The organism is Mycolicibacterium phocaicum (assembly GCF_010731115.1).
Classification (GTDB): Bacteria; Actinomycetota; Actinomycetes; order Mycobacteriales; family Mycobacteriaceae; genus Mycobacterium; species Mycobacterium phocaicum.
Genome location: NZ_AP022616.1, coordinates 856676 through 914346 on the forward strand (window position 1 = coordinate 856676; position 57671 = coordinate 914346).

48 protein-coding genes and 1 pseudogene (2 of these 49 running past the window's edge) are annotated in these 57671 nt (G+C 66.1%); 25 read left to right on the plus strand and 24 right to left on the minus strand.

The genetic code is table 11. From position 1 onward, the window contains the following. The 6 genes from G6N46_RS04180 to G6N46_RS04205 all read left to right on the plus strand — a co-directional run. Positions 1 to 501 carry the 3' portion of a (Fe-S)-binding protein gene (locus G6N46_RS04180; RefSeq protein ID WP_064858138.1) on the plus strand. The gene continues 228 nt to the left of window position 1, outside the view, so only the last 501 of its 729 coding nucleotides appear in the window; its start codon lies beyond the left edge, outside the window; its stop codon occupies positions 499 to 501. Then, the gene (locus G6N46_RS04185) at positions 498 to 1964 is read left to right on the plus strand and encodes a lactate utilization protein B (protein ID WP_138249258.1); all 1467 of its coding nucleotides are present in this window, start codon (positions 498 to 500) and stop codon (positions 1962 to 1964) included. The genes G6N46_RS04180 and G6N46_RS04185 overlap by 4 nt, the downstream gene beginning before the upstream one ends. Next, a complete protein-coding gene (locus G6N46_RS04190; protein ID WP_138249257.1) occupies positions 1961 to 2575 on the plus strand; it encodes a LutC/YkgG family protein in 615 nt (204 codons plus the stop codon). Before G6N46_RS04185 ends, G6N46_RS04190 begins: the two co-directional genes overlap by 4 nt. Next, positions 2572 to 4065 (plus strand): adenylate/guanylate cyclase domain-containing protein, encoded by a 1494-nt coding sequence (locus G6N46_RS04195; RefSeq protein ID WP_234880651.1) that lies wholly within the window; start codon positions 2572 to 2574, stop codon positions 4063 to 4065. Before G6N46_RS04190 ends, G6N46_RS04195 begins: the two co-directional genes overlap by 4 nt. A gap of 21 nt (positions 4066 to 4086) precedes the next feature. Then, complete coding sequence (locus tag G6N46_RS04200; RefSeq protein ID WP_138249304.1) at positions 4087 to 5211, plus strand: epoxide hydrolase family protein; 1125 nt, start codon at positions 4087 to 4089, stop codon at positions 5209 to 5211. A 109-nt stretch (positions 5212 to 5320) separates the two neighbouring features. Next, positions 5321 to 6154: a type IV toxin-antitoxin system AbiEi family antitoxin gene (locus G6N46_RS04205; protein ID WP_138249256.1), complete on the plus strand. Its 834-nt coding sequence runs from the start codon at positions 5321 to 5323 to the stop codon at positions 6152 to 6154. A gap of 55 nt (positions 6155 to 6209) precedes the next feature. Here G6N46_RS04205 and G6N46_RS04210 read toward each other — a convergent pair whose 3' ends face one another. The 4 genes from G6N46_RS04210 to G6N46_RS04225 form a co-directional block, all read right to left on the minus strand. Continuing rightward, on the minus strand, positions 6210 to 7583 hold the full coding sequence (locus tag G6N46_RS04210; protein ID WP_138249255.1) for a purine-cytosine permease family protein: 1374 nt from the start codon (positions 7581 to 7583) through the stop codon (positions 6210 to 6212). A gap of 4 nt (positions 7584 to 7587) precedes the next feature. Next, positions 7588 to 8472, minus strand: a complete 885-nt coding sequence (locus G6N46_RS04215; protein ID WP_138249254.1) for an EamA family transporter — start codon at positions 8470 to 8472, stop codon at positions 7588 to 7590. A gap of 137 nt (positions 8473 to 8609) precedes the next feature. Further along, a complete protein-coding gene (locus tag G6N46_RS04220) occupies positions 8610 to 8855 on the minus strand; it encodes a hypothetical protein (protein WP_406801995.1) in 246 nt (81 codons plus the stop codon). A gap of 108 nt (positions 8856 to 8963) precedes the next feature. Further along, positions 8964 to 9785 carry an acyl-CoA thioesterase domain-containing protein gene (locus G6N46_RS04225; protein WP_163692586.1) on the minus strand — a complete coding sequence of 274 codons (822 nt, stop codon included), beginning with the start codon at positions 9783 to 9785 and terminating at the stop codon, positions 8964 to 8966. 85 nt (positions 9786 to 9870) lie between these two features. Here G6N46_RS04225 and G6N46_RS04230 point away from each other — a divergent pair, with 85 nt between their 5' ends. From G6N46_RS04230 to G6N46_RS04240, 3 genes are read left to right on the plus strand one after another with little or no spacing between them, the layout of a single operon-like run. Beyond that, complete coding sequence (locus G6N46_RS04230; RefSeq protein WP_138249251.1) at positions 9871 to 10794, plus strand: LysR family transcriptional regulator; 924 nt, start codon at positions 9871 to 9873, stop codon at positions 10792 to 10794. A gap of 29 nt (positions 10795 to 10823) precedes the next feature. Then, the gene (locus tag G6N46_RS04235; RefSeq protein WP_234880650.1) at positions 10824 to 11633 is read left to right on the plus strand and encodes a serine hydrolase; all 810 of its coding nucleotides are present in this window, start codon (positions 10824 to 10826) and stop codon (positions 11631 to 11633) included. Positions 11634 to 11642: 9 nt separating this feature from the next. Further along, a complete protein-coding gene (locus tag G6N46_RS04240; RefSeq protein WP_138249250.1) occupies positions 11643 to 12116 on the plus strand; it encodes an RDD family protein in 474 nt (157 codons plus the stop codon). 4 nt (positions 12117 to 12120) lie between these two features. Here the strand turns inward: G6N46_RS04240 and G6N46_RS04245 are convergent, their stop codons facing one another. Next, complete coding sequence (locus G6N46_RS04245; RefSeq protein ID WP_138249249.1) at positions 12121 to 13632, minus strand: carboxylesterase/lipase family protein; 1512 nt, start codon at positions 13630 to 13632, stop codon at positions 12121 to 12123. 79 nt (positions 13633 to 13711) lie between these two features. Here G6N46_RS04245 and G6N46_RS04250 point away from each other — a divergent pair, with 79 nt between their 5' ends. Next, the gene (locus tag G6N46_RS04250) at positions 13712 to 14410 is read left to right on the plus strand and encodes a hypothetical protein (protein WP_138249248.1); all 699 of its coding nucleotides are present in this window, start codon (positions 13712 to 13714) and stop codon (positions 14408 to 14410) included. 3 nt (positions 14411 to 14413) lie between these two features. On the opposite strand, the gene G6N46_RS04255 is transcribed toward G6N46_RS04250, so the two are convergent. Continuing rightward, on the minus strand, positions 14414 to 14644 hold the full coding sequence (locus G6N46_RS04255; protein WP_138249247.1) for a hypothetical protein: 231 nt from the start codon (positions 14642 to 14644) through the stop codon (positions 14414 to 14416). A 136-nt stretch (positions 14645 to 14780) separates the two neighbouring features. Here G6N46_RS04255 and G6N46_RS04260 point away from each other — a divergent pair, with 136 nt between their 5' ends. Continuing rightward, positions 14781 to 15614 carry a class I SAM-dependent methyltransferase gene (locus G6N46_RS04260; protein WP_138249246.1) on the plus strand — a complete coding sequence of 278 codons (834 nt, stop codon included), beginning with the start codon at positions 14781 to 14783 and terminating at the stop codon, positions 15612 to 15614. 7 nt (positions 15615 to 15621) lie between these two features. Here G6N46_RS04260 and dnaE read toward each other — a convergent pair whose 3' ends face one another. From dnaE to lspA, 5 genes are all read right to left on the minus strand, one after another. Beyond that, positions 15622 to 19155, minus strand: a complete 3534-nt coding sequence (gene dnaE, locus G6N46_RS04265) for a DNA polymerase III subunit alpha (protein ID WP_064858148.1) — start codon at positions 19153 to 19155, stop codon at positions 15622 to 15624. Between the two features lie 67 nt (positions 19156 to 19222). Further along, positions 19223 to 19888 (minus strand): TetR/AcrR family transcriptional regulator, encoded by a 666-nt coding sequence (locus G6N46_RS04270; protein WP_138249245.1) that lies wholly within the window; start codon positions 19886 to 19888, stop codon positions 19223 to 19225. A 577-nt stretch (positions 19889 to 20465) separates the two neighbouring features. Then, positions 20466 to 21383 (minus strand): EamA family transporter RarD, encoded by a 918-nt coding sequence (rarD, locus tag G6N46_RS04275; protein ID WP_138249244.1) that lies wholly within the window; start codon positions 21381 to 21383, stop codon positions 20466 to 20468. Next, entirely contained in the window at positions 21380 to 22303 is a 924-nt protein-coding gene (locus tag G6N46_RS04280) for an RluA family pseudouridine synthase (RefSeq protein ID WP_138249243.1), read from the minus strand. Before G6N46_RS04280 ends, rarD begins: the two co-directional genes overlap by 4 nt. Then, complete coding sequence (lspA, locus tag G6N46_RS04285; protein ID WP_138249242.1) at positions 22300 to 22986, minus strand: signal peptidase II; 687 nt, start codon at positions 22984 to 22986, stop codon at positions 22300 to 22302. The genes G6N46_RS04280 and lspA overlap by 4 nt, the downstream gene beginning before the upstream one ends. A gap of 42 nt (positions 22987 to 23028) precedes the next feature. Between lspA and G6N46_RS04290 the strand changes: the two genes are divergently transcribed. Then, entirely contained in the window at positions 23029 to 23952 is a 924-nt protein-coding gene (locus G6N46_RS04290; RefSeq protein WP_138249241.1) for an asparaginase, read from the plus strand. Here the strand turns inward: G6N46_RS04290 and G6N46_RS04295 are convergent. Next, entirely contained in the window at positions 23949 to 25286 is a 1338-nt protein-coding gene (locus G6N46_RS04295) for a DNA polymerase IV (protein WP_234880649.1), read from the minus strand. The genes G6N46_RS04290 and G6N46_RS04295 overlap by 4 nt on opposite strands. Positions 25287 to 25346: 60 nt before the next feature. Here G6N46_RS04295 and G6N46_RS04300 point away from each other — a divergent pair, with 60 nt between their 5' ends. Then, the gene (locus G6N46_RS04300; protein WP_138249239.1) at positions 25347 to 25556 is read left to right on the plus strand and encodes an RNA-binding S4 domain-containing protein; all 210 of its coding nucleotides are present in this window, start codon (positions 25347 to 25349) and stop codon (positions 25554 to 25556) included. Between the two features lie 15 nt (positions 25557 to 25571). Here G6N46_RS04300 and ileS read toward each other — a convergent pair whose 3' ends face one another. Together ileS and G6N46_RS04310 are read right to left on the minus strand one after the other, a co-directional pair. Beyond that, the gene (gene ileS, locus G6N46_RS04305) at positions 25572 to 28727 is read right to left on the minus strand and encodes an isoleucine--tRNA ligase (protein ID WP_138249238.1); all 3156 of its coding nucleotides are present in this window, start codon (positions 28725 to 28727) and stop codon (positions 25572 to 25574) included. Positions 28728 to 29019: 292 nt separating this feature from the next. Next, positions 29020 to 29664 carry a hypothetical protein gene (locus G6N46_RS04310; protein ID WP_138249237.1) on the minus strand — a complete coding sequence of 215 codons (645 nt, stop codon included), beginning with the start codon at positions 29662 to 29664 and terminating at the stop codon, positions 29020 to 29022. Positions 29665 to 29798: 134 nt separating this feature from the next. Here G6N46_RS04310 and G6N46_RS04315 point away from each other — a divergent pair, with 134 nt between their 5' ends. The 9 genes and pseudogenes from G6N46_RS04315 (at position 29799) to G6N46_RS04350 (ending at position 38988) form a co-directional block, all read left to right on the plus strand. Next, the gene (locus tag G6N46_RS04315) at positions 29799 to 30152 is read left to right on the plus strand and encodes a hypothetical protein (RefSeq protein ID WP_020100525.1); all 354 of its coding nucleotides are present in this window, start codon (positions 29799 to 29801) and stop codon (positions 30150 to 30152) included. A gap of 45 nt (positions 30153 to 30197) precedes the next feature. Further along, complete coding sequence (locus G6N46_RS04320) at positions 30198 to 30932, plus strand: hypothetical protein (protein WP_043396370.1); 735 nt, start codon at positions 30198 to 30200, stop codon at positions 30930 to 30932. A 166-nt stretch (positions 30933 to 31098) separates the two neighbouring features. Beyond that, complete coding sequence (locus G6N46_RS04325; protein WP_073696517.1) at positions 31099 to 32838, plus strand: AMP-binding protein; 1740 nt, start codon at positions 31099 to 31101, stop codon at positions 32836 to 32838. Between the two features lie 412 nt (positions 32839 to 33250). Next, positions 33251 to 34180, plus strand: coding sequence for an efflux ABC transporter ATPase subunit, DrrA-related (locus G6N46_RS04330; protein WP_138249236.1), 930 nt, complete (start codon positions 33251 to 33253; stop codon positions 34178 to 34180). Further along, positions 34177 to 34920 carry an ABC transporter permease gene (locus G6N46_RS28565; RefSeq protein ID WP_234880648.1) on the plus strand — a complete coding sequence of 248 codons (744 nt, stop codon included), beginning with the start codon at positions 34177 to 34179 and terminating at the stop codon, positions 34918 to 34920. Before G6N46_RS04330 ends, G6N46_RS28565 begins: the two co-directional genes overlap by 4 nt. Next, positions 34917 to 35735, plus strand: a complete 819-nt coding sequence (locus G6N46_RS28570) for an ABC transporter permease (protein ID WP_234880647.1) — start codon at positions 34917 to 34919, stop codon at positions 35733 to 35735. Before G6N46_RS28565 ends, G6N46_RS28570 begins: the two co-directional genes overlap by 4 nt. 174 nt (positions 35736 to 35909) lie before the next feature. Continuing rightward, a complete protein-coding gene (locus tag G6N46_RS04340) occupies positions 35910 to 36596 on the plus strand; it encodes a galactosyltransferase-related protein (protein WP_234880661.1) in 687 nt (228 codons plus the stop codon). Between the two features lie 538 nt (positions 36597 to 37134). Then, a complete protein-coding gene (locus G6N46_RS04345; RefSeq protein WP_138249234.1) occupies positions 37135 to 37719 on the plus strand; it encodes a glycosyltransferase family A protein in 585 nt (194 codons plus the stop codon). Between the two features lie 41 nt (positions 37720 to 37760). After that, positions 37761 to 38988, plus strand: a pseudogene (locus tag G6N46_RS04350) (IS3 family transposase). A gap of 852 nt (positions 38989 to 39840) precedes the next feature. On the opposite strand, the gene istB reads toward G6N46_RS04350, so the two are convergent. Both istB and G6N46_RS04360 read right to left on the minus strand, forming a co-directional pair. Next, entirely contained in the window at positions 39841 to 40686 is an 846-nt protein-coding gene (gene istB / locus G6N46_RS04355) for an IS21-like element helper ATPase IstB (RefSeq protein WP_064630783.1), read from the minus strand. Continuing rightward, on the minus strand, positions 40683 to 42044 hold the full coding sequence (locus tag G6N46_RS04360; protein ID WP_138251354.1) for a Mu transposase domain-containing protein: 1362 nt from the start codon (positions 42042 to 42044) through the stop codon (positions 40683 to 40685). The genes istB and G6N46_RS04360 overlap by 4 nt, the downstream gene beginning before the upstream one ends. A gap of 164 nt (positions 42045 to 42208) precedes the next feature. On the opposite strand from G6N46_RS04360, the gene G6N46_RS04365 reads away from it, so the two are divergent. Then, positions 42209 to 42424: an SDR family oxidoreductase gene (locus G6N46_RS04365; protein WP_268815748.1), complete on the plus strand. Its 216-nt coding sequence runs from the start codon at positions 42209 to 42211 to the stop codon at positions 42422 to 42424. 1 nt (position 42425) lies between these two features. Here G6N46_RS04365 and G6N46_RS04370 read toward each other — a convergent pair whose 3' ends face one another. Beyond that, positions 42426 to 42794 (minus strand): hypothetical protein, encoded by a 369-nt coding sequence (locus G6N46_RS04370; protein ID WP_138251352.1) that lies wholly within the window; start codon positions 42792 to 42794, stop codon positions 42426 to 42428. A 182-nt stretch (positions 42795 to 42976) separates the two neighbouring features. Here G6N46_RS04370 and G6N46_RS04375 point away from each other — a divergent pair. Then, positions 42977 to 44205, plus strand: a protein-coding gene (locus G6N46_RS04375; protein WP_407665076.1) for an IS3 family transposase whose coding sequence is annotated in 2 segments (ribosomal slippage) — positions 42977 to 43289 and positions 43289 to 44205 — 1230 coding nt in all. Because the reading frame shifts where the segments join, the coding sequence is not laid out codon by codon here. Here the strand turns inward: G6N46_RS04375 and G6N46_RS04380 are convergent. From G6N46_RS04380 to G6N46_RS04390, 3 genes are read right to left on the minus strand one after another with little or no spacing between them, the layout of a single operon-like run. Next, the gene (locus G6N46_RS04380; RefSeq protein ID WP_138249210.1) at positions 44183 to 44731 is read right to left on the minus strand and encodes a glycosyltransferase family 2 protein; all 549 of its coding nucleotides are present in this window, start codon (positions 44729 to 44731) and stop codon (positions 44183 to 44185) included. The two genes, G6N46_RS04375 and G6N46_RS04380, sit on opposite strands and share 23 nt — an antisense overlap. Before the next feature lie 59 nt (positions 44732 to 44790). Next, positions 44791 to 46077, minus strand: coding sequence for an Rv1490 family membrane protein (locus G6N46_RS04385; protein ID WP_138249209.1), 1287 nt, complete (start codon positions 46075 to 46077; stop codon positions 44791 to 44793). Positions 46078 to 46124: 47 nt separating this feature from the next. Next, positions 46125 to 49244, minus strand: coding sequence for an MMPL/RND family transporter (locus G6N46_RS04390; RefSeq protein WP_234880643.1), 3120 nt, complete (start codon positions 49242 to 49244; stop codon positions 46125 to 46127). 300 nt (positions 49245 to 49544) lie between these two features. Between G6N46_RS04390 and G6N46_RS04395 the strand changes: the two genes are divergently transcribed. After that, positions 49545 to 50780 carry a glycosyltransferase gene (locus G6N46_RS04395; RefSeq protein ID WP_138249208.1) on the plus strand — a complete coding sequence of 412 codons (1236 nt, stop codon included), beginning with the start codon at positions 49545 to 49547 and terminating at the stop codon, positions 50778 to 50780. Here the strand turns inward: G6N46_RS04395 and G6N46_RS04400 are convergent. The 4 genes from G6N46_RS04400 to pks2 form a co-directional block, all read right to left on the minus strand. After that, positions 50774 to 52186: a condensation domain-containing protein gene (locus G6N46_RS04400; protein WP_138249207.1), complete on the minus strand. Its 1413-nt coding sequence runs from the start codon at positions 52184 to 52186 to the stop codon at positions 50774 to 50776. The two genes, G6N46_RS04395 and G6N46_RS04400, sit on opposite strands and share 7 nt — an antisense overlap. Before the next feature lie 40 nt (positions 52187 to 52226). Next, positions 52227 to 53603 carry a hypothetical protein gene (locus G6N46_RS04405; RefSeq protein ID WP_234880642.1) on the minus strand — a complete coding sequence of 459 codons (1377 nt, stop codon included), beginning with the start codon at positions 53601 to 53603 and terminating at the stop codon, positions 52227 to 52229. A 51-nt stretch (positions 53604 to 53654) separates the two neighbouring features. Beyond that, positions 53655 to 55124, minus strand: coding sequence for a condensation domain-containing protein (locus G6N46_RS04410; RefSeq protein ID WP_174814016.1), 1470 nt, complete (start codon positions 55122 to 55124; stop codon positions 53655 to 53657). Between the two features lie 63 nt (positions 55125 to 55187). After that, positions 55188 to 57671, minus strand: the final stretch of a protein-coding gene (gene pks2, locus G6N46_RS04415) for a sulfolipid-1 biosynthesis phthioceranic/hydroxyphthioceranic acid synthase (RefSeq protein ID WP_234880646.1). It continues 3765 nt past the right edge of the window; 2484 of the gene's 6249 nt are visible here — the last part of the coding sequence; the start codon falls outside the window, past its right edge; it ends in the stop codon at positions 55188 to 55190.

Consider the following 57671-nt stretch of genomic DNA (forward strand, 5'->3'; position numbering starts at 1 on the left):
GGGTCCTGCGTCGGGTCGGTGCGACATCAGCATGCGATGGTGGCGCGGCGCGCCGGTGACACCGGACTGGCGGCCCGCGCCGAATCGGTTGCGGCACACACCTTCGAGCTCTCCGAGTTCCTGGTGGACGTACTCGGCGTCGACGACGTCGGCGCCTACTACCCGCACCGCGTCACCTATCACCCGACGTGCCACTCGCTGCGGATGCTGGGCGTCGGTGACAAGCCGCTGCGACTACTGCGCAACGTCCGGGGCCTGACACTCGTCGAACTGCCCTCGGCCGAATCCTGTTGCGGCTTCGGTGGCACATTCGCCTTGAAGAACGCCGACGTGTCCACGGCGATGCTCGAAGACAAGATGGCGAACATCACGACGACGGGCGCCGCGGTGTGCACCGCCGGTGACGCATCGTGCCTCATGCACATCGGCGGAGGCCTGAGCCGGACCGGCAGTGGGGTCCGCACCGTGCACCTGGCCGAAATCCTGGCGGCCACATCGTGACCGCGGTGTTCCTCGGGCAGCCGGGTGTGGGGAATCTCCGTGGCGATCATAGTTTTCCGGCGGCGGCGCGGACAGCGCTGGCCGATGAGCAACTGCGACGCAATATCGGCCATGCCACCGGCACCATCCGCGCCAAACGCCTTGCCGCCATTGCCGAATGCCACGACTGGGAACAGCTGCGTGCGGCCGGCAGCGCGCTGAAACAGGATGTGCTGGCGCGGCTGCCCGAACTCCTGGAGGAACTGGAAGCCAACGTCACCGCGCGTGGCGGCACCGTGCACTGGGCCCGCGCCGGCGACGAAGCCAATCGTATTGTCGCCCAGCTCGTCCGGAACACCGGCAGCACCGAGGTCGTCAAGGTGAAGTCCATGGCGACGCAGGAGATCGGACTCAACGAATATCTCGAGGGCGCGGGCATCACGCCCATCGAGACCGACCTGGCCGAGCTGATCGTCCAACTCGGACACGACAAACCGAGTCACATCCTCGTCCCGGCGATCCACCGCAACCGGACCGAGATCCGGGACATCTTCGAACGCGAGATGCCCGGCGCGGGCGACCTCACCGACGAACCCCGGGTACTGGCGATGGCCGCCCGCGCGCATCTGCGACGAAAGTTCCTGTCCGCCAAGGTCGCCGTCAGCGGCGCCAACTTCGGGGTCGCCGAGACCGGCACCCTGGCGGTCGTCGAATCCGAGGGCAACGGGCGGATGTGCCTGACGCTGCCCGAAACCCTGATCACCGTGATGGGCATCGAGAAAGTCATCCCGCGGTTCACCGACCTCGAGGTGTTCATGCAACTGCTGCCGCGGTCGTCGACCGCGGAGCGGATGAACCCGTACACCTCGATGTGGACCGGTGTGCATCCCGGCGACGGGCCGCAGCGGTTCCACCTGGTGCTGCTCGACAACGGCCGCACCCGGGCGCTCGCCGACGAGGTGGGACGTGCTGCGCTGCACTGCATTCGGTGCAGCGCGTGCCTGAACGTCTGTCCCGTCTACGAGCGCACCGGCGGACATGCCTACGGCTCGGTGTACCCGGGACCCATCGGCGCGACCCTGAGTCCCCTGCTGACCGGGACCACCGGACGTGACGATCCGAACGCGACCCTGCCGTACGCGTCGTCATTGTGCGGCGCGTGTTTCGAGGCCTGCCCCGTCCTCATCGACATCCCGTCGATCCTGGTGCATCTGCGGGCCGCGCAGGTGGACCAGGAACGAGGCGGGCTCCCGTCCGGACAGGATCTGGCGATGAAAACCGCGGGCTGGGCCATGGGGTCCGCGGCGCGGTTCGGGTTGGCAGAGAAGGTTCTCGGCGCGGGGCGACTGCTCGCGGGCACGGACCACCGCATCAGCCGGCTACCCTGGCCGGCGTCGAAATGGACTGCGAGCCGCGACATTCCGGCACCGCCGGCGGAGACGTTCCGGCAGTGGTGGGCCCGCAACCGGGGCGGCGAACAATGAGCGACGCACGAACCGAAGTGCTGGGCCGGATCCGCGCGGCTCTCGGGCCGGCGACGGCAGCGGTCGAGGTGCCACGCGACTACGACCGTCACCGGCTGACAGATCGGGGCAACGTCGCGCGATTCGCCGAGACGGTGGCCGACTACCAGGCACAGGTCCACCGCGTCGACGCGAGCGAGGTGGCCGCCACGATCGAGGCGCTCGTCGGCGCCGGCACGGCTGTGGTCCCGGCCGACTTGCCGCCCGACTGGGTCACCGGCATCCGCGCCGTCGTCGACGACCCGCCCGTCGGCCTCGACGTGTTGGACAGCGTCGATGCGGTGGTGACCGGCTGTGCCCTCGGCATCGCGGCGACCGGAACCATCGTGCTCGATGCCGGTGCGGCACAGGGCCGGCGCGCGCTGACGCTGGTGCCCGACCATCACGTCTGCGTCATCCGGGCCGACCAGGTAGTCGATACCGTGCCGCAGGCCTTCGCGGCACTCGACCCGTCGCGTCCCCTGACCTTCATCTCCGGACCGAGTGCGACGAGCGACATCGAGTTGCAACGCGTCGAGGGTGTGCACGGCCCGCGCATTCTGAACGTGGTGATCGTCGAGGGTGTCCGGTGACCGACCCCGTCGCGACCCGGCCGAGCGCCACCTCCATCGCGCTCCGCTACACCGTCGGATTCACCTTCGCCTACCTGCTGACCACCGCCGAGGTCGTCGCGACCGTGGTATCGCTGTGCGCCGAAACCCACAGTGCCGCCAGTTCGTTGCTGAGCCGGGCGAACCTGCTCCCGCTGGTCGCCGTGGTCACGCTCGGCACGCTGGTGGTGGCGATCGGCAGTTATCGCAGCATCGTCGACAGCGCCCGCTGGTACGCCGCCGCCGCGATACCCGACCAGGCCCAGCGACGCCGCGCCGTCACCGTCGTGCAGCGGCAGGCGGCCCTGTCCGCCGTGGTGTGGGCCATCGGCGGTGCCACCCTGATCACGACCAATCACCAGCCGATACCGGCGACGCTGCTCGCCATGACCGCCATCTTCGGCGCCATGTCGACGCTCAGCACCGGCATGCTGTTCACCCAGCGCGGCTACCGACCCCTCGCGGCCGCGGCCACTCAGGACTATCTGGGCCGGGCCGGCACGCCCGGGGTGCTGGCGCGCCTGGTGATCATGTGGGTGATGAACAGCGCGCTGCCGAGTCTGTTCATCGCCGTGCTGATCATCTGCCGCCACATGGGCTGGTTCATGCCCAAATCGGCGTCGGTGGACATTCCCGTCGTGGTGGTGGCAGCGGTATCGGTGGCACTGGGGCTGCGCGCACTGATGGTGGTGTCGCTGTCGATCTCCGATCCGGTGCGCGACGTCGTCGAGGCCATGGCCGAGGTCGAACGGGGTCAGATCGGCCGCACCGTTCCCGTCTACGAGCAGTCCGAAATCGGCCGCCTGCAAAGCGGATTCAACCGCATGGTGACCGGACTGCTCGAGCGCGACCGGCTCCGGGACCTCTTCGGCCGGCACGTCGGCCCGGACGTGGCGCGTCTGGCGCTGTCGTCCGACAAACCGGTGGCCGGCGAAGTGCGCGATGTCGCGGTGCTGTTCATCGATCTGACCAACTCGACCCGGATGGCCGAAACCATGGCACCCGCAGATATCGCCGCGGTGCTCAACGACTTCTTCCGGATCGTGGTGGCCGCCGTCGACCAGCACGGCGGCCTGATCAACAAGTTCCAGGGCGACGCCGCGCTGGCCATCTACGGGGCTCCCCTGCGCTCGGACACCGCGGCCGCCGATGCCCTGGCGACGGCTCGCACGCTCGGTGTGGCGTTGCAGCAACTACCGGTGATCGACTTCGGCATCGGGGTCAGCGCCGGCAGTGTGTTCGCCGGCAACATCGGCGCCGAGAACCGGTATGAGTACACCGTGATCGGTGACCCGGTGAACGAAGCCGCCCGGCTGGCCGACGTCGCCAAGAAGGAGCCCCACCGGACCCTCGCCTCCGACGCGGCAATCAGCCTGTGCGACAACGCAGAACGAGGGCACTGGCGAAGCAGCGGCAGCCGGATGCTGCGTGGACGGTCGAGCCTCACGCACACCTCCGTACCGATCGACTAAGAATGGATACTTGTGACCGACATCGTGCCTTTTCAGATCGCCGTGCCCGACGAGGTGCTGGACGATCTGCACCAGCGCCTGACCAACACCCGCTGGCCCGAGGCCGAGTGCGTCGATGACTGGAGCCAGGGCATCCCACTGAGCTACACCCGCGCGCTGGCGGATTATTGGGCGGACGGCTATGACTGGCGGGCCCGCGAGGCCGCACTGAACCGGTTCGACCAGTACGTCACCGAGATCGACGGCCTGGACATCCATTTCATCCATCAGCGGTCGCCGCACCCCGACGCGCTGCCACTGATCATCACGCACGGGTGGCCCGGGTCGATCGCCGAGTTCCAGAAGGTCATCGGGCCGCTGACCGATCCGACCGCCCACGGCGGACGGGCCGACGACGCGTTCCACGTGGTGTGCCCGTCACTGCCGGGCTACGGCTTCTCGGGTAAACCCGCCGCCACCGGCTGGGGTGTCGAGCGGACCGCGCAGGCGTGGGACGACCTGATGGTGCGACTCGGCTACCCCCGTTACGGCGCGCAGGGCGGCGACTGGGGTGCGGCGGTGACCACCCAGATCGGGCGAAACGTGGGTCATTGCATCGCGATTCACACCAACATGCCGATGGGCCGACCTGCCCCCGGCGCCACGGAGTTCACCGCCGAGGAACAGCACGCACTGGCGGCGCTGAAGCACTACCAGGACGTCGATTCCGGCTACGCCAAGCAGCAGTCCACCCGTCCGCAGACGCTCGGCTACGGCCTGGTCGACTCACCGGTGGCGCAGCTGGCGTGGATCGTGGAGAAGTTCTGGTCCTGGACCGACCACGACGGTGATGTGGAGAGCGCACTGAGTCGCGACGAGATGCTCGACGACGTGATGATCTACTGGGCCACCGCCACCGGGGCATCGTCGGCCCGGCTGTACTGGGAGAGCTTTCGCGTGTTCGGCGGCGGGCAGCAGAAGGTCGAGCTACCCACCGGCGTGGCGTCGTTCCCGAAGGAGATCCTGCGGGCACCGAGGTCCTGGTGCGAGAGCGGCTACAACGTCACCCACTGGACGACGATGCCGCGCGGTGGTCACTTCGCGGCATTCGAGCAACCCGAGTTGTTCGTCGACGACGTGCGCACGTTCTTCGCGACGGTGCGCTGATCGGCTACCCCGACGAGTGTTATCCCCAGTGTGAGTTCTATACACAGGATCGGCCCGAAATCGGTGCGTGGGCCTCACAGTCGTCGGTGCCGCCCACGACCGTGTCGCCATGGGACCATTCATCGGCAGCCGGGCGGTGCGGCGTGGCGCACTGACCAGGAGAACTCTGGCCCGCGACTACCGACCAATATTTCGGGACGTCTACCTGGCACGCGGCGTCGAGCTGACGGCGCAACTCCGGGCCCAGGCTGCGTGGCTGGAAAGTGGTGCGCCGCTATGTGGGCTATCTGCGGCCGCCCTATTCGGAACCAGGTGGTTGGACTCGCAGCAGCCCGCGGAGATACTGCGTGCCAACCGCCGCTCCCCGGCCGGAATGATCGTGCGGTCGTGGGTTGTCTGTCCCGATGAACTCTGCGTAGTCGAAGGCATCACACTCACGACGCCCGCGCGAACAGCCTTCGACATCGGCCGGATTCATCCTGCGCACCAAGCGATACCGATACTCGATGCACTGTTGAATGCCACCCGCATCAAGCCGGCCGATATCGCTGCGGTAGCTGATTCGCATGGTGGCGTCCGCGGAGCCGCCAGGTTGCGCGCATTGCTCGACCTGGTCGACGGCGGGGCGGAGTCACCACAGGAGAGCAGGCTCCGGCTGCTGTTGGTACGTGCTGGACTGCCACCGCCCGAGACACAAATCGAATTCCGCACACTGCGGATCCGGGTGGATATGGGCTGGACCCAATGGAAGGTGGCGGTCGAGTACGACGGCATCCAGCACTGGACCGATCGGAGCCAGCGGTCGTGGGACATCGACCGGATCGCGCTACTGGAGGCCGCCGGGTGGACGGTGGTCCGCGTCAGCGCCGAGATGCTCTCGCGACCGCAGGTCATCATCGACCGGGTGCGCGCAAAGCTGCGCGCAGCGGGCTGCGCCATCTGATCAATGTGAGCCCTGTGCACGAAACTTCGCCGATTTCCGTGCACAGCACTCACAGTCAGGAGCGCAGGCGCCGGTAGCCGCCGTAGGTCACCAGTGCGACAACGAAATTCACGAAGTACGCGATGTCCGCACCGTGCCACGCGACGGCGACGGGACCTTGCAGCAGCGTGGTGTTCATGAACGGGATCGCCGCGCCGTAGGCCACGGCGAACGCGACGAGCGCGGCGATGGCGTCGGCGCGCGGCGTCGCCTCCGCCGCCGGATCCACGGTCGGCCGGCCGCGGCTGCGGCGGCGCCAGTCGACGATCACGATGGCCGCGAAGGCCGGAATCCAGTAGCTGATCAGGAGCAGCACATTGGTGAATCGCGTTGCGGTGTCGCCGGTGTGGAGCCAGAGAATCAGACCGAACGCCAGCGCCGTCACCACCAATGAGGACACCGGCCGCCGCACGCGCACGCCCAGCGTCTGCAGCGCAAGGGAACCGCTGTAGTCGTTCATCACGCCCGAGCCGACCGACGCCAGCGCGATGACGGCCAGCGCGATGGCACCCAGGGCTCCCCCGCCCATCACCGACCGCACGCCCTCGGCGGTCTGGTCGGTGATGAGACTCCCCGCAGCGATGCCGATGGTCTCGACGAACACGTAGGCGGTGGCCAGTCCGGCGAAACTGAACCCGAACACCTTGCGCGGCGCGGAATCCGCCGGGAGGTAGCGGCTGAAATCGGCGGCATAGCTGGCCCAGGACACGGCCAGGCTCAGCGCGATCGTGACCGCCAGCACGAAGGCACCGGCGAGGTCGGCACCATGCGCGGTGGCCGGCGTGACGACCTGGTGTCCGGCAACGAGTTTGACCGCGAACACGACGAACGTCGCGAACAGCACCACCGTGAGAACGGCCTGCAGTCGATGGATCAGCTCGTAGCCGATGAACCCGACCGCGCCCTGCACGCCCAGCACGATCAGCACGGCCGCCCAGAACGGGATACCGAGCAGCACCGCCAGTGCCTCGCCGCCGAACAGACCGACCAGCGCGTCCCACGCCACCGACGAGAGCCATTGCAGGACAGCGGGTACCGCGATCAAGCCGCCGAAAGCCATCCGCGCACCGGGCAATTGCGCGGTGCCGGTTCGGGGACCCAGCGTGGAGAGGTAGCCGACCACCAGTGACCCGAGCACCGTGCCGACGAGCATCGCCAGCATCGCCAGCCAGAATCCCAGACCCAGCGCACCGATCATCGCGCCGGTGAAGACGCACGTCATGTTGATCTGCGGCGCGAACCACACGGTGAACAGCCGGCCCGGTGTGCCGTACCGGCGGTCGGCCGGAACCGGGGCGATGCCATGGGTTTCCACCGACATGTCCCCGGCCCGGCTGGGGGTGCGGCCGGTGAACGACGAGGCGGTGAGCGCGGTGGCCGGTGGCGTCATGCCCCTATTCGACCACGAGGGCCGGTTCGCGGTGGCCTGCCCCGGCCACGGGTCGCGCACCGCGGCGGGCGGCACCGACACCGGCCAGCACGACAAGTGCGATACCGGCGATGGCAGGCAGGCCCGGCACCTGATGCAGGATGAGCAGCCCGAGCATCATGGCGAAAGCCGGCTCGAGGCTCATGAGCGTGCCGAACGCTGCTGCAGTGAGGCGCTGCAGCGCCAGCATCTCCAGAGTGAACGGGATGGCGGGCAACAGGATGGCCAGGCCCAGGCCGGCCAACAGCAGGTGCGGCGTCAGATGGCCGATGACCGACGGCCCCGCCACCATGGTGACGACCAGCCCGGCGACCGGCATGGACACCGCGAGCCCCGTGATGCCGGTGACCTCGTCGCCCACGCGCTGGGTGAGCAGGATGTAGGCCGCGAGGCAGACCGCCGAAGCCAGCGCGGCCAGTACCCCGACGGGGTCGACGGCGGCGGCCCACGGTTGCGTCAGCAATACGACGCCGGTGCCGGCCATCGCCGGGAACAGCAGCCGCCCGCGGCCGCGTCCCTTGGCCACTGCGACGGCAAGCGGCCCAAGGCATTCCAGGGCGCTGGCGGTGCCGAGCGGGATGCGCGAGACCGCCACCATGAACAGCAGGGTGAACCCGGCGGTGGTGATGCCGAGCAGGACGCACGACACGAACGCCGAGCGCGTGAAGGACGCCGGCCGCGGCCGGACGAACAGCAGCATCAGCACGCCCGCCCACGCGAGGCGGAGCCACGCCACACCGGCCGGCCCGACACCGTCCATCAACTTCACCGCGAGCGCCGCGCCCAGCTGCACCGACATCATCGACGCGACGGTCATGAGTGCGCCGTTTCGCGCCGCTGCGGTGGTCATGCGTGTATTGAACGGGAACCAGAATGTTCATGTCCACGTGATAATCGTGGACATATCGTTCGCAATTCATGAATGAAGCCGTTGTTGCAGCGACTGCAACAACGGCCCCTTCGTGATCCGGATCAGAACCGAATCGATCAGAACGTCGGAACGAACGTGCCGTTCACCCAGACGCCCCAGTGGTTCCATCCGGCATCCCAGACCTGGGGATTACCCATCGACCACGCCGGTTCAGCCGGCTTCGGGGGTGCCCATGCCGGCGGCGCCGTCACGGTGGGCCCGGGAGGCGGCGTCATGCCGGCCGTGGCCATGCCTGTGCCGACACCTGCGGCGCCGGCGAACAGTGCACCGGCAACAGCAGTGGTGACAGCTGTTTTCTTCATCCTCATCGCGATCCTCCAATCAGATGATTGCGGGGTGTCCACCCCACGGATTGCTCGGACAGTCCTTGGTTACCGCATGCATCCCATCGCTAAACCTTCTGCAGCGCTTCAGACCTCGCGCCTGATCCGCTCCGGGAACCGGCTGTGGCCGAAGTCGATCTGGGCGGCGGGATTGCTGACCGCGGTGGTCAGGCCGGTGCCGATCGGTCCAGCGCTGTCGTACAAGGTGGTGGCACCGACCGCGATGCCGTGGGCCGCCCAGTGCGTCTCGGCCTCGACGCCGACCCAGTCGTCCTGCGGCAGCCGCGTCAACGCCACAGTGAGGTCGCCGTTGATGTAGCCGATGCCCGCGGTGCCCAGATTCGTGACCATGCTGGTGCCCTCGGCCGTCACCGCGGCACGGACGAACGGGGTGTTGACCTGCCCCTCGATGACGTCGATGGGCCGGTTGACGTAACGCTTGCGGCCGGTGTTCTGATGCTCGGCGATGGTTCGCGTCCAGCCGACACCGTCACTGCTGATATACGGTGCCAGGCCGTCGTCGATCACCGCGGGCGGCTCGAAATCGGTTGTGCCGAACCACTCCTCACCAGCGGGCGCCTCCGCGAGCCGATACTGCACCAGCGTGGCCCTGGCGACAGTCACGCCGTCCTGCACCACGTCACACTCGGAATTGCGCACCCGTCGCCCGTCCCGCACCAACTTCACCGCGGTCGTCGTCGGCACCCCGCGCGCGGCGCGGAACAGGTCGACGGTGAGCCGGGCCGGAAGAAAGTCGGGTAAACCGAACGCGGCCTCCAGCGCGTGCGCGGCCAGCCCCACCACCGCCGGGCCGTTGAGGTGGTCTTCACCCCACAAGCTCTGGGCGAAACGGGTCGGCTGCACCCGATCGGCGTCGATCGGGACGAAGTGGGCGGGGCGTGCGGTCATTTTCGGATCGTCGCACATTGGCTAAATATTCATAACTTCGGGCCGGAACACGCAGAATCGTGCAGATTCCCTGGACAATGATGGGATGGACACCCGCCGGCTGCGCCTCCTGCTGGCGCTGTCGCGCCTGGGGTCGATGCGAGCCGTCGCCGAGAACCTCAATCTCACGACGTCGACGGTGTCGCAACAGATCGCTGCGCTCGCCAAGGAAACCGGCACCCAACTGATCGAACCGGAAGGGCGCCGGGTCAGGCTGACACCGGCCGGACAGCGCCTCGCCGACCATGCGGTGACCATCCTCGCCGCCGTCGACGCGGCGCGCCTCGACCTCGATTCCGGCGCCGAACCCGTCGGCACCCTGCGGATCGGCGGCTTCGCGACCGGCATCCGCGTCTCGCTGCTGCCGATCCTGGCGGAATTGACCCGGGAACACCCCGGAATCGATGTTGCGATAAGCGAATACGAGCCCATCGAGGCGTTCGCGTTGCTCACCGACGACGACCTGGACCTGGCCCTGACCTACGACTACAACCTGGCTCCGGCCTCCCCCAGCCCGCTCCTGGAAGGCTTTGCCCTGTGGTCGATTCCATGGGGGCTGGGCCTGCCGGCCGATGAGGCGAACGGACCAGCCGAACTGTCCGAGTACGCGGACCGGACCTGGATCGTCAACTCCCGCAACACCGCTGACGAGGACGCCGTCCGCACACTGGGTGCGCTGAGCGGATTCACCCCGCGCATCGCCCATCAGATCGACAGCCTGGAACTGGTCGAGGACCTGATCGTCGCCGGGTACGGCGTCGGGCTGCTGCCGCTGGAACGGCCCACCAGCGCGGGCATCAAGGTCGTCCCGTTGGCCGGGCCGACGGTGATCCACACCGCCTACGCCGTCACCCGCAAGGGCCGCACCAATTGGCCACCGCTGCGGGCGGTGCTCGACCGGCTTCGGCCGGGCGACGGGCCGGTGCCGTTGCCGACGTGGCCGCGCCCAGAAGCCGTCGGCCCCGAATGACACTGACCGAGATCTGGGAGGCTACCGGCGTGAAACTGCTCAGGGCGGCACTGGTCGCGACACTTCTGACCGGGACCGTACTGCCCGCCGCCCGCGCCGAATGCACCGGCGCGTGCGATGCCCAGCAGCGCGTCGCGGCGGCTGACGCCTACCTCGCGACCCGGCCCGGCACCGTCGGCTACGTGCTTCGCGACCGCAAAACCGGTGCGGTGTACCGCAATTCGCACGCCGGGGACATGGTGTGGACGGCCTCGACCATCAAGCTCGGCATCATCGTGGATCTGTTCGCCCGGCAGAGCGCCGGGCTGCTGCGGCTCACCGACAACGACATCGCCCTCATGGGCAAGATGCTGCACACCTCGGACAACGACGCCGCCGACACCCTGTGGACCCGGTACGGCGGCCCCGACCACACGATCTTCAACAACGACTTCCCGCATTTCGGCATGACGCGCGTCCAGCCGCAACGGGGTTTCGGAGACATGTTCCCCTACTGGGGTTTTCAGAAGTCGACCACCGATGATCTCGACCAGATGGTGAACTACATGCTGACCCGGCTGCGGCCCAACGAGACGGCCTGGATCGTCAATGCCATGCAGCACGTCGACCCGATCCAGCAGTGGGGTGTGTGGGGCGCCGGCCCGGGCATGGCGCCCGGCAACAAGGACGGCTGGTCCGACGAGCAGGGCGGCTGGGTGACCAACACCGTCGGATTCGCCGGGCCTGGACAACGTTTCACGCTCGCCGTCATGAACGCGCTGAACGGCGCCGGCGGCAACGCGGACGGTCAGGCCACGACTACGCGGCTAAGCCAGATATTGCTGGCCGATCGGCAGTAAATTGACGCCATGACCTATGGCGAGAACTACCCCACCTCGGGCGCTTACGGCGCACCCACCCCGGTGCATCCAGGTGACCTGCTGCCCCGCTTCTTCGCGCGGTTCATCGACGGTCTGATCGTCGGCGTCCTGGCCTTCTTCGGCGCCTTCTCGATCGGCTCGATGTCCGACGTCATGGTGACCGGCCTGTTCTCCGGGCTGGGCACCTTCCTGTACTTCGTGCTGTTCGAGGTGCTGGCCGGCGCGACGCCCGGCAAGATGCTGCTGGGCCTGAGTGTTCGTGGTCCCCACGGGATGCCGAAGCCCGACTTCAAGCAGTCGGCCATCCGTAACTCGTTCACCCTGCTGACCATCATCCCGTGGGTCGGCGGGCTACTGGCGTTCATCGCGTACATCTACATCGCCGTCACCATCAGCTCCAGCCCATGGAAGCAGGGCCGGCACGACGAACTCGCCGGCGGTACTCAGGTGGTCAAGAAGTAGCGCCCTAGCCGTTGACCAGCGAAAAGCCTTCCCAGGCTTGACGCTGCTCGGAGCGGGGGTCGTATTCGACGCGGGTCTTGCGGTCGAAGACGAGCACGGCGCGATCGTCGGCGTCGTACCGCGGCCAGCCCTCGCCGGGGACGCCCGTCCGGGCGAATGCCCGCCACCGGTTCTGGACGTCGTTACTGATCCGCAGCGCCGACTTGCGGTCCAGGGCGGCGGTCAGCACCGAACCCAGCGGGGTCCGGTACACGTCGAAGACCGCGAGCAGTTCGGTGGCGTGCGTGGCACCCAGACCCGTCCAGTGCAGCGCCGGCGGCGCATAGTCGTACCGGTAGGCGTAGGTCGGCGCGTGGCGCATGTGCGCCGCGGCGATCTCCCAGGACGCGGTGCCGAAGGCGAAATCGCCGCCGAGCTTGATGCAGGCGTCCGCCGATTGCGGATAACCCGGATACGCCCCGGTGATCCGGGCGCGCCGTTCCGCCGGGAGGTGAGCGAGGATGCGTTCGATCATGGCCTCGTTGGTGGGCAGCAGCTGCATGAACTTGGTGAACAGCCGGCCCTCGTCGGCATTGCTGCCAACGATCAGCGGCACCTGGTGGGCCCGCCCCTCGCGCATCGCGACCATGGGGTCTTCGGGCAGGAACTCGGTTCCGTACGCCGGCCCGGCCGGGAAGGCACCCGGCATGTCGCCGACGGCACCATGAATGACGCGGTCCAGCGCGGCCATCAGCTCAGCCGGTCTCGCCGACATCAGCGCGGCGGCACCGTCCCGCTCGCCGGCTCCCAAGGCTTCGGCGAACTGCTTCGCGAACTGGGCGGCCGCGTCGGGTGAGCGCACCATGCCGCTGGCGGGGCTCTCCGCAATCGCCTGGTGGAAAAGACCTTTCGCCTGCGGCACGGCGAGCAGCGTCGCCACGGCGTGGGCCCCGGCGCTCTCCCCGAAAATGGTCACGTTGTCCGGATCGCCGCCGAACACGGCGATGTTGGTCCGCACCCACTTCAGCGCCGCCACCAGGTCCCGCAGGAACAGATTGTCGTCCAGCGGGTGCTCCGCCGTGGCCAAGGTGGACACATCGAAGCAGCCGAGCGCACCCAGCCGGTAGTTGGCCGAGACGAAGATGCAGCCGCGCCGCGCCAGCGCGGCACCGTCGTAGATCGGGGTCGCGGAACTGCCGAGGATGTAACCGCCACCGTGGATGAAGAACATCACGGGCAGCGGCTCACCGGTGGGCTGCTCGGGCGTCACCACGTTCAGCGTCAGGCAGTCCTCGCCCATCGGCTGGTACTTGCCCACGCTCAGCATCGTGTACTTGCGCTCCTGCGGCGCGCAGTAGGTGAAGCCATGGCAGTAGCGCACGCCGCGCCAGGGCTGGACGGGTTGCGGGGCCCGGTAGCGCCACGGACCCACCGGGGGCCGCGCGTAGGGTACGGAACGCCAGCGGTGCACGCCGTCGCGGGTGAACCCCTCGATGGTTCCGCTGTCGATAGTCACGCGGACGGTACGTTCGTGCATAAATGGACACTATCGAAAATCTGTAATCCTCGGGGTGCCTGAACCGCGTGTTGGGGTGGTGCCGGTTACCCTGGCGGGCATGCGACTTCCGGTGGCCCTCGCGGCATGTGCCCTGGTTGCCGGTTGTGCCGCCAATTCGGACCAGCACGGACAGCCCGGCGTGGCGATCTCCGAGCCGTCACTGTCGGCCACCGCACCGGCGAGTCGTCCCCCGGCTCCGGCGCCCAAGGCCGCGCCCACGACGCCGCCGCCCGCGGGTGCGCCCGTCGCCGACGTGATCGCCTGGGTGGAGGCCGGCACGCCCGCCGACCCGGCCGGGTTCCACACCGCGACACGCGACGGCGCGCCCACCGATCTGGGCACCGACATCGCGTTCACCACGGCGTCGGGCGCCAACTGCATCACCGACAAGGGCTTCAACGGTGCACTGGCATGCCTGATGCACCTGACGTCCCCACCGCCGCAACCGGCCGACACCTACGGCCACTGGGTCGGCGGCTGGGTCGATTTCGAAGGACCCACCGCGGAAGTCGGTTCGGTACACGGGGATCCAGGGCGTTTCAACGCCGGCACCGGACCCAAACTGAAGGACGGCCAGAGCCTGCGGTTCGGCGACTATCAATGCCGCGCCGACGCCACCGGGCCGGTCTGCGTGAATTACGCGCGCCGTACCGCGGTCCGGTTCAGCAACGCCGGCATCCAGACCTTCGGTTGCCTGACGCCGGTGCTGCCGGCGCCCGAAGGCGTCGGGCTGAAGTTCGCCTGCACGACAGCCTGAGCATCAATTCGCCGCCGCGACAGTCGCTTTCGGTTCGTGGACGGTCGGGCCCGGCGCGGCTTCGTAGAGCGCTTCGATCTCTGCGGCGTACTTCTCGACGACGGGGCGCCGTTTGAGCTTCATGGTCAGCGTGATCACGTCTCCGGCGGTGCGCAGTGCGACGGCGTCCGGATCGATCGCCGCTGTCAGCTGGAACGCTTCACACAAAGTGGTCGGATGCTGCGCTTCAGACATTCCGGTGTCCCTCCTCGATGGGCCTCATGATCGAAGCACATCGCCGGCGTCTCATGGCACCACAGCGCGAAATCCACAGGGCGCTAAACATTTTGGGCTGAACGTTCAGCGCCAATGGGGGCGTATGGTCGGAACGATGGGAATAGCTGTGACGTCGCTGACGCCTGTCGAACAGACTGCTCTGCTCACCGTGTACGCGCGGGCTCTGGACAACCGCAAGCCCCGCTCGATTCTCCGCGACACCTGGGCGGACGCCGCCGTCGCGGCAATCGACTATGACTTCGCCGCGCTGGGCGTCCAGACCAGCGTGGTCTGCCAGACCGCGCTGCGCGCCAAGATGCTCGATGCCCGCGTATCGGCGTTCACCGCAGCACACCCTGATGCGGCCGTGGTCGATCTGGGCGGTGGCCTCGACAGCGGCTTCTATCGGGTGGCCCCACCGCCGACGGTCGATTGGTACACCGTGGACCTGGCCGCCATTTCTGCGCTGCGCGACCAGATGCTGCCGGCGAACCCCCACTCTCATACGGTGGTGGCGTCGGTTGCCGAAACGAACTGGGCCGCAACGATTCCTGCGGACCGTCCCACCATGCTGGTGGCAGATGGCCTGTTCGCATTCCTGACCGAGCCCGTCATCGCCGGCGTGTTTCGCAGTGTCACCGCACACTTCCACCGCGGCGAGCTGGCGTTCAACGACTACGGACAGTTCGGGCCGGTCAGCCTGGCGGCGTTCAAGTACCTGCCGCAGAAGATGTTCAAAGACGTTGGCAGCCAACTGGGTTATGCGGGTTTCAAGGATGCACGTCACCCCCTGACGTGGAATCCCCGAATGCAACTCGTCGAAGAAGCCAGCCTGGCCCACCAGCCCGAGGTCGACCTGTTTCCCCGGGTGCTACGGATCGCCACCCGGCTGACGGGGCGCACCCGCGCGGGCGCGCGGAAGGCCCGGATCCTGCGCTACCGCTTCTGAACCGGCACTATCCGCCGAGGCAGCCCGGCCCCAGCAGTGCCTTCAGGTCGCCCATCAACGCCGACGACGGTGTCACGCGCAGCGTCTGGTCCAGTTCCAGAGTGGTGATGCGGTCTCCACTGATGAGCCGCAGATGCACCTGAGAGGTGCCCGGGTGGTGGGCCAGCACCTGCTTGAGCGCACTGACCTTCTCCGGGGTGCACTGCCGCGTCGGCAGGCTCACCGCGAGCGGACGGTCGGCCTGCGCGTTCGAGAAGTCGGGCACCACAAGGTCACTGGCGAAGATCGACACCCGCTCGTCTTCGACGCGCGCCTTGCCGCTCACCAGCACGATGGCGTCGTCCATGATGTCGGCACCGAACACGGCATAGGTCTTCGGGAAGAAGTTCACCGTCACCGAACCGTTGAGATCTTCCAATTGCGCTGAGGCCCAGGGCAATCCCTGCTTGTTGACGCGCCGGACCACGCCCGCCAGGATGCCGCCGATGCGGACCTGGCTGTCGTTGGCGACAGCGCCTTCGAGGATGGCCGGAATCTGGGTGTCCACCTGCGCGTTGAGCAGGTGCGCGACACCGTTGAGCGGATGGCCGGAAACGTACAGGCCCAGCATCTCTCGCTCCAGGGCGAGCTTGTGCTTGTCGTCCCACTCGTCGTCGGGCACCTTGATGGTGAAGGCCGCGTCCCCGGCATCCCCGGCGTCACCGCCGCCGAACAGATCGAACTGACCCATGGCCTCGGCCTTCTTGGTGCCGAGCACCGAGTCGACCGCATCGGCGTGCACCAGGAACAGGCCCTTGCGGGCATGGCCCAGCGAGTCGAAAGCGCCTGCCTTGACCAGAGATTCGGTGACCCGCTTGTTGCAGGCCGTGATGTCGATCTTGCTGAGGTAGTCGGAGAAATCGGTGTATTTCCCCTTGTCGGTCCGGCCCGCGATGATGGACTGCACCACGTTGGCGCCGACGTTGCGCACACCGCCCAGCCCATACCGGATGTCCTTGCCGACCGAGGCGAAGTTGTGCACCGATTCGTTGACATCCGGTGGCAGCACCGTGATTCCCAGGCGGCGGCAATCCGCCAGGTATATCGCGGCCTTGTCCTTGTCATCACCGACCGAGGTCAGCAGCCCAGCCATGTACTCGGCCGGATAGTTGGCCTTGAGATACGCGGTCCAGAACGACACCAGGCCGTAGCCGGCGGCGTGCGACTTGTTGAACGCGTAGCCGGCGAACGGCAGCACGGTGTCCCACAACGCGGTGATGGCCGCCTGCGAGAAGCCGTTCTGCTTCATACCGTCGGCGAAGCCGCCGTAGGCCTCGTCGAGGATTTCCTTCTTCTTCTTACCCATCGCGCGACGCAGCAGGTCTGCTTGGCCGAGCGAGTAGCCCGCGACCTTCTGTGCGATGTGCATGATCTGTTCTTGGTAGACGATCAGACCGTAAGTCTCGGAAAGGATGTCGCGCAGCGGCTCTTCGAGCTCCGGGTGGATGGGCTTGATCTCCTGCAGCCCGTTCTTGCGCTTCGCGTAGTCGGTGTGCGCGTCCACGCCCATCGGACCCGGTCGGTACAGCGCCAGGACGGCCACGATGTCCTCGAAGCCGGTCGGCCGCATCAGTTTCAGCAGATCGCGCATCGCGGATCCGTCGAGCTGGAACACGCCCAGCGTGTCGCCGCGCGCCAGCAGCTCGTAGGTTTTCGGGTCGTCCAGGCTCAGGTGGTCGAGGTCCAGATCGATGCCCCGGTTGGCCTTGATGTTCTCCAGCGCGTCACCGATGACGGTGAGGTTGCGCAGGCCCAGGAAGTCCATCTTCAACAGGCCGATGGCCTCACACGACGGGTAGTCCCAGCCGGTGATGATGGCGCCGTCCTGGGCGCGCTTCCACATCGGGATGGCGTCGATGAGCGGTTCGGAGCTCATGATCACCGCACAGGCGTGCACACCCGCGTTGCGGACCAGCCCCTCCAGACCGCGGGCGGTCTCGTAGATGGTGCGCACGTCGGGGTCGGTGTCGATCAGCGCGCGGACCTCGGCGGCTTCCTTGTACCGCTCGTGGTTGGGGTCGGTGATCCCCGCCACCGAGATGTCCTTGGCCATGATCGGCGGCGGCAGCGCCTTGGTGATGCGGTCGGCGATGGCGAAGCCCGGCTGCCCGTAATGGACTCGAGCCGAATCCTTCAGTGCCGCTTTGGTTTTGATGGTACCGAAGGTGATGACCTGGGCGACGCGGTCACTGCCCCACTTCTCGCTGGCGTAACGCACCATCTCGCCGCGGCGGCGGTCGTCGAAGTCGATGTCGATATCGGGCATCGACACACGCTCGGGGTTGAGGAACCGCTCGAACAGCAGACCGTGCGGGATCGGGTCGATGTTGGTGATGCCCATCGCCCACGCCACCAGCGAACCTGCGGCCGAACCTCGGCCGGGGCCGACCCAGATTCCCACTTCGCGCGCGTGGCTGATGAGGTCACCGACGACGAGAAAGTACGCCGGGAAGCCCATCTGCACGATGACGCTGATCTCGTACTCGGCGCGATCGAGGTACTCCTGCGGCGGGCCGCCCGGGAAGCGCCGGTCCAGACCACGCAGCACCTCTTTGCGCAGCCACGTGGCCTGCGTCTCGCCCTCGGGCACCGGGAAGATCGGCATCCGGTCGTGGAACTTCCAGACATCGGCATAGGACTCGACGCGCTCGGCGATCAGCAACGTCGAATCACAGGCACCGGGTACCTGGTGATCCCACATGGCCCGCATGTCCTCGGCCGACTTGAGGTAGTAGCCGTCACCGTCGAACTTGAACCGCGTGGGGTCCGACAGCGTCTTGCCGGTCTGGATACACAGCAGCGCCTCGTGGTTGTGCGAGGCCTCGCGGGTGACGTAGTGGCAGTCGTTGGTGGCGAGCGGCGGGATGCCCAGCTTCTTGCCGATGTCCAGCAGGCCCTCGCGAACCCGGCGCTCGATCTCGATGCCGTGGTCCATCAGTTCGAGGAAGAAGTTCTCCTTGCCGAAGATCTCCTGCCACTTCGCGGCGGCCTCGACGGCTTCCTTCTCGTGACCGAGCCGCAGCCGGGTCTGCACCTCACCCGACGGGCAGCCGGTCGTGGCGATGATGCCCGCCGAGTGCTCGGCGATGATCTCGGCGTCCATGCGGGACCACTTGCCGAGCTGTCCCTCGAACGACGCCAGCGACGACAGCTTGAACAGGTTGCGCAGACCGGTCGCGTTCTCCGCGACCATCGTCATGTGGGTGTACGAACCACTACCCGAGACGTCGTCGCTCTTCTGGCTCGGATCGCCCCAGGTGACGCGCTTGGTGTTGAAGCGCGACGCGGGCGCGATGTACGCCTCGATACCGATGATCGGCTTGATGCCCTCTTTGGTGGCGGTGTTGTAGAACTCGCTGGCGCCGAACATGTTTCCGTGGTCGGTCATGCCGATTGCCGGCATACCCAACCGGATGGCTTCCTGCACCATCGGCTTGACCTTCGCCGCACCGTCCAGCATCGAGTACTCGGTGTGATTGTGGAGGTGCACGAACTGGCTCATAGAGCTGCCAGTCTAAAACGGGCCACCGACACCTCTCGGCGTGTCGGGCGCTGTGTCGTCGGCGGGACTACGACGTGGGCGCGGCCGCTGTTGCCACGGGACCCACCAGCAACCCCTTGTGCAACACCTGTTGCAGTTGCTTAGTTACCGCTTCGACGCGATCCCGGTCGGCCACGAGCCCGGCATAGAAGCCGAGCCCCCACACCATGGTGTAGAGCAGGTCCGCCACAGGGGCCACAGCCGTCTCGGCAGGCAACTCACCGCGCGCCACGGCGTCGCGCACGGCCTGGTCCATGAATTTGCGGACGGCCGCCTTCGCGTCCCTGCGCGGGGCCGGCAACCGGTCGGCCTCCAGATAGGAGCTGACCAGCAGCGCCACACTGCCCGGTTCATGGACACCAGCGTTGCGGAATTCGGTGACGAGTACCGAAATCTGTGCTGGAAGAGTGGATTCCGCTCCGGCACGGGCGATGCAGAGGTCGATCGTCGTGGCGATCTCGTTCAGCAGGCAGTGGTAGATGTCCTCGCGCGTCTGGAAGTGGTAATGCAGCGTGGGACGACTCAACTCGGCGATCTCGGCGATCGCCTGGATGGTGGTGGCGTGGTAGCCACGGACTGCGATCGCCTCGCGCGCGGCGTCCAGGATGCGCGCCCGCGTCTGCGCCGAATCGGTGCCCGCCGGGCGACCCCGGCGGCGTGTCGCCTTCACTGGGAGAACATCGAGATGCACCATGCCACGTCCTCGCACAGAAAGGGATATTTACGAATTCAGCAAACTCTAAGACATAGCTGATACGTGGTCAACCGCAACCTCGACAACGGCCGGTCGACTTGCCTCGCGAGAACCCTGGGCAGGGTCCATTCGGTCCGGTGACCACCACAGACGGCGTCATGCCCGGCGGTCGATCGGCGGCGCGTTCCGCGATGGCGACGAGCACCGCAATTCATTTGCCCGAAAATTTGTCGCCGACGTAGAGATCCGGCAACCGAATCGGGGTCTCGATGGGGCCCTCGCCGAGCGCCACGAACCACCCCAGCACGAAAGCATCGAATATCCAACATGTCGTCAGCAGCGGCCATCCGCGCCCGCCAACTGGTCAACCAGAAGGTGCCCAATGGTGAGTCCGAGCTGAAACTCCTTGCGGTACTCAATGATTCGCGCCGGGATTTGCTCGACGTGGGGACCGACGCGGGCGTCTATTCGCAGATGCCGCAAAGTCGGTCGGTGGAAACGCTCACGCGACCACGTCAACAACTTCATCTTTGTTCATTCCGACAACGCGGCGCAGCCGACGAGTACCGGCAGGTCTTCACCGGCCGCTCGCACCGTCCGCGACCGGGGCCCGGCCGCGCCTTATCGCATCGCCGGTGAACACCGCGAGTGCGACCCAGATCAAGACAAAGCCGGCCCACCGTCCCACCGGCATCGGCTCGTGGCCGACAATCACGCCCCAGGCCATCTGCAACGCCGGTGTCAGATACTGCAACAGACCCATCGTCACGAGCGGGAGTCGCTGTGCCGCACCGGCGAACATCAGCAATGGGATTGCGGTCACCGGGCCGCACAACATCATCAGGACCGTATGGCCGGCCCCCAGCTCGGGCACCGTCGCCTGCCCGGCAACCGCGAGGACGACAAGATAGGCCAGTGCGAACGGGGCGGCCACACCCGCCTCGACGCCGACGCTCACCCGCGGGTCGGCGCGCACCACCTTCTTGACCGCGCCGTACACCCCGAACGACACCGCGACGCCGAGGCCGATCGCCGGGACTTCCCCGGCCTGCACCGCCAGCACGACCACCGCGACCATGGCGATGGCCAGCGCGGCCGCCTGTGCGCGGTTCAGCCGCTCGCCGAACAGCGCCACGCCCAGCGCCACACTCACCAGCGGGTTGACGAAGTAACCCAGTGCCGCGTCGACCACGTGGCCATTGTTGACCGCGTAGATGTAGATGCCCCAGTTCAGCGAGATCAACGCCGACGCACACACCAACAGTCCCCAGGTGCGGCCCGACAAGCGGCGCAGATCACCCAGTCGGCGACCCGCGGCCAGCACCACGAACATCAGCAGCACCGTCCACACGATGCGATGGGCCAGCACCTCGAAGGCACTCGCCGGCTTCAACAACGGGAAGAACGCGGGAAACAGACCCCACGAGCCGTAGGCGCCGAGCCCCAGCACTAATCCCCGGTTCTGGTTCGAAGTGGCCGTCGCGGTAGTGGTCACTGCCGATGCAACACATCCAGAGCGTGCTGCAATTCCGCCGGGTACTCACTGGTGATCTCGACCCACCTGCCGTCGGCCGGATGGGCGAACCCCAGCGACCGCGCGTGCAGCCACTGCCGATCGATCCCGAGCTTCTTCGCCAGCGTCGGATCGGCGCCGTAGGTCAGGTCGCCGCAACACGGGTGGTGCAGCGCGGAGAAATGCACCCGGATCTGGTGGGTACGGCCGGTCTCCAGGTGCACGTCCAGCAGGCTGGCCGCCACGAACGCCTCGATGGTGTCGTAGTGCGTGACGCTGTGCCGGCCGCCTTCGGTGACGGCGAACTTCCAGTCGTTGCCCCGGGCACGGCCGATCGGCGCGTCGATGGTGCCGCTGGACGGGTCCGGATGGCCCTGCACCAGCGCGTGGTAGCGCTTCTCCACGGTGCGGTGCTTGAAGGCCCGCTTGAGCACGGTGTACGCCCGCTCGGACAGCGCCACCACCATCACGCCGGACGTGCCGGCGTCCAGCCGGTGCACGATGCCCTGTCGCTCGTGGATGCCCGAGGTGCTGATCCGGAAACCGGCCGCAGCCAGCCCGCCGAGGACCGTCGGGCCGGTCCAGCCCAACGACGCGTGTGCCGCCACCCCGGCCGGCTTGTCCACGGCGACGATGTCATCGTCGGAGTAGAGGATCGCCATGCCCTCGATGTCCTGCGGCGTGTTCTCCAGCGGTGCGGGCGCCTCGGGCAGGCGGACCTCCAGCCAGGAGCCCGCGACAAGCTTGTCCGACTTCGCCGCCGGCGCACCGTCGATATCGACGCCACCGTCTTCGGCGATCGTGGCCACCGCGGTCCGCGACAACCCGAGAAGGCGAGCCAGGCCCGCGTCCACCCGCATCCCGGCCAGTCCTTCGGGGACCGGCATCGAACGGCTACTCATCGGCCGGTTTCGGCCTCGTCGGCGGCCGCGGCGGCCGGCGCCGGGGACGCCGACGAATCCTGTTGCGTATCAGTGGATTCCGCCGGATCATCGGCCTGCGGCTGCTTGCCTTCGGTGTCGAAGTCGATGCCGAACATCGACAGGCCGACCAGCAACACCGCGCCACACACCACCGCGGAGTCGGCGACGTTGAACACCGGCCACCAGCCGACCGAGAGGAAATCGACCACGTGCCCGCGCAGCGGCCCCGGCGAGCGGAAGAACCGGTCCATCAGGTTGCCCACCGCGCCGCCGAGGATCATCCCCAGCCCGAGGGCCCACCACAGCGAGACCAGGCGCCGCCCCATCCAGATGATGCCCAGCACCACGCCGGTGGCGATCAGCGTCAGCACCCAGGTGTACCCGGTCGCCATCGAGAAGGCCGCCCCGGAATTGCGGACCAGCGTCCAGGTGATGGTGTCGCCGATGATCTCGACCGGCTGACCTGGCACCAGAAGCTTCACCGCCAGGACCTTGGTCAGCACATCCAGCCCCAGCACCAGTGCTGCGACCATCAACAGCAGCCGCAGCCGCCGCGGGACGGGCTGGCCCTGCGGCGGCGCGGTCACGGGAGATTCGGCGCTTTCAGCCGTCTCCGGCCCGGTGCCCGAGGTCGCCTCCGGCTCCGTGGATTCATCAGTCACTCCCCCATCATCCCAAAGACGCCGTGAGGAACAATTCCGCCCATGACTCGCGTCGTTGTGATCGCCACCGGAGGCACCATCGCCACCAGCACCGACCAACACGGAATAGCCCGGCCGACCCGCAGTGCCACCGACCTGGTCCACGACCTGGGCACCGGGGTGCAGGTCGACACCGTCGACCTCATGTCGGTCGACAGCTCCGAACTCACCCCGGCCGACTGGGACCGGATCGCTGCCGCGGTGTGTGCCGCCGGTGACGCCGACGGGATCGTCATCACGCACGGCACCGACACCATGGAAGAAACCTCGTTGTGGCTCGACATCACGTACGACGGCGCCGTGCCGGTGGTCCTGACCGGCGCCATGCGCAGCAGCGACGCACCCGATGCCGACGGCCCGGCAAACCTGCGGGACGCGATCACCGTGGCCGCCAGTGCGTCCGCCCGTGATCTCGGGGTGCTGGTCAGCATGGCGGGCCAGGTGTGGCAGCCCCTCGGCGTCACCAAGGCCGGGCACGGTTTGCTCGGCACCGCGGTCGGGTCGGTCAGGGACGGCTCGTTCGTCCCCAGCGGGGTCAAACAGCGGCCACGACTCGGCGCGTTGTCGGCGGCGTCCACGCCGCGGGTGGACATCGTCGCCGCGTATGCCGGCAGCGACGCGCTGGCCATGGACGCGTTTGCGGCGGCCGGCGCCGGCGGACTGGTGCTCGAGTCACTCGGCTCGGGCAACGCCGGGTCCAAGGTGCTCGCCGGGGTGCAGCGGCTGTGCGCCGCCGGTGTTGCGGTGGCGATTGCGACACGGGTGCCCGGCGCGCGCGTCACTTCGGGCTACGGTCCTGGGCGGGCGTTGCTGGACGCCGGGGCGGTCTCGGCGGGCGGCTTGCGCGCCGCCCAGGCCCGGGTGTTGCTCATGGCGGCGCTCGCCGCGGACATGCCGGTCGCCGACCTGTTCGCTGAGTGGGTTTAGCTCGCGCCGTCGTCGGTCGGCAGCTGCGCCAGATAGTCCTGCCAGTCCAGGCTGTCGACAGGGTCGGCACGGGTGATCTTCGGATCGTCGGCCGCGACGGTTCGGGCCACCCCGGGACCGCTGGCCCGGGTCTCGAATCGCACCGTCATGACGCCATGCCCGGCGCCCTGCACCCACCCGTGGCCGTGGTCCGGATGCCGCACGTCATCGCCGACGCGCCAAGGGGATTCGGCCGGCGTGGCGCTCAGCGGGCCGGCCGCACCTGCCGAGGTCGCGACCTCGGCATCGTCCGCCATCTCCAGCTCCGGGAACAGGGACTCCTGCCGGGCGTCGGTCAGGCCCGAAAATCCAACGCCCACAAGGCGAATCGGTCCGATCTCGACGGGATCGAGCAGCAGCCGGCGGGCCGTCGCCGCCAAGGTCGACGGGTCGGTCGTCGCGTACGGCAGCGTGGCCGAGCGGGTCAGCGTACTCATGTCTGACTTCTTCAGCTTCACCGTCACCGTGCGGGCCCCGCGCCCGTCGCGCTGCAGCCGACGGTGCGCGTGCTCGGCGATGGGGCCGATCCTCTCGCGCAATTGGTCAAGGGTCGTCAGGTCGACCTGGAACGTGGACTCGGCGCTGATCTGTTTGGCTTCGGCGCGCTCGACCACCGGCCGGTCATCGATGCCGCGGGCCAGCCGGTGCAATGCCGGGCCGACGGTGCCGCCGAGGACGTCGGCGGCCTCGGCATCGGCGAGCGCCGCCAGCGCGCCCACGGTCTCGATGCCCAGCCGGTGCAGCTTCTCCTCGGCGACCGGCCCGATTCCCCACAGCTTGCGGACCGGTAGCGCTGCCAACAGCGAGCCCTGCTCGTCGCCACTGACGATCCGGACGCCGTCGGGCTTGGCCAGGCCCGACGCGATCTTGGCGACCTGTTTGCCCGATCCCGCACCAACCGAGGCCACCAACCCCGTCTCTGCGCGCACCAAGGCACGAAGGTCCTCGCAGAATTGCCGGGCCGTGTCCTGGTCGGCGCCGACCAGCTCGCCCGGCTCACCGAAAGCCTCGTCGAACGACAGTTGCTCGAGCACCGGCACCATGGCGCGCACCGCATCCAACGCTCGCCGGCTGGCCACCGAGTACACCGCACCGCGCGGCGGCAGCACGACGGCACCTGGGCCGACCATCCGCCGCGCTTGATGCATCGGCATCGCCGAGCGGGCACCGAACTTGCGGGCCTGATAGCTCGCACCCGCCACCACGCCACGACCACCGAGACCACCGACCAGAACCGGACGGTCCTGCAGGGTGGGCCGGGTCAACTGCTCGACCGACGCGAAAAAGGCGTCCATGTCGAGATGTATGACCCATCGATCCACAGTGGCCAATGCTAGGTGGCTACCCTTCTCGGCATGAACGACGTGCCGATCCGTGACGAATCGATCCGGCTGGGGCAGTTCCTCAAACTGGCCAACCTCATCGACAGTGGCGCCGACGCCAAGGCGGTCATCGGCGACGGCATGGTGCGCGTCAACGGCGAGGTCGAGACACGACGCGGACGGCAGCTGCGGCCCGGCGATACCGTGACCTTCGAGGGGCAGTCGGCGCGGGTCAGCGGCTGACCCGCGCCGAGGCCGTCAGGCCTTCGCGATCGCGGCCCGGACGCCGTCACCCACGTCAGCGCCGTCGGCCAGCTCGCCCGCATCCACCACGGTGAAACCGGTGGCCAGGATCTCGCCGGCGATCAGGTCGGCGTGGGTGGTCGCCCACTGCTGCTTGTCGGCCGGCACCGCGAACGTCACGGTGATCCGGTCGGACACGTCGAGGCCCGTGGCCTTGCGCAGGTCCTGCAGTTCACGGATCCGGTCCTTCGCCCAGCCCTCGGCTTCCAGCTCGGGAGTGACGGTGGCGTCGAGCACCACCAGACCCGCACCGCCGGGCAGCGCCGCGGTGAATTCCGGTTCTGCCGCAACGAGTTTCGAGCTGTACTCCGCCGGCAGCAGCATGGCAGGGCCGGCGGTCAGCGTGCCGTCGGGATTGACGACACCCTCCCCCGCCTTGACCGCCTTGATCGCGGCCTGCACGTCCTTGCCGATGCGCGGACCCGCGACGCGCGCGTTGACCGTCAACTCGAATTTGCCGTAGGCGTCGATGTCGTCGGACAGTTCGACGGCCTTGACGTTGAGTTCGTCGGCGATGAGATCCTCGAAGGGGGCAAGAACGGCCGGATTGACCGACTTTTCCAAGGCCACAGTCAATTTCGGCAATGGCAGCCGCACGCGCAGCTTCTTGGCCTTGCGCAGCGACGAACCCGCCGAGCACACCTCGCGCACGCGGTCCATCGCCGCGACCAGCTCGGGGTCGGCCGGGACCACACCCACTTCGGGCCAGTCCGTCAGGTGGACGGAACGCTCGTCGGTCAGCCCCTGCCACATCTTCTCGGTGGCCAGCGGCAGCAGCGGTGCGGCCAGGCGGCAGGTCACCTCGAGCACGGTGTGCAGCGTGTCGATGGCGTCGGCGTCCTCTTCCCAGAACCGCGAACGGGACCGGCGCACATACCAATTGGTGAGCGCCTCGGCGAACTGGCGCAGCTGCTCGCAGGCGCCCGAGATGTCGCACGCGTCGAGCGAGTCGGTCAGGGTGTCCCGCAGGTCGGCGAGCTTGGCCAGGATGTACCGGTCCAGCACGTGCGTCGAATCCGTGCGCCACGTGCCCTTCTTCGGCGCGTACAGCGCCAGGAAGGAGTACGCGTTCCAGACCGGCAGCAGCACCTGCCGGACGCCGTCACGGATGCCCTGTTCGGTGACGATCAGGTTGCCGCCCCGCAGGATCGGCGAGGCCATCAGGAACCAGCGCATGGCGTCCGAACCGTCGCGGTCGAACACCTCGGACACGTCCGGGTAGTTGCGCAGCGACTTGCTCATCTTCTGGCCGTCGTTGCCCAGCACGATGCCGTGCGCCACACAGGTTTTGAAGGCCGGGCGGTCGAACAGCGCGGTCGCCAGCACGTGCATGGTGTAGAACCAGCCGCGCGTCTGGCCGATGTACTCGACGATGAAATCGCCCGGGAAATGGGCCGATTCATCCGCACTGCCGTCGAACCAGTCGGCGTTCTCGAACGGGTAGTGCACCTGCGCATAGGGCATCGAACCCGAGTCGAACCAGACGTCGAACACGTCCTCGATGCGGCGCATGGTCGACTTGCCGGTCGGATCGTCGGGGTTGGGCCGGGTCAGCTCGTCGATGTAGGGCCGGTGCAGGTTGTCGGGGCGGACGCCGAAGTCGCGTTCCAGCTCGTCGAGGCTGCCGTAGACGTCGATGCGCGGGTAGGCCGGGTCGTCCGACTTCCACACCGGAATCGGGCTGCCCCAGTAGCGGTTTCGCGAGATCGACCAGTCGCGCGCATTGGACAGCCACTTGCCGAACTGGCCGTCCTTGACGTGCTCGGGGTACCAGGTGATCTGCTGGTTCAGCTCGACCATCCGGTCGCGGAACTCGGTGACCTTGACGAACCACGACGACACCGCGCGGTAGATCAGCGGGTTACGGCACCGCCAGCAGTGCGGGTAGGAGTGCTCGTAGGTCTCGTGCCGCAGCAGGACCGGAGCGTTGACCGCCGCCGGGCCGGTGCCGTTCTTGAGGTCCTTGATGATCTGCGGGTTGGCCTCGAAGACCTGCTGCCCCTGGTAGTCGGGCACCGTCGAGTCGAACCGGCCCGTGGAATCCACCGGCGTGACGGCGACGATCCCGGCGGCGTCACAGGTGGCCTTGTCGTCCTCGCCGTAGGCCGGCGCCATGTGGACGATGCCGGTGCCGTCCTCGGTGGTGACGAAATCGCCCTGCAAGACCTGAAAGGCGTTGTGCGCCTTGTCGCTGTCGACGAAGAACGCGAACGGCGGCAGGTACTGCGTGCCCAGCAGCTCGGCGCCGAGGTAGCTGCCGACGACCACCGGCTCTTCGCCGAACTCGCGCGCATAGGCCGCCAGCCGCGGCTCGGCCAGCACGTAGTTCTGCTCGTCGGGACCCACCACCTGCACGTAGGTGACCTCGGGGTGCACGGCGACGGCCTGGTTGGACGGCAACGTCCACGGCGTCGTCGTCCAGACCAGCAGGCGGGCGCCGGCCACCGGGCCGTCGGTCGCGACGAACCCGACGGTCAGCGCCGGGTCCTGCCGGCTCTGGTAGACGTCGTCGTCCATCCGCAGCTCGTGGTTGGACAGCGGCGTCTCGTCGTTCCAGCAGTACGGCAGCACGCGGTTGCCCTCATAGGCCAGACCCTTGTCCCACAGCTGCTTGAACGCCCAGATCACCGACTCCATGAACGTCAGGTCCAGGGTCTTGTAGTCGTTGTCGAAGTCGACCCAGCGGGCCTGGCGCGTGACGTAGGACTGCCACTCGTTCGAGTACTTCATGACCGAGGCCCGGCACGCGTCGTTGAAGGCGCCGATACCCATGGCCTCGATCTGGGCCTTGTCGGAGATACCGAGCTGGCGCTGCACCTCGAGCTCGGCGGGCAGGCCGTGGGTGTCCCAGCCGAACCGGCGCTCGACCTTGTAGCCGCGCATGGTGCGGTAGCGCGGAACGATGTCCTTGACGTAACCGGTCAGCAGGTGGCCGTAGTGCGGCAGCCCGTTGGCGAACGGCGGACCGTCGTAGAAGACGTATTCGGGGGCGCCGTCGCGGCGCGCGATGCTGGCACGGAAGGTGTCGTCACGGGCCCAGAACTCCAGAACCTCGGTCTCGAGGTCGGGGAAATTCGGTGTGCCACTGGCGGTCTTGGGGTACGCGCTCACGTCTGGTCTCCAGTGCCGTCAGCACCAAACGGTGCTCAGTTCCAGGCACGGGGACGACGATCTCGCGTCTGGACGCGAGTGCCGCGGTACCACCCCGCTTGCGCACCGCCGACCCCGGAAGGTCGCACACGTGCGCCGCTCAACTGCAGGCGATGACGGGCCCACCCGTTCGGTTCTACTGAGCCGCGGCGTTGATGGCCCCGGCCGTTCTTCCGAATGCTCCCCGGTGATGGCCGGATCGATGCGAATGCAGCGATTCTAACGGGCGCGGGCCGCCGCGGAGCACGCCGGACTACTCCGCGACCGGCAGGGCCTCCGAGGCGAGCTCGATGACGGCGTAAGAGAACTGCTCGGCGAGTTCTTCCACGGTGTAGGGCTCGAACTGGTGCCGGGCGTACCACCAGTCGACGTGCAAGGCGTCGTCGGCGTGGAACGCGCGGACCTCGAGCGTGTGGGCCGGGCCCGGGTGCTCGCCGTCGATGGCGGACATGCCGTAACTGAACAACACGTCGGCAACGTCGTTCGGGTCGGCCGCGGCGGCCGCCAGGGCGCCGCGGACCGCCTGCACCATCGCGGTGGCGTCGACGTCCGATGCGGAGGCCGCCTCCACCTCGAGCCGCCGGATCACGGCCAGGCCGCCGCCGGAGCGTTCCTTCGCTGCGGCCACGTCGACCGCGGCTCGGCCGGGCCCGATGACCCGCTCGATCGCGCGGCCGAGGGCGGCGATCAGCAGCACCTCGGCATCGACTCCCAGGTATTCGACCGCGCCCTCGAGCTCGGCGGTGATCACCGGCGACAGCGGGGCCTCGAGGCGCCGCATGTCGACCGCAGTACCGGCGGTGTCGAAGCCGCCGAACTCGTAGTCGGCGACATGCATCGTCGCCGCAGCAGCAGAAGGGAGAACGGCGTCGAACTCACCGGCGTACGCAAGAGTCATGTGATGCAGACTACAACACGATTCCCAAATTTGGGACATAGCTCCCGAAACTGTGACGCCCATGTCAATTACGGCTTATGTGTCGCAAAAACAGTTGCTAGCAACCAAAGGGGGGAAGGGTCTATCGTGGCAGAGTGCCCCGAACAGACCAGAACGGCAGACAGCTCAAGGCGCTGCTCGACTACATCTTCGACGGCGACGTCGAAGCGAGGGAGATCTACGGTGCGCTCGGAACGTCGAGCAGTACGTACTACCGGCGAATCAAAGAGGCCGACTATCCCAACGCGGAAGAACTCCGCCTGGTGGCCGATCACTTCCGGTTGAGCTATCCCGACCTGCAGGTTCGGTTCGGCCTGATGAGCCACGACGAGGTCATCAACTACATCCAATCGGCACCCCTCGCGGTTGCCACGGCGGCGCCGGCGGTCCCCAAACGCGCCACAAAGTTGTCGGAGATGACGCGACGTGCTGATGCGCCGCCGCTATGACCAGTAGAATCTGAGCGTTCGCAGGCGCTGGCAAAGGCTCCAACCATGGCTCTCACATTGCTCATAACCATCACTCTCGCCTGTATGGCGTGGAGTTTGTGGATTCGTCGCGTCACCTGGTCGTGCCGCTGGGAAGTGGCAGCGACCCTCAACATCGCGCTGCAGGCCGCCGCCGTCGCCCTGATGTCCCCGATGGCCGCCGACACCCTGGGCCGCGCCATCCACTCGGCAACCGGTGTGTGGAACCTGCCCGCCTACCTCGGACATGACTGCTACATCGTGGCCGCCTCGGCCATCGTCTACAACGCCATCGGCCGCCTGGCCGACGACGCCGCCATGCAGAAGATGTTCACGCAGTACATCGAGCGGCCCGCGACCCTGTGCATCCCGGTGCTGCTCGCGCTCTTCTCGATGAGCGTGGCCGGTCGCGAGTACTCCCCCGACCTGTTCACCATGCCCACCGACGGCTGGCTGGCCGCGTACTGGCTGGTGCTGTGCGGCACCCTGACCTACCTGCTGGTGTTCGGCGGCCGCGCCCTGCTGGTGTTGCGCAAGAACCCCGACTCGCGGCGCATCGCCAACATCTATCTGTTCGCCACCGCCAGCGGCATCATGGCCTGCGCCACCCGCATCCTGACATCGCTGGTGCCCGAGCTGCAGCCCCTCGAAGACGGCAAGTTCGTCTGGGTCTTCGCCTGCATGTGCGGCGGGGTCTTCGCGCTGGCGTCCGCGCACTCGTGGCTGATCAAGACCAAGTGGTTCTCGAAGGCGGCCCACTGAGCCTCCAGCGCTGACCGTCGGAGACTCGTCAGCAAAAGGCCCGATCCGTCAAAATCTGCGAGGATGCCTTACTCTGCTATCCGGCACCCGGTGTCAGTTTGACTGTGTTTCACCACCTTCGACGACACCCGGCCTTCACCCCTGCCCGAACATCCCCGAGGAGGAAGTGTCCGTGATCGAGTCGTCTCTGCCGGCCGTCCTGCGCGAGCGCGCCAGCCTGCAACCCAACGACGTGGCTTTCACGTTCATGGACTACGACACCGACCCCGATGGCGTGGCCAAGACCCTCACCTGGGCTCAGCTGTACCAGCAGAGCGTCGCAGTGGCGCACGAACTGCGCCAGCACGGTGAGATCGGCGACCGCGTGGTGATCGTCGCCCCGCAGTGCCTCGAATACGTCGTCGGCTTCCTCGGCGCCCTCGAGGCCGGCATGATCGCCGTCCCGCTGACCCAGCCGATCATGGGCCACCACGACGAGCGCGTCATCTCGGTCATGAAGGATGCGCAGCCGGTCGTAGCCCTGACCACCGCGGCCAGCAAGGACGCCGTCGCGCAGTACGCGACGCCGAACGACGACGGCCGCAGCCCCGTCGTCCTCGCTGTCGACGAACTGGACCTGGAGACGCGTCGTAAGCCGTTCTCCCGCCGCGAAGTTCGGCCCGAGACCGCGTACCTGCAGTACACCTCCGGCTCGACCCGCACCGCCGCCGGCGTGATGGTCTCGCACCGCAACGTCTCGGCCAACTACGAGCAGATGATCGCGGTCTTCTTCTCCGAGTGGGGCAAGGTCGCGCCGGCCGGCAGCACCGTGGTGACATGGCTGCCGCTGTACCACGACATGGGCCTGCTGCTCGGCGTGTGCACGCCGATCCTGGGCGGCTGGCACACCGTGATGACCAGCCCCATCTCGTTCCTGGTCAAGCCCGCCCGCTGGATGCAGTTGATGGGCAGCCACAAGAACGTCATCACCGCCGCGCCGAACTTCGCCTTCGACCTGGCCGCCGCGCGGACCACCGACGAGGACATGGCCGGCAAGGACCTGAGCACGGTCCTGACGGTCTTCAGCGGCGCCGAGCGCGTACAGCCGACCACCGTGAAGCGCTACATCCAGCGCTTCGCCAAGTTCGGGCTGCCGGGCAAGTCTGTCCGCCCGAGCTACGGCCTGGCCGAGGCGACCCTCTACGTGGCATCCCGCGAATCCGGCGAGCCGCCGACGGTCGTGGAATTCGACACCGAGAAGCTTGCCGACGGCATCGTCGAGCGCGTCGAGTCCGGCAGCCCGCTCGTGAGCTACGGCTTCTCGCCCTCCCCCCTGGTTCGCATCGTCGACCCGGAGACCCGCCGCGAGGCTGCCGAGGGCACCGTCGGTGAAATCTGGACGCACGGCGAGAACGTGTGTGCCGGCTACTGGAACAAGCCCGAGGAAACCGAGAAGACCTTCCGCGGCGTACTCGAGGACGCTCCCGAGGGCACCCCGTCGGAGTACTGGCTGCGTACCGGCGACCTCGGCTTCATCTCCGAAGGCTCGCTGTTCATCATCGGCCGGATCAAGGACCTGCTGATCATCCGCGGCCGCAACCTGTACCCCGACGACATCGAGGCCACCGTCAGCGCGGTCTCGGGTGGCCGTACCGCCGCCGTCGGTTTCGAGGAGGACGGTGTCGAACAGTTCGCCGTCGTCATCGAGATGAAGAAGCGCGGCGAGACCGAGGACGAGGTCCGCGAGAACCTGGCACAGGTCAAGCACGACATCACCTCGGCCATCTCCCAGGTGCACGGTGTGAATGCCGCCGACCTGGTGCTGGTCGGCCGGGGCTCGATCCCGATCACCACGAGCGGCAAGATCCGCCGCCAGGCCTGCACCGAGCTGTACCGCAAGGGTGAACTAGCGCGACTCGACGCCTGAGCCGGCCGCAGTGTGCGCCGATGGACGCGTACTGCAGCTGCTTGTGCCGTCGACGATGAAGAGGCGCCCGTCGACGGTGATGCTGCCGTACCCGACATTGCCGATTTGTCACGCAATTCAAACAAGGTCAATTGCGGACATCGGGAACGCGACCGCGAAATGGAGCACGAGACTCTCATTGAACGCGGTTGTTGGTGCCGCCGAAGACGGTCGGAACGCCAGCACACCGGACCTGGGAACGATCCCTGCCGGTGCGCACAACTGACCACCCGTCCGCCGGCCGACGAAAGACGACATACGGGACTCGAGCACCGATCAGACCGAGCCGCAGCAGTTCAGGAATGGGCGAGCAAAGTGTGGTCGATTACGTGGACTCGGCAATCGTCGATGCACCCCTGTAACGTGTGCACGCGTGATTGAGCTCGACCGCATCGCCAAGACATACGGGACATTTGCGGCGTTGAAGGGCATCAGCTTCTCGGTTCCGACGGGCTCCATCTGCGCTTTGCTCGGCCACAACGGCGCGGGCAAGACCACCACGGTCAAAATCCTGTCCACTCTGGTCCGACCGACATCGGGCACCGCAGTCGTGGCGGGTCACGACGTGATGCTCGAACCGGGCCGGGTCCGCGCGAACATCGGCGTGACCGGGCAGGACGCGGCGCTAGACGGATCACTCACCGGTCGCGAGAACCTCGTGCTCTTCTGTCGTCTACGCGGAATGGGCCGTCGGGCCGCCCGTCGCCGGGCCGACGAACTAGTCGAGCAGTTCGAGTTGGCATACGCCGCCGACCGTGCCGTCGCGACCTATTCGGGCGGTATGCGCCGACGCATCGACATCGCAGTGTCCCTGGTGGTTCCGCCGAAGGTGTTGTTCCTCGACGAACCCACCACGGGCTTGGACCCGCGCAGCCGTCGCGACGTGTGGAACCTGGTTTCTTCGCTGAAGGAACAAAACACCACGGTCCTGCTGACTACGCAGTATCTGGAAGAAGCTGACGTGCTCAGCGATTCGATCGTCATCGTAGATTCCGGTCAGGTCATCGCGCAGGGGACCGCCAACGAACTGAAAAGCGGGATGCGGCGCACGTACTGCCATATCAGCCCATCCGATCCAGATGATCTCGACCGCGTTGCCGAGGCACTGACCGGTTTCGCGAATATCGAAATCGACCGGGACACTGATTCAGTGGCGATCCCGGCTCTTGAAGGCGCGGCAACGCTCAGCGAGGTGCTGAACCGGATGACGACCCAGGGCATCGAGCTCGCCGATATCGGCCTGCGTAAACCGACACTCGACGAGGTCTTTCTGCACCTCACCGAGCGCGAAAGCGTCCTATGACAGCGGTGGTCGCGCTGACCGAGCGGGTGGTGACGCGCGCGGCGCGGGACCTTGACATCGTCTTCGCGGCAATTGCCCCGGTCGCAACGTTCGCCGGAGCCAATCTGGTACTGCGCCACATCATCGACACCGGCGGCATGAGCTACGCGCAGTACATGTTGCCCGCGATCATCGTGCAAGCCATGTTATTCGGCGCACTCACAACCACCGACCGGGCCGCAGAGGAGAGTTCCTCGGGTTTCAGCGACCGGCTGCGCACCCTGCCCATCTCCCCGCTGGCTCCACTCGCGGCGCGAATCCTCTACTGCCTCATCCGCGGAGGCGTGGCGCTGGTCGCGACGATTGCGGTGGGCTACGCGTTCGGATTCCGGATGGATGGCGGCGCGAGTGCGACGCTCGCCTTCGTCGCGATGGCGCTCGCCTTGACTCTGGCGCTGTCTCTGGGCTCCGACGCGCTCGGCGTCCGAGCGCGCCGAAGCGAGACATCGAGCCAATTGTTGCTGATCCCCCAGCTGCTCTTGCTCCTGCTGTCTACGGGCCTCGCCCCCGTTGAATCGTTCCCCGGCGCCTTACAGCCGTTCGTGCGTTATCAGCCCGTGTCGCAGTTAACCGAAACGCTGCGGGGATTCAGCACCGGAAACACCGACCCTGTCAATCTGGTCATCAGCCTCGCCTGGTGCGCGGGCATGCTGGTGATCTTCGGCACGATCGCCATCCGGGGACAAAGGCGGATTCCATGAACCCGACATCGAAGGATGCGGTGGCCAACTCGGTCGAATCGCGCACCGCCTCCGTGGCCGCCGAGAGTGCGGTGTTCGCCGGCCGTCTGATCACCCGGTGGCGCCGCGACCCGATGGTGCCGGTTCAGGCGTTGTTGTTCCCAACGGTGCTGCTGGTGGTTTACCACCTGCTGATCAGCAAGTCGATGGTCAAGGTGATGGGCACCGACAACATCGCGCTGGTGGTCGCGATGTGCGCGCTGGCCGGCGCCATGTCGGGCTCGTTGGCGTCGGCACTGAGCATTCCCGTGGAGCGCGATAGTGGACTATTGAGTCGGTTCTGGGTCATGCCGGTACACAGGATGAGCCCACTGAGCGGAATCCTGCTGGCGGAGGCGGTACGGACCTTCGCCGGTACACTCCTCATCGTCACAGTCGGAGCGATGTTCGGACTGCGTTTCGACAGCAGGTTGATCGGGGCGGCGCTGTTCGTCCTGATTCCGGTGTTGTGGATCGTGGTGTTTGCGACGGTGGTCATCACAGTCGCGGTTCATTCGGGCAATCGCACCATGCTCACCTGGTTTGCTACCGGCGTCATGGGTCTGGCGTTCGGTAACTCATCCGTGGTACCGGTCAAAGTTCTGCCGTCGTGGGTTCGACCGCTGATCGAATTCCAGCCGATGTCTCCGACCATCCTCGCCATGCGGGCGTTGAGCGAGGGCGGTCCGGTGCTGGCCCCGCTACTGATAACCACAGGCTGGATCGTGCTGCTAGGCGCGGTATTCCTGCCGCTGGCCGTCAGTGGCTTCCGGAAGGCGAGCGAGTCCGGAGACTGAACACATGACTGTCACGTACGTACGGCGCTGACCGACGCACCCTGGCGAGTGCCGCACTTCACATTCTGCGGCAGTCTGTGGAAGCGTGAGCAGTACGAAGCTCGACACGCAGGCATATATGCTGTCAGCAACTAGACCGCGACCCGTATGGAGAGGTTCAGACGTTTGCGCACGGTGATCCTGGTGCCCTATCGACCCGATGGTGGCAGGCGCGATGAGCTGTGGAGCTTCACAGCAGCGTGGCTCAAGAGACATCATCCCGACTACCCGATTTACATCGGCGAATCTCCCGCCGGGTTGTTCAACCGCAGCGCTGCGATCAACCACGCCGCCACTGAAGCGGGTGACTGGGACGTTGCGGTGATTTGCGATTCCGACACCCTGGTGGCACCGTCACAATTCGAGGATGCAGTCGCGCGAGCACATTCGACTGAGCTGTTGACTTCGGCCCTCACCAGGGTCGTCGAGCTCACCGAGGAGTCGACTGATCGGTTCATGGCCGACTCGGAACTGGATCCGCGAGGACTCCGCTCGGTCCGAACCCGTAAACGGGAACTGCTGACGCAGTCGTCGGTCGTTGCCGTGCCTCGCCGCCTGTGGGATGCCGTCGGCGGATTCGACGAGGAATTCTGCGGCTGGGGTTGCGAGGACAACGCCTTTTGGCTTGCCGCCGGTATTGTCGGCGGGCACGGCAAGGCGAACGGTAATCCGTCGCGTATCAGCGGTCCCGCCTATCACCTCTGGCACCCGCCGGCCACTAAAATCAAGATTCTCGACCCGGCGTTCCGGAGCAACTCACGGCGACTGCGGCGCTACAGGAAAGCGCGCACACCCGAACATCTCGCACTGTTGCGCAGCTGATTGCCCACGCCGGTAACCGGCGTTTTCGCTGTGCACTGATCCCGGTGGATACCCGCATTCACCGGGATCAGGTGTAAGCACGGATGGTGGGCGCACGAGCGGCACCATCGTGTCCATCGCACGGGGCGCTTTTGCTGCCCGCCTGCCCACCTCAAACGCGCCGGCCGCGTCGCTTGGTCGGCCGACACCGACCAGCGCCGCACGGCGGGCGACCGGTGCTGAATCTACGGCCCGAGCTAACACGCACGAAGATGGCTGGCACGCGGGCGAGTCTCCGCAAACTTTTCCCATAGGTCCAGCTGCTCACCTCTGACACTCTTCGAGGAAATCTAATAGCTGGCCAGAGGGCGAATCTACGGGCGACAACTTTGCCGGGAATTACTCTTGGTGACAAGAATAATTTTTCAGCAATTTTTACTGTGACAGAATGTGTACCTCTTCGCCAGAAATGCGGCTGAAAGTATTCAACGAAGCCACGCAGAACGAGGTATAATGGGTCCGTTCAAAGGTACTGCCCTCGACTGCGGAGAGAAAAGCAATGCTGGCTTTTATCACCACAATCAGACATCCGAGAAATTCGACCGACTACGGCCAGGTGGAGGAATTCCTATCCGACACACTCGATTCGATCGCGCGGCAGGCTTGCGATGACTATGTGGTCATTGTTGTGGGCAATCAAAAGCCGGCTTTCCCGCTGCCGCCACAGATGCACTTCGTGGGCGTCAATTTTCCGCCTCCCACTGCGCAACGCGGGGCACAGACCGGGATGGGACCGGTGATTTGGGACAAAGGCACCAAGACCGGGATCGGCTTGGCCGCAGCACGTGAATTTTCTCCTGATTTTGTGATGTTCTTCGACGCCGACGACTATCTCCACCGCGATGTAGCCCGCTATGTGCATGACCATCCAGACAGTCAAGGTTGGGTGGTTCGCAAAGGTTGGATGTACTCGCGCGCCAGGAACAGCTATGTTCGGCGCAACCGGCTATTCCGGATCTGCGGCACGTCCTTCGTCGTTCCGTTTGCAGCGTTCGAGGTGCCTGATCACCTTACGGTGTCATCTACGCAGTCAGAGGTCGTCGATGCGTTCGGGGGTCCTGACCCCAAGTGTTGGACACGCTGAATCCCGCAAGATTGGCGGGGGAAGCGAGATGATCGACACCGATGGCAAGGAAGAATTACCCGGACGAGTTCAAGCGGGATGCGGTGGCGCTGTACCGAGACACTGAGGGCGCGACGATCACCGCGATCGCTGACGAGCTCGGCATCAGTGGGGTGACGCTGTCGGCCTGGTGCAAGGCCGCTGGGGTGCCGATCCGGCACCGTAGCCCGAGTTCTGCCGGTGAGCCGGCACCGGGCGAGCAGACCCCGGACCAGGAGCTGGCCCGGCTACGCGCCGAGAACAGGGCGTTACGCGCCACCGAGGCCCGGTTGGCCACCGAGCGTGACATCCTGCGGTCGGCGGCCAAATATTTCGCCGGGGAGACGAACTGGTGAGCCGCTTCCAGTTCGTCGCCGACCACCTGCACACCTACCCGGTGAAGTGGCTATGCGCAGTCGTCGAGATCGCGCGTTCCTCGTTCTACGCCTGGTTGGCCGCTGCCGACGGCCGAGCCGCCCGCATCGCCGCTGACCAGGAGCTGGCCGCACGTATCCGCACCGTGCACGACGAAGACAACACCTACGGGGCACCGCGGATCACCGCCGAACTCAACGACGGTGCACCCGACGGTGAGCGGGTCAACCACAAGCGGGTGGCCCGGGTGATGAGGGGTGCCGGGATCGCCGGCTACCGCCGGCGACGACGCGTGAAAACGACCACCCGGATCCGGCGAATCAGAAGGTCCCGGACCTGCTCGGGCGGGACTTCACCGCGACCGCACCCAATGTGAAGTACGTCGGCGACATCACCTACCTACCCTTGGCCACCGGGGCGAATCTGTATCTCGCGACAGTGATCGACTGCTTCTCCGGCCGGGTCGCGGGGTGGGCGATCGCTGAGCACATGCGCACTGAACTGGTCGAAGATGCCCTCAAAGCCGCTGACGCGTTACGGGGCTCGCTGGCCGGTGCGATATTCCACTCAGATCACGGAAGTCAGTACACCTCAAAGGATTTCGCGACACTCTGCGCAGATCTGGGCGTCGTCCAGTCGATGGGTGGGGTGGGGTCAAGTGCCGATAACGCGCTCGCCGAATCGTTCAACGCCTCCCTCAAACGCGAGATCCTGCAGGACCGCAGCCAGTGGCCCGACGCTGCTACCTGCCGCCGTGAAGTGTTCCGCTGGCTGGTCCGCTACAACCTGAAACGGAGGCACTCCCGCTGCCGCTATTCCAGCCCGGCCGGCTACGAAAACACCCACACATTCGTTACGCTGCCAGAAGCTGCTTAATCCAAATCCCGTGTCCACCATCCGGGGTCAAGGCCCCGGCGTCGACGCGATTGAGCACGTCATCGGTGATCACCGATACGCACTCGAGTGGTGGCGCGCTCGCGGACGCAGTCTCGCAGCGTTGCCGTTTTCCGCGGTGGTCTATCACGTCGATACAGGCGAAAACCACAGTGGGACCAGGATGTTGGGACCGGGACTGCCATATCGCAGGCACTTGTTGGAGGACTTTGGAATTCGTTCCCAGAAAGGTATAGCGGCCACGATCTGGTCGGCCATCGGACCCTCGGCGTTGAAGCCCGATCTTCGGCCTCGGCGTTGAAGCCCGATCTTCGGCCTCGGCGGCCTTTCTTCTTGAAGCCGAGGCGGCCGCTCATCCAGCGCGGTCGGAGCGAGTTGGCGTAGTACTACAGTTGTAGCTGGGGGTCGGCGTGTTTGCGCTGATAGCTGGCTCGATGATTTCGGCGCGCTGGTCGATCGCGTCCGACCCTCGTTCGCCCGATACGAACCCGTTCGTCATGCCGCCGCGGGGCTGATGTTGGGATTGCTGTCGAATCTGGAACGCAAAAACTGCTGGACGATCGCCGAGGAACGCGGTGATGTAACACCCCATGGGTTGCAGCACATGCTTTCTCGCGCATCGTGGGGTGAGGAGCGGTTGCTGATGATATGCGTGACTATGTGTGGACCGCATTCGCCGACCCCGATGCAGTACTGGTCGTCGATGGAACTGGGGGACCTCAAGAAAGGGTATGGGGACCGTCGGTGTGCAACGCCAATACACCGGTACTGCTGACGGCGCTCATCGAAAATCCCCGGCTGTGCTCGCCGAAATTCCTCACCTGTGAGCAGTGGTCAGTGTAGTTGTTGGCGGGTTCCGGTGGTGGTCCGGCGGAGGGTTTCCGCGGCGGCATGATGGTCGCGTAGCCGATAGGACTCGCCGTCGAGGTTGATGACGACCGAGCGGTGCAGCAGGCGGTCGAGCATTGCGGCGGCCACGGTGGTGTCGCCGAGGATCTCACCCCAGGCTCCCACCCCGCGGTTGGTAGTGATGACGATGCTGGTCTTCAAATACCGTTGGGAGACAACCTGAAACAACGCCGAAGCGGCTTCGGCGGGCAACGGCAAGTACCCCAGCTCATCGATCACCAGCAGCGTCGGACCGGCGAAGAACCGCATCGTGGTGGCCCAGCGCCCCTCGATCGCTGCGCGATGACACCGGGCGGCCAGGTCGGCGGCGGTGGTGAAGTAGGTCCGGTAGCCGGCATGTGCTGCAGCCCTCGCCAATCCGACGGACAGATGCGTCTTGCCGGTGCCCGGTGGCCCGATGAGCAGGATGTTGGTCGCCGATTCCAGGTAGCGGCAAGTGCCCAGCTCGTCGATGAGCTTGCGGTCGATCCCGGCGGCGGAGTCGACGTCGAAGTCATCGAGGGTGGCCGGGGTGGGCAGGCAGGCGAACCGCAACCGGCTCGCCAACCGGCGGGCGGTGGAGGCCTCGACTTCCACGGCCAGCAGTCGCTCCAATGCGACGGTCAGGGACAGGCCTTCGACGGTGGCCTGGTCGAGCACCGCGGGGAGGGCTTCGGCGGCCGCGGTGAGTTTGAGTTCGGCCAGGTGCGAGCGCAGCTGCTGATAGCGGCTCGCCACCGTCGACGGCGACTCCTCCGTGGCGGTCGTGGCGTTGGGCGGCGTGGCGGTCATTGGATGGTCCTGTTCTGGGCGGCCCGCTCGTAGGCGGACAAGTCGATGACGGTGGAATCAGTTGATGGAGTCGATGTTTCAATAGCGGTGGTGGATGGCCGCTTGAGTGCAAGCAGTTGCGCGGCAGCGGCTTTAGCGGCCGGTCCCGGTGGGATGCGTTCCTTGGGGCGATGCGGACGCCCGGTGGCTGCGGTGGCCATCGCCGCGGTGTCCAAGGCGATGACATGCCCGCTGTCACGCACCATCACCCCAAGCCCGTCGGCGGCCATCCGGTGCCGAGCGACGATGATCCCGCTCGTGGTGGCGATGTCGCAGAACTCGCCCCCGACCGGATGGGACACCACGACCTGGGCGGCGGCCAGTTCCGGGGGCACTGAGTAGCGATTGCCGCGGTAGGGCACCAATGCCTGCCGGGACGCAGTCCGACGCTCGGAGACGATGACGGGATACGCCTGCGCCGGCGCCGGGAGTAGCGGTTCGGCCTTGGCCACGACAGCGACCGAGGACCGCCCGTCAGCGGTGGCACGCATTCGGGTGTCACCACGGACCCGGGCGAAGCGATCCACGCTGGCCTGGGCCGCCTCCACGGTGGCCTCGTCGGCCAGGGTGCGCCACCAGCGTTGCGCGGCGGTGTGATTGACCTTCTCCACCACGCCCTTGCGGTTGCCGCGCCGGGCCGGGCAGATCGCCACCGCGACGCCGTAGTGCTTGGCCACCCCGGCGAACGACGCCGTCACCCGACCCGAGCCGGGGTCACACACGGTCGCCATCCGATCGAAGCGCCACACCCGCGTGAGTCCACCGAGGCCGCGGGTGACGCGGTCCAGGCCGGCGACCAGATGCGGCTGATCCTCCAAGGGTGCCAGATAGCCGCGCCACTTCCCGGAATGCGCCAGCGAGCCGACCAGCAGGTGCGCGGTCTTGCCCCAACCCCACGACTGCGGTGGATCGGGTAATTCCAGCCAGTCCCATTGGGTTTCATCCCCGGGCTCGTGCGGGATTACCGCGTTCGGGCGCTGCGTGGCGGTCCGGCAAGCCTCACAGACCGGGCGCAGGCTGCGGGCGCGGATGTTGCGGGTCAGGCTCTGATACGACAACCCGAACCCCAGGTCCTCCAGCTCGTCGAACAGGGTGCGGGCCCACAGGTGTGGGTCCTCGGTCAGCCTCGCGGCGACGTAGTCGACGAACGGCTCGAACGGATCAGGGCCAGGCCGGGCGCGGACCCCGGGCGTGCCGTCACCGGCCAAATACTTGCGGACCGTCTTGCGATCGAAGCCGGTGTGGCGGGCGATCGCCGAGATCGACCAACCACGTTTGTGCAGGGCATGTACTTCCACATCGTCCTCCCATGTGAGCATGAGAAAGCGGGCCTCCTTCGATGAAGCAACTGGCGTCAGACACCAGCAGCTTCGAGGGAGGCCCGCCCTTCTCGGCGGAGCCACACTGGTGGGGAATTCCGATGAGCGTCAGTGGGGAAATTCAGTGAGCGCGGTCATCGGGTCCCATCGAATCGTGGGCGGAGATCGCACGTCGGATATTCACGATTACCGGCCATGATCCGTCCCGGGTGCGCGACGTCAGCACCGAGGATTACTTCGCAACCGCGCAAGCGCCCTTTGCACCCCGACCGCACAACAGTGCGCTGGACCTGACCAAGGTCGAAGCGACGGGTTTCGAGCCGGCGTTCTACACCGACCAGCTGGCGGATTACCTCAGTCCGACGCCCGAAGCGTCGTAGTTCAATCCTTGCGGGCCAACGCTATTTGCGCCACGGCCGTACTGGCACGCTGAACCTGCACGGCCATCTTGACCGCCAACCGTTGGATCAGGCTATCGCCATACAACCGCGGATAGGCAGCAGTCGTATCCAGCAGCAACGCCCGGCCATCCGGCCCAGGAACCGACGCCAACTGACCCAGGGCACCCCGGCTCACTGCGAGAACAGCGTTCTGCCGCTTGCGATTATCTGCTGCCAAACCAAACATCGCGTCGAGCATCGCCACATACCGAGCACCATGCTGCTGCCAGAATTTCACCCTATTCGTGTCTTTCACGTACCACATTCCGTACGGGTGGCGGCGGTAGACGCTCATGGTGTCGGCCAGCATGGCTACTTCGCCTCGTACCGCGTGCATGGTGTGCAGAATCCAATCCAGCGGCATGGCGTCGGGAGGGATTCCTTCATACGATTCCGCCCGCCGATACATGGCTGAATTCGGGGTCCTGACCCCAAGTGTTGGACACGCTGAATCCCGCAAGATTGGCGGGGGAAGCGAGATGATCGACACCGATGGCAAGGAAGAATTACCCGGACGAGTTCAAGCGGGATGCGGTGGCGCTGTACCGAGACACTGAGGGCGCGACGATCACCGCGATCGCTGACGAGCTCGGCATCAGTGGGGTGACGCTGTCGGCCTGGTGCAAGGCCGCTGGGGTGCCGATCCGGCACCGTAGCCCGAGTTCTGCCGGTGAGCCGGCACCGGGCGAGCAGACCCCGGACCAGGAGCTGGCCCGGCTACGCGCCGAGAACAGGGCGTTACGCGCCACCGAGGCCCGGTTGGCCACCGAGCGTGACATCCTGCGGTCGGCGGCCAAATATTTCGCCGGGGAGACGAACTGGTGAGCCGCTTCCAGTTCGTCGCCGACCACCTGCACACCTACCCGGTGAAGTGGCTATGCGCAGTCGTCGAGATCGCGCGTTCCTCGTTCTACGCCTGGTTGGCCGCTGCCGACGGCCGAGCCGCCCGCATCGCCGCTGACCAGGAGCTGGCCGCACGTATCCGCACCGTGCACGACGAAGACAACACCTACGGGGCACCGCGGATCACCGCCGAACTCAACGACGGTGCACCCGACGGTGAGCGGGTCAACCACAAGCGGGTGGCCCGGGTGATGAGGGGTGCCGGGATCGCCGGCTACCGCCGGCGACGACGCGTGAAAACGACCACCCCGGATCCGGCGAATCAGAAGGTCCCGGACCTGCTCGGGCGGGACTTCACCGCGACCGCACCCAATGTGAAGTACGTCGGCGACATCACCTACCTACCCTTGGCCACCGGGGCGAATCTGTATCTCGCGACAGTGATCGACTGCTTCTCCGGCCGGGTCGCGGGGTGGGCGATCGCTGAGCACATGCGCACTGAACTGGTCGAAGATGCCCTCAAAGCCGCTGACGCGTTACGGGGCTCGCTGGCCGGTGCGATATTCCACTCAGATCACGGAAGTCAGTACACCTCAAAGGATTTCGCGACACTCTGCGCAGATCTGGGCGTCGTCCAGTCGATGGGTGGGGTGGGGTCAAGTGCCGATAACGCGCTCGCCGAATCGTTCAACGCCTCCCTCAAACGCGAGATCCTGCAGGACCGCAGCCAGTGGCCCGACGCTGCTACCTGCCGCCGTGAAGTGTTCCGCTGGCTGGTCCGCTACAACCTGAAACGGAGGCACTCCCGCTGCCGCTATTCCAGCCCGGCCGGCTACGAAAACACCCACACATTCGTTACGCTGCCAGAAGCTGCTTAATCCAAATCCCGTGTCCACCATCCGGGGTCAAGGCCCTCGTCTGGATGAAGTTCCATTTGAACAGTGCGTCGACGGTGAGGTTCCGTCGGCGGTGCGTCGGTGGATAAATCGAATCCGGTGCCGAACCATCGGTCCAAATAACCCGCACCGGGTGGAAGCAGACAGACGTATCGGGGTGCTCCCGCAGATAGGCGACCTGCTTTGCGAGTTTGTGCGGGTCCGTCCAATAGTCGTCGCCCTCACACAAGGCAATGAAGGTGCCACGCGAAGCGGACAAGGCATCAATGAGATTCGAAAAGGCGCCGACGTTCTTCGAGCGCAGAACTGGGCGGAACAGCTGCGGATAGCGATCTGTATAGAGCTGGATGATCTCGGGCGTGCGGTCCGTCGAGGCATCGTCGGCGACGATCACTTCTATAGGAAAGTCGACTTCTTGATCGACGAAACTCTGCAGTGCCTCAGCGACAAATTCTTCGTGGTTGTAGGTGATTGTCACCACGCTGACGACAGGCGTCACTTCGGTCATAGCGAGCAGTATCACAGGTCATATACAGCCCAGCTTCGGTTGGTCACACTTTGCGGCGACTAGCCCGACTTGGCAAAGCCGGCCGCATACCCTGCGGTACCGCCAAACGGTATGAGCGCGAACAAAATACCGAGGCCGAACAGTATCCTCCGCTCGCGTTTGGCGAGCGGTGAATCGATCTCCGGTCGGCCCGACGCCCAGAGCAGGAAGACACAAACGATGTTGATGGTGATGAGCATCCACCACCGAATCCAGTCCACGCCCGTGGCGAAGACCGGAATCATCAACGCCAGCGCCGCCGCCGGAACCAACAGGCCACCGCGGATACTCGGCACGAAAGCCTTGAGACTGACTTTGGTGGCGTATGCCATCACCAATACCGTTCCGATACACACCAGCAGCCCATGCGTGAAACCGCCCACCAAGGTCGGGACCCCCAATGACCGCACCGACTGCATGCCTCCCACCAAGTTCTGGTCAAACGCCGGCAAGACGTTGGCGCAAACCCAATCGTGGTAGTCCGACACACTCTGGAAACGCCCGGCCATGTAGTCCCCGAACTTTTCGGGTGGCACTTTGAACGTGTTCCTCATCATGGCGTGCGGAATCCCGCGACAGGTCACGTCCGCGACATCCCGCCGTCCCAGGACGCTGATCGCGGCGGTCGCCAAGAGTCCTGGGCCCACTGCGACGGCCATGCACGTCCGACGGGTCCGCGCCTGCTCCACAGGAGCCAACACAGCAATCGCCAGAACCGCACCAAGCGCGAATTCAAGCGGTATGCCCTCATGCACAAAAGCAGCTAGGGCGATAAACAAGCCGAACCCGGCGCTGCAGACCACCGTGCCACGCATACTGTGCACTCGGGTCAACGCCAATCCGAACACCACCAAAGCACCGGCCGCCGCCAGTTCTGGACGTGGACCCAGCAACGCGAAGGTGAATGTGCACGGCAGCACGGGTACGAACAGCGCAACGATCACCCGACGTTCTGTGCGCTTGCCACCGCGCAGCACATGCGTCATCAAAGCCAGTAGGGCGCACAAATATACAGCGACGGCACCAACGAGAAGCCCCATTGTGACAATGAAGTACTGGTCCTTGGGAAACCACGCGACTATTGCACCGGCAAGACCGCGGCGAACGAATCCGGCGTCGTAATTCATCGCGTAGTACGAAAGCCAATAGATGCCGTTCGGAATGAGTTCGGTGACGGCGTAGATGTAGGCAGTCGTCCATACCACCAAAGTGATTGCGATGAACCAATACCAACGCTTACGCATTGCGCTGATCGGCTCACCCGACGCGGGTATTTCGATCAATTCAGAAGGAATCGACGACGACACCGGCAAATGCTAACCGGCCTCGAGAACCTTGACCACTCTCGACCCGATCAGGCGAAAGATCCGCGCCCGTACTGCGCTGCCCCTGCGACGTCGAACGCCGTCGTCATCTGGCAGGCATCGCAGGACGCCTCATACCCACAATCCGGGCACGGTCCGGGTTCGTCGGATTCGTGCCGAGCGCGACGCTCTGCATCACGTCGTTCGTTATCGGCCACAGCCGCCGCCAGTGCCGCTTCCTCCCGAATCCGCCGCGGCGACTTCGACGGCCACCAGTTGGCGTCACGCAGCAACGCCGCGATGGCCGGCACGGTGACGGTACGCACGATGAAGGTGTCGAGCAGCAGGCCGACACCGATGATGAAGCCCGTCTGAACGGCGCTGAGGATGCTACTGACGGTCAAGGCAAGCATCGATGCGGCGAAGATCAAACCGGCCGATGTGATGACACCGCCGGTGGCCGCGACCGTCTTCACGATGGCTGACGGAACGCCGTATTTCGCTTCGTCACGTATTCGGGAAATCAGTAGCAGGTTGTAGTCGGCACCCACCGCGACCAGCACCAGGAACGCCACACCGGGCACGCTCCAGTTGATGCCTTCACCCAGGATGAACTGGAAGAACACCACGCCGATGCCCAACGCTGACCCATACGACAGCACCACTGACAACACGAGGTACAGCGGTGCCACCACCGCGCGCAGCAACTGCACCAGAATCAGGAAGACCACGATCAGCGTGACTGCCACGATGTACTGGATGTCGCTGTTGTAATAGTCGCGCAGGTCTCGGTTCACCGCCGACAGGCCGATCATCGACACCTTGGCGTCGGACAGTGTCGTATTGGGTAGTGCGGTTTCCGCGGCCTTGACGATGGCGTTGGTCTGGTCCATGGCTTCCACGCCAAATGGATCCAGAGCGGTCTGAACCAGATAGCGCACGGTGTGACCGTCAGGTGAGACGAATAGCGTGGCCGCTTTTTCGAATTCGTTCCGGCCCAAAATTTCTGGCGGAACGTAGAAACCAGCCATCTGGGGGGTGTTGGCGTCGCGTCGCATACCGAGCAGGAACGACGAGGCCTGATTCAAGCCGCCGCCCATCGTCCGGACCTGGTCGACCAACAGCTTGACGCCGTCGGCAAGCTGCTTGCTCGAATCAGCAAGAAGGTTGACACCCTCAACTGCCTGCTGCAGCCGCCTGTCGAGGTCACCGGTGTCGTAGAGCCGAAGCTGCTTGAGCAGTTTGGTGACGCTTTCGATATTGGTGCCAATCCCCCGGACCTTGTCGTCCATACCGGGATCGCTTTTGTACTGCTGCAACATGTGACCGAGGTTGATGACCTTCTGCACCGTCTCGGGATCATTGCCGTCACTGACGTTCTGCAGTCCGGCCCGCAGCTCGTTACAGGCTTGGTAGTAGTTGCAGAACGGTGTGGCATTGAGCATGTCGAGTGCCCGCGAGGACCACTTGTAGACGTCGCCGACGCGAACCAACTGTCCGCCGATCGCGTCACCGAGCGACGTCATTTCGGAGACCATCTTGGCCGACTTATCCAAGTCGTCGATGGTTTTCGAGCCGCCATACCGGCTCTGAATCGCGGACATCTGGCTCAGCATGGTGCGGATCGGCTGAATCGAACCCAAGACTTGGGTCCGAATCTGGTTCAGCGCATCGGCCAATTGGTACTCGCCATCGACCAGCTTCTGCAGATTGCTCTCATTGCCGTGAATGAGATTCGACGCGTCCTTGAGCTTGCTGCCGACCTCACCGGCCTGATACGTCGCTTTGGCCTGCTCCAGCACATCGCCGGTGGGCCTCGTAATACCGCGGACCGCATCGATGTTCGGCAGCTGGCCGATGCGCTGGGCCATCTGCTCAAGGTCTGCGAGTGCCTTCGGCGCGCGCAGGTCGTGCGCCGACTGAATCAGCACGAACTGCTGCATGGTCGTACTGACCGGGAAGTGCTTGTTCAATGCCTCATAGCCCGCATTACTCGCCGCGTCCTCGGGCAAGTCCTTGCGGTTGTCGTAATTGAAATCCACCAGGGTGGCGCAGCCGGCCAGCGCCAACAGCACCGCGAGGCTGCCGGCCAGGTGCGTGACCGGGCGACGCACGATGTGGACGCCCGACCGGCGCCAGAACCGACCGGTCATATCTTTGCGCGGTTTGATCCAGCCACGCCGGCCAACCAGCACGATCAACGCAGGCAGCATCGTCACCGACGCGAGGAAGCCGATAAGAACCGTCGCGGACAGTGCCGGCCCAATCGTCGCGAACACGCCCAACGTGGCGAACGACAGCGCCAGGAAGGTGATGGCCACCGTGCCCGCCGAACCGGCGATCACCTCACCGATGGACGTCAACGCCGAGATCAATGCACGGTCGGAATCTTCACCGTGCCGGACAAACTCCTGATATCGACTGAATAGGAAGATCGCATAGTCGGTTCCTGCACCCATCATCATGCCGGTCATCAGCACGATGGTCTGGGGTGCGAGGCCGAGCCCCAATAGGCCAAGTCCGGCGACTACCTGCTGTGCCACAGCCAATGAGACGCCGATGGTCACGAGCGGCAGCAGCATCGCCACGACGCTCCGGTAGACGATGATCAAAATTGCGAACACCAGGATGCCGGTGGACGTCTCGATCAAGTGCTGGTCGTGGGCGCCGATCTCGGTAATGTCTTCGAATGTCGCCGCTGCACCGACGACGTTCAACTCCAGATCGCTGCCCTGGACCACTTTGCGGACCGTGGTCATGGCTTCGCGATAGGCGGCCTGTCCGGGCGCGGTACCCATGTTGCCGACCAAGCTGATGGGCAACTGCCAGGACTTCCCGTCCTTGCTCATCATGACCTGACGCAGTTCAGGAATGTGGATGAAGTCCTGAGTCGACTTGACGTTCGTCCGGTCGGCATTCAGCGCGTCGACAAGTCGTTTGTAGACGTCCTCATCGGAAGCGTTCAGACCGTGTTCGTTGGTCAGCAGGACGATCGCCACGTTGCCCGCGTCCGCTTCGCGGAACGCGTTCTTCATCGCGTTTCCGGCAATGAGTGTCGGTGCGTCGCTGGGCAGGAAGTCCGGTGGATGCCGCGTCGCGACATCGGTCAGTGGCGGAAGCGCAAGAAACAGCACGACGGCAAGACCGATCCAGGCGGCTATGATCGCCACCGGGCGCCGCACCGCGAACCTGCCGAGCGCGGCAAAGCCCACATGTGCCAACGCACCACTCGGCCTGGCCCTTTTCAGCATCCCCGACAGGCTACACGCCGCAAACCATCAACAAGCATGGACCAGCACGGCAACACAGCGGCGGCAAATCAACCTCCGGACCCGAGGCGTGCTGTAATCGGGTGTGCCACTGTCGAAGTCACCGCACCCGGGCCAGACCGTCAATTGCCGACGGGCCGAATGGCCGCATTCGTGCCAGCTACGCGTAGATCACCGGCGGAAAGGCCTGTGCAGCTTCACATGAAATTTGCCATTGCCATCCATGGCACTCGCGGAGATATCGAACCCAGCGGAGCCGTGGCACGAGAACTGCTGCGCCGAGGTCACCAGGTACGAATGGCGGTACCGCCGAACCTGGTTCCATTCATCACGTCCACCGGTCTGCCCGAGCCTGCCAGCTACGGCGTGGATTCTCAGCAGCAACTCGACGCCGACATCTTCCGGGATCACCTCAAGCTCCAGAACCCCGTCACGTTTGCGCGGGAGCTCCGTGCGTACATGGTCCAGGGCTGGCAGGACATGAGTGCGACCCTCGTCGACATCGCCGCCGACGCCGACCTGCTGCTTGCCGGGACCACCTACCAGGAGGTCGCAGGCAATGTCGCCGAATATTTCGACATTCCGCTGGCCGCCCTGCACTACTTCCCGTTCCGCCCGAACCGGCAGGTAGTGCCCGTACCGCTGCCTCTGCCGGTGATCCGCCGGGGTTTCGCCCTCGGTGAGTGGGCCCACTGGCGCGTCCTGAAGCAAGCCGAAGACATCCAGCGGCAGGCCCTGGGATTGGCACCGGCGAAGGTGCGCGCAATCCGGCGCATGTTGGATCGCGGCGCGCTGGAGATACAGGCGTACGACGAGGTGCTGTTCCCTGGCTTGTCCGCGGAGTGGGGTCCCACCAGGCCGCTCGTCGGATCTATGTCCATGGAGCTGGCGACCGACACCGATGCCGACGTCATGTCCTGGATCGCGAACGGTAAGCCGCCCATCTACTTCGGCTTCGGCAGCATGCCCGTCGAGTCTCCCGCCGACGCCGTTGCGATGATCGAGAACGTGACCGCAGAGCTCGGCGAGCGCGCACTGATCAGCTCCGGGGTCTGGGATCTGCCGGCATCCCGTCTCGGCGACCACGTCAAGCTGGTCGGCCCGGTCAACCATGCCGCGGTCTTCCCGCTCTGCCGTGCGTTGGTGCATCACGGCGGTGCCGGCACTACTGCTGCCGGACTGCGGGCCGGCGTTCCGACGGTGGTGCTGTGGGTCAGCGCCGATCAGCCGGTCTGGGCCGGTCAGATCAAGAAGCTCAAACTCGGTGCGTCACAACGCTTTTCCAAGACCACCCCGGCATCGCTGAAGGCCGCGCTGCGCACCGCGCTGCAACCGGACTGTGCGGCGTGGGTGCAGGCTACCGCCCAGAGGCTGACACGACCCGCCGATAGCGTGGCGCGCACCGCCGATCTGCTGGAGCAAGCCGTGCGTCAGTAGACGGTCAGCGGCGTGAGGTCGAACTCGTCCAGTGTCTGCTGGACGAGTTCGCGCAGCATCGCCCGGCTGTTCTCAGCCCCCACCTGATAACCCACGATGCCGAGGTTCACCCGTCCGTTGTAACGACCCGACGCGACCACCAGCAGACCGCCCGGCCGCTCGATGTCGGATTTCTTGACCTTCTGCTCGACGCCCCAGCAATTCAGGAACGTCGCTTGATTGGCGCCGTCAGGACGGCACATCAGCTCGGGCAGCTCGGCGAAGTTCGAGCACGTCACCGGCATGTCACCAAGCACGAGATCTGCCGTCCGGTTGACGGCACGGCGCGGAATGAACGGGGTCAGCGGCAACAGGATGAACGACTCGTCGGGCTGATCCTTGGCGCCCGCGAGCGAAGTGCGCAGCGCGGCCCGCAGGTCGGTCAGGTCCTTCGCGACGTGGGTCGGATCGACGGTCAGGTTTGCGAACGCCATGGCGTTGGCGCGAGTGTCGTCCATCGAGGTGCGATCGTTGACTGCAACCATGAGCGCAATCTTGTTGTCCTGCGTACGGTGCCGCTCCATCCGGACACCCAGCCGAGCAGCGAAAGCCGCGGCCAGCGAATACGTATTCCCGCCGAGGGCTGCGCACTTCGCGTCCCACTGCTCGACGTCGATGTGGGTGCCGGCGAACGGCAGCAGCACGTACTCCTCACCACCGACTCCGGTGGGCACGGGTCGCGAGTCGCCCGACTTGAACAGCTCATCGCGCCGGCGGTAGAGCATCTTCGCCGCTGCCACCACGGTCCGGCGGACCTCCGGCAAGTCGCGCCTGGTCTGACGCAGATCGGCGCGGATACCCTGCCACCGGGTCCGCGACCCCGGCTGCGCGTAACCCAGATCGCGGCCCTGGCCGAGCACCGATTCAATGATCGCGGCCACCGAGCCGGTGCCGTCGATCAAACAGTGCGACAGTGCCAGCGCGACGCCCGTCGAACCGTCGCTGAACGTCTGGACACCCATGTGCCAGCCGGGGCCGTGCTCCGGATCGATCCGGATCTGCGACCGTTCCTCCAGCCAGTCCGACAGTTCCGAACGAGGACGGGCCACGTCCGCGATGTCGAGTGGCCGCTCAACAGCCGGTGCGGCAACCCAGCGGGCACGCCCGAACGGCAGCGGCGAACGCTCAATGCGCCGAGCCGCCAGACTCCGTCCGAAGTTCTCGTGGAAGCGGCGCAGACCGTCCAGGTCGACGGGCCCTTCGTAGAACCACAGCGCCAGCATGACCTGTACCCGGCCACTGGCCCGGTAAGACAGGAACGTCGCCTCGTCCATGTAGTGCAGACGGTCCTGCGGGCGATCCAGCTCAGGCGGCAGCTTACGGAATCGGGTGCGGCCGGTCCGCTTTGACCGAGAAACAGTGGACAAGATAGACCCTGGCCCTTCACTTCTGCGCAATGTAGTCGCGTTATTCGTAGACGCCGGAGAGACCGAACTCGGCCAACGTCGCTTCCACGTGCGCACGCAGCGTGGTCTTCGTGTTCTCGGCGCCCGGCTGGTAGCCGATGACCGCAAGCGAGACCCGGCCAATGATCTGCATGGCGATGACGGTGAGCAGCCCTTCGCGGTGCTCGAGCACCGCACGCGGGATTTGACCGTCGACGCCGCGAGCCATCACGTACTCGGCTGGGGTGCCGTCCGCGCGGGCGATATCGTCCGGCAGCACGCCGAGGTTGGAACACGACACCGGCAGTTCGCCGAACCCGACCGCGATATCCGCGGCCTTGGTGACGGCCCGCCTGGGAATGAACGGCGTCAGCGGCAGCAGCTCCAACTTCTCGTCGGGCTCCTCACGCATTTTGCGCAATGCCTCTTTGATGATTGCCCGCGTCTCGGTCAAATCCTCGGTCACACCGTGCGGATTGATCCGAACGTCACCGAGCAACACCGCATTCGCGCGAGTGTCCTCGAGGGTGCGGTCGTTGATCGGGACGATCAGCGGCACCACACCCTCCGCGTCACTGAACCGGCCCATCCGCTCGGCCAGCCGCGCAGCGAATCCGGCGAGCAACGAATACGTGTTTCCGCCAAGGGCTTTGGCACGGGCGTCGAACTCGGCTGCATCAATGAAGGCCCAGATGGCGGGCACCAGGACGTTTTCCTTGGCACTGACCGCATCAAGGCCCGCCGCCGCCGACTTCTTCGGACGACGGAGCTCGGCACGCTGCCGGTAGGCCTGCCTGGCCGCCGACTTTATCGAGCGGCCGAGTTCGGGTAGGTCGCGGAACGTCTGCCGGACATCGACACTAAGCGCCTGCAACGCGGACCGAGACCGCGGCTGGGGGTAACCCAGATCGCGCCGCTGCCCCATCACCGACTCGTACACCGTCAGCATGGCGCCGCCACCGTCGCCGATGCAGTGCGATCCGACCATGCTGATGACGGTCGCGCCGTCATCGAGCGGCTGCACACCCATGTGCCAGGCCGGTCCGTACTCCGGGTCGACCGGGATCTGCGCATGTTCGTCCAGGAAGTCGCCCAGTTCAGCGCGCGGACGGACCGTCTCGTACACCCGCATCGGCGCCGGTGGTCCCAGGGACGACACCCACCGGTGCCGACCGAACGGCAGAATCGACGGCTCGATGCGCCGGCCCGCCAGGCCGTGGCCGAAGTTGTAATGCAGCCGACGCAGGCCTTCCATATCGACCGGGTGCTCGTACACCCAGACGCACTGCATGACGGCAGCCTGTCCGGTGGCTCGCAAACCCAGGAACAGTGCCTGGTCGACGTAGTCCAGCACGCGGCTCTGGTCGTTGAGGTCTTTGCCGTCGCGACGTTCAGCCAACCAACGGCGCAACAAAGGCACACGCGACGGGCGCGTGGAGTTCGTCACAGATCAGCCCTTCACAGCTCGAATCAGTTCGCTGCGGCAACCGTTGTGACGCAAGGCGTCCGAACGACCGGGCCCAGAACCACCGTCGGCTACCCGCAAGTACACCGCGCGCATCGCGTGCAGGTACTTGTCCACCGATTCGCGGGCGATGGGATTGTCCGGGTAAGCGATGGTGACCGAGGTTTCCTTCTCGGACCGGTTCACCCAGATGCCGATCTGGTACGCCGACCGTGCATCGCTGTACACGCGGCCGTTGAGCCGCTCCCACTCGTTCATGATCGCCGGCGACAACGGAGGCAGGTTGGTGTCGAGGTAGGACACCATTGGCACACCCGGGTCCGCCTTGCGGATCGAGGCCACCTTGCCCTCGGCCAGCTCCAGCACTCGCTCGAACGGGACGTGCGCCAGGTCGATACCCGTGTCGAACGCCTTCTGCATGGCGCGGGCCGTATCGCCGAACGAGTCCGGTACCACCGGGACACTGATCGGCACGACGCCGGTGAACCAGCCCGTCGTCATGAACTCGGCCGGGGTGCGGCGCGTGGTGGTCGGGGTGATGACGTTGTAGACCGGTTCGCCGGTGAGTTCGTGCTCAGCCAGGGCCGCGCAGGCGATAACGCCACCGATGACCCGCGCGCCCGCGGACAGGCAGGCCGACTCGAACCGCTCCGACTGATGCTTGTCCATCAGTCGGACGGTGAGCATCTCGCCGCCGCAGGGCACAGTCGGGTCACCAAGTGGCAGCGGGAAGCACGGCAAGGTGCCGTCGTTCGCCTCGGCGAACTTGATCCAGTCCTTGACCTCCGGGGACTCCAGCGTCAGCGACGCGGTGAACTCCGCCTGCTTGACGCAGTAGTCGTCGTAGCTGCCGGCGTCGGCCAACGGGATCGGCGGGGCACCACTGACCAGGGCCGCGTACATGAGGTGGATCTCCACCAGCACCAGCCCCATCAGCAGCGCATCGGTGTGCACGTGGTCGATGCTGAAGTAGAACGTGAAGTGGTCGTCACGCTGGATGATGCCGAAGTGGAAGCAGTCCCACTGCAGCGGATCAGGCGTCGCGAGGACGTGGTCGCGCCACTGCTGGGCATTCATCTCACCGTGCTCGGTGGCCACCAACTTGATGTCGCGCGGGCTCTTCGCGGTCCGGCGAACCACCGAATCATCGTCGAGCAATTCGAACCAGCTGTGGAACGTGTCGTGCCGGCGCACGTAGGCGTTGATGACGTGCGTCATGGCCCGGACGTCGCACTTACCCGGCATGTCCCACGCGGCGATGTTGAGCCGGGCCATGTCCGTGCCGTTGCGCTCGTGCGAACGGAACGCGCGGATGTGCTGGCTCTGCTGGTAGCTGACCGGCACCGAGCTGACCGGCGCGTTACGCAGCTTGGCAAGCGACGCAGACGAAGGGTTCCAGGAAGTCAGAACACCCGAGGAACCCATCCAGTCATGGATGGTCCTAATCGCAACCATGCTCACTCTCCTGTGCTTCGGTGAATTCAGCGCGCGGCTTCTGTGACGCCCTACTCTGACCCGTCATGTCGAAATCGCCGTCGAAATCGCCTCCCCCAGGCGCTCTGCCAGTGCTCGGACATTCGTGATGTCCGACGAACCGATCCGGACTCCCGTCTCGGCTTCGATACGGGTCCGCAGTTCCAGCGCCCCGAGCGAATCGAGGCCGTACTCGGCCAACGGACGGTCGGGATCGACAGATCGCCTAAGTATCATACTCATAGCGTCGGTGATCAGACGCCTCAGCCGAGCCGGCCGCTCTTCCTCCGGCAAAGCATGGAACTCCGCAAGGAATTCGCTGGAGCCCGCGCTCCCCCGCCCGATGCTGGCGAACGATTCGGCAAACTTGCTGGTCTGGGCAAACGCCACCAGCCAGTCGGCCCCCGCTACCGGGGCGTAGCCGGAGTAGGCGCGGTCGTGGCGGATGATCGCATCGAACGCGTATGCGCCGTCTTCCGGAGCGATGGCCATGGCCTCATCCGCGGCCATACCCTGCCCGGCGCCGATCTTGGCCCACGCACCCCACGCGATAGCAGTGGCCGGCAGCCCCTGTGCGCGCCGCCACTGGGTGAACGCGTCGAGCCAGCTATTGGCGGCCGCATATGCAGCCTGCCCTGGTGAGCCCACCATGGCGGCAGCAGACGAGAACGAGCAGAACCAGTCCAGGTCGGCACTGGCAGTCGCCTCGTGCAGGTACCACGCGCCGTACACCTTCGGAGCCCAGTCGCGCTGGATCAGCTCGTCGGTGATGTTCGGCAACGTCGCGTCCTCGACCACCGCGGCGCCGTGCAGCACACCGCGCAGCGGCTTGCCGGTCGACTCAGCGGCGGCGACCAGACGCGTGGCGGTATCGGCGGCCGCGATGTCACCCAGCACCACCTCGACCTCGGCGCCCTTGGCACGAACCGCCTCGATGGCCTGACGGGTGTGCCCGTTCGGCTCCGAACGGGCGTTGAGGACGATGCGTCCGCAGCCGCCCGCTGCTAGCTTGTCGGCCAGGAACAGACCCAGGCCACTGAGGCCACCGGTGACGATGTACGAGCCGTCCGCCCGATACACGGGAGCGTGCTCCGGCGACAGCACTGCCTCGAACTCCCCCGTGTGCGGGATGTCGAGCACCAGCTTGCCGGTGTGGCCTGCCGCGCCCATCACGCGGATGGCGGTCGCGGCGTCGCGCAACGGGTAGTGCGTGGTGTCCGGCACCGGCAGCACACCCTCGGCGATCTGTCCGAAGATCGTCTCCAACATGCCGCGCGTGACGTCGGGGTTGGTCAGCGTCAGCAGCGCCAGGTCCAGTGCGTAGAACGACAGGTTCCGGCGGAACGGGAACAGACCCATTCTGGTGTCGCCGTAGATGTCGCGCTTGCCGATCTCGACGAACCGGCCACCGAAGGTCAGCAGCTCGACGCCGGCCTTCTGCGCCGCACCCGGCAGCGAGTTGAGCACGACGTCGACGCCGTAACCGTCGGTGTCGCGACGGATCTCCTCGGCGAAGGCCGTGCTGCGGGAATCGTAGACGTGCTGAATTCCCCAGCTGCGCAACAGATTTCGACGGTCGTCACTACCCGCGGTGGCGTAGATCTCGGCGCCCGCGGCCCGGGCGATGGCGATGGCGGCCTGGCCCACGCCACCGGTGGCGGAGTGGATCAGCACCTTGTCGCCGGCCTGAATCCGGGCCAGGTTGTGCAGGCCGTACCAGGCAGTGGCGTGCGCACTGGGCACCGCCGCCGCGCTGCCCTCGGGCAGGTCGTCCGGAATCTTCACGGCCAGGTTCGCGTCGCAGGTGACGAACGTCTTCCAGGCGCCGGTCAGCGAGATGCCCGCCACCCGGTCGCCGATCTGATGATCGGTGACGCCCGGCCCCACCGCGGTCACGACACCGGCGAAGTCCGCGCCCGGCTGCGGCAGCCGGCCCTCGAAGCTCGGGTACCGGCCGTAGGCGACCAGTACGTCGGCGAAGTTGAGGTTCGACGCGGCGACCGACACCTCGATCTGGCCCGGTCCCGGAGCGACGCGCTCGTACGCGGCCAGCTCCGCCGATGACAGGTCACCGGGGGTCCGGATCTGCAGTTGCACACCGTCGGTCTCGGGCCGCACGACGGCGGTGCGACGTTCCTCGGGCTGCAGCTGGCTCAGGTTCAGGCGCGCGGTGAACCACTCGCCCGACCGCCACGCGGTCTCGTCCTCTTCGGAACCGGACAGCAGTTCCGCGGCGACGTGCGCGACGTCGGCCTGGACATCCAGGTCGATCTGCGTCGGCCGCATCGCCGGGTACTCCATGCCGATGGCCCGCATGAAACCGCGGATGCCGCCCTGCTCCAGGTTGGCCACGTCGCCCGGCGCCACGGTGCGGGCACCCCGGGTGAGCACGTACAGCCGCGCCGGCTGACCCGGCACGTCCGGCAGACCCCGCACGATGTGGACGAGCTGCTCGACCTGGGCCACTCCGCGCTGCGCGGTGGCCAGGGAAGCCGAAGCCGCGGAGCCCTCGGCCGCACCCGTGACGAC

Excerpts from the sequence above, each read along its gene's own strand:
- G6N46_RS04190 (WP_138249257.1), top strand. The coding sequence starts at position 1,961 with ATGAGCGACGCACGAACCGAAGTGCTGGGCCGGATCCGCGCGGCTCTC.
- G6N46_RS04205 (WP_138249256.1), top strand. The coding sequence starts at position 5,321 with ATGGGACCATTCATCGGCAGCCGGGCGGTGCGGCGTGGCGCACTGACC.
- G6N46_RS04210 (WP_138249255.1), bottom strand. The coding sequence starts at position 7,583 with ATGACGCCACCGGCCACCGCGCTCACCGCCTCGTCGTTCACCGGCCGC.
- G6N46_RS04215 (WP_138249254.1), bottom strand. The coding sequence starts at position 8,472 with ATGACCACCGCAGCGGCGCGAAACGGCGCACTCATGACCGTCGCGTCG.
- G6N46_RS04220 (WP_406801995.1), bottom strand. The coding sequence starts at position 8,855 with ATGAAGAAAACAGCTGTCACCACTGCTGTTGCCGGTGCACTGTTCGCC.
- G6N46_RS04225 (WP_163692586.1), bottom strand. The coding sequence starts at position 9,785 with ATGACCGCACGCCCCGCCCACTTCGTCCCGATCGACGCCGATCGGGTG.
- G6N46_RS04230 (WP_138249251.1), top strand. The coding sequence starts at position 9,871 with ATGGACACCCGCCGGCTGCGCCTCCTGCTGGCGCTGTCGCGCCTGGGG.
- G6N46_RS04240 (WP_138249250.1), top strand. The coding sequence starts at position 11,643 with ATGACCTATGGCGAGAACTACCCCACCTCGGGCGCTTACGGCGCACCC.
- G6N46_RS04245 (WP_138249249.1), bottom strand. The coding sequence starts at position 13,632 with ATGCACGAACGTACCGTCCGCGTGACTATCGACAGCGGAACCATCGAG.
- G6N46_RS04250 (WP_138249248.1), top strand. The coding sequence starts at position 13,712 with ATGCGACTTCCGGTGGCCCTCGCGGCATGTGCCCTGGTTGCCGGTTGT.
- G6N46_RS04255 (WP_138249247.1), bottom strand. The coding sequence starts at position 14,644 with ATGTCTGAAGCGCAGCATCCGACCACTTTGTGTGAAGCGTTCCAGCTG.
- G6N46_RS04260 (WP_138249246.1), top strand. The coding sequence starts at position 14,781 with ATGGGAATAGCTGTGACGTCGCTGACGCCTGTCGAACAGACTGCTCTG.
- dnaE (WP_064858148.1), bottom strand. The coding sequence starts at position 19,155 with ATGAGCCAGTTCGTGCACCTCCACAATCACACCGAGTACTCGATGCTG.
- G6N46_RS04270 (WP_138249245.1), bottom strand. The coding sequence starts at position 19,888 with ATGGTGCATCTCGATGTTCTCCCAGTGAAGGCGACACGCCGCCGGGGT.
- G6N46_RS04280 (WP_138249243.1), bottom strand. The coding sequence starts at position 22,303 with ATGAGTAGCCGTTCGATGCCGGTCCCCGAAGGACTGGCCGGGATGCGG.
- G6N46_RS04290 (WP_138249241.1), top strand. The coding sequence starts at position 23,029 with ATGACTCGCGTCGTTGTGATCGCCACCGGAGGCACCATCGCCACCAGC.
- G6N46_RS04295 (WP_234880649.1), bottom strand. The coding sequence starts at position 25,286 with ATGGACGCCTTTTTCGCGTCGGTCGAGCAGTTGACCCGGCCCACCCTG.
- G6N46_RS04300 (WP_138249239.1), top strand. The coding sequence starts at position 25,347 with ATGAACGACGTGCCGATCCGTGACGAATCGATCCGGCTGGGGCAGTTC.
- G6N46_RS04310 (WP_138249237.1), bottom strand. The coding sequence starts at position 29,664 with ATGACTCTTGCGTACGCCGGTGAGTTCGACGCCGTTCTCCCTTCTGCT.
- G6N46_RS04320 (WP_043396370.1), top strand. The coding sequence starts at position 30,198 with ATGGCTCTCACATTGCTCATAACCATCACTCTCGCCTGTATGGCGTGG.
- G6N46_RS28565 (WP_234880648.1), top strand. The coding sequence starts at position 34,177 with ATGACAGCGGTGGTCGCGCTGACCGAGCGGGTGGTGACGCGCGCGGCG.
- G6N46_RS28570 (WP_234880647.1), top strand. The coding sequence starts at position 34,917 with ATGAACCCGACATCGAAGGATGCGGTGGCCAACTCGGTCGAATCGCGC.
- G6N46_RS04345 (WP_138249234.1), top strand. The coding sequence starts at position 37,135 with ATGCTGGCTTTTATCACCACAATCAGACATCCGAGAAATTCGACCGAC.
- istB (WP_064630783.1), bottom strand. The coding sequence starts at position 40,686 with ATGACCGCCACGCCGCCCAACGCCACGACCGCCACGGAGGAGTCGCCG.
- G6N46_RS04360 (WP_138251354.1), bottom strand. The coding sequence starts at position 42,044 with ATGCTCACATGGGAGGACGATGTGGAAGTACATGCCCTGCACAAACGT.
- G6N46_RS04370 (WP_138251352.1), bottom strand. The coding sequence starts at position 42,794 with ATGCTGGCCGACACCATGAGCGTCTACCGCCGCCACCCGTACGGAATG.
- G6N46_RS04380 (WP_138249210.1), bottom strand. The coding sequence starts at position 44,731 with ATGACCGAAGTGACGCCTGTCGTCAGCGTGGTGACAATCACCTACAAC.
- G6N46_RS04395 (WP_138249208.1), top strand. The coding sequence starts at position 49,545 with ATGAAATTTGCCATTGCCATCCATGGCACTCGCGGAGATATCGAACCC.
- G6N46_RS04410 (WP_174814016.1), bottom strand. The coding sequence starts at position 55,124 with ATGGTTGCGATTAGGACCATCCATGACTGGATGGGTTCCTCGGGTGTT.